This window comes from Yoonia sp. D2-7 (assembly GCF_055809435.1).
In genome coordinates, this window is sequence record NZ_CM147912.1 from 2,463,909 (window position 1) to 2,518,794 (window position 54,886).

The 54,886-nt window shown below is 55.9% G+C and carries 61 protein-coding genes and 1 tRNA gene (2 of these 62 only partly in view); 25 read left to right on the plus strand and 37 right to left on the minus strand.

Annotated features, from left to right (window positions below):
- The 10 genes from AC0L7R_RS12045 to AC0L7R_RS12090 all read right to left on the minus strand — a co-directional run.
- On the minus strand, nt 1–520 hold the 5' portion of the coding sequence (locus AC0L7R_RS12045) for a c-type cytochrome (protein ID WP_473657131.1). 176 nt of this gene lie to the left of the window's left edge; the window shows 520 of its 696 coding nt (coding positions 1–520); its start codon is at nt 518–520; its stop codon lies off the left edge, out of view.
- On the minus strand, nt 517–1,737 hold the full coding sequence (locus AC0L7R_RS12050) for a c-type cytochrome (RefSeq protein WP_473657133.1): 1,221 nt from the start codon (nt 1,735–1,737) through the stop codon (nt 517–519). Before AC0L7R_RS12050 ends, AC0L7R_RS12045 begins: the two co-directional genes overlap by 4 nt.
- Nucleotides 1,721–2,992: a sulfite dehydrogenase gene (gene soxC, locus AC0L7R_RS12055; protein ID WP_473657134.1), complete on the minus strand. Its 1,272-nt coding sequence runs from the start codon at nt 2,990–2,992 to the stop codon at nt 1,721–1,723. The genes AC0L7R_RS12050 and soxC overlap by 17 nt, the downstream gene beginning before the upstream one ends.
- Nucleotides 2,993–3,008: 16 nt before the next feature.
- Nucleotides 3,009–4,712 carry a thiosulfohydrolase SoxB gene (gene soxB, locus AC0L7R_RS12060; RefSeq protein ID WP_473657135.1) on the minus strand — a complete coding sequence of 568 codons (1,704 nt, stop codon included), beginning with the start codon at nt 4,710–4,712 and terminating at the stop codon, nt 3,009–3,011.
- A gap of 100 nt (nt 4,713–4,812) precedes the next feature.
- Entirely contained in the window at nt 4,813–5,652 is an 840-nt protein-coding gene (soxA, locus tag AC0L7R_RS12065) for a sulfur oxidation c-type cytochrome SoxA (RefSeq protein WP_348107840.1), read from the minus strand.
- Between the two features lie 31 nt (nt 5,653–5,683).
- Entirely contained in the window at nt 5,684–6,013 is a 330-nt protein-coding gene (gene soxZ / locus AC0L7R_RS12070; RefSeq protein WP_247126514.1) for a thiosulfate oxidation carrier complex protein SoxZ, read from the minus strand.
- Nucleotides 6,014–6,028: 15 nt separating this feature from the next.
- Nucleotides 6,029–6,445, minus strand: coding sequence for a thiosulfate oxidation carrier protein SoxY (gene soxY / locus AC0L7R_RS12075; RefSeq protein WP_473657137.1), 417 nt, complete (start codon nt 6,443–6,445; stop codon nt 6,029–6,031).
- 27 nt (nt 6,446–6,472) lie between these two features.
- Nucleotides 6,473–6,946 carry a sulfur oxidation c-type cytochrome SoxX gene (soxX, locus tag AC0L7R_RS12080; RefSeq protein WP_473657139.1) on the minus strand — a complete coding sequence of 158 codons (474 nt, stop codon included), beginning with the start codon at nt 6,944–6,946 and terminating at the stop codon, nt 6,473–6,475.
- 107 nt (nt 6,947–7,053) lie between these two features.
- Entirely contained in the window at nt 7,054–7,623 is a 570-nt protein-coding gene (locus tag AC0L7R_RS12085) for a thioredoxin fold domain-containing protein (RefSeq protein WP_473657141.1), read from the minus strand.
- Between the two features lie 9 nt (nt 7,624–7,632).
- Complete coding sequence (locus AC0L7R_RS12090; RefSeq protein ID WP_247126506.1) at nt 7,633–8,370, minus strand: cytochrome c biogenesis CcdA family protein; 738 nt, start codon at nt 8,368–8,370, stop codon at nt 7,633–7,635.
- A 44-nt stretch (nt 8,371–8,414) separates the two neighbouring features.
- Between AC0L7R_RS12090 and AC0L7R_RS12095 the strand changes: the two genes are divergently transcribed.
- From AC0L7R_RS12095 to AC0L7R_RS12105, 3 genes are all read left to right on the plus strand, one after another.
- Nucleotides 8,415–8,804, plus strand: a complete 390-nt coding sequence (locus AC0L7R_RS12095) for a hypothetical protein (RefSeq protein WP_473657142.1) — start codon at nt 8,415–8,417, stop codon at nt 8,802–8,804.
- Between the two features lie 119 nt (nt 8,805–8,923).
- Entirely contained in the window at nt 8,924–9,259 is a 336-nt protein-coding gene (locus AC0L7R_RS12100; RefSeq protein WP_247126503.1) for an ArsR/SmtB family transcription factor, read from the plus strand.
- 54 nt (nt 9,260–9,313) lie between these two features.
- Entirely contained in the window at nt 9,314–10,366 is a 1,053-nt protein-coding gene (locus tag AC0L7R_RS12105) for a YeeE/YedE thiosulfate transporter family protein (protein ID WP_473657144.1), read from the plus strand.
- 54 nt (nt 10,367–10,420) lie between these two features.
- On the opposite strand, the gene AC0L7R_RS12110 is transcribed toward AC0L7R_RS12105, so the two are convergent.
- Nucleotides 10,421–10,497: transfer RNA gene (locus tag AC0L7R_RS12110), tRNA-His, on the minus strand.
- A 105-nt stretch (nt 10,498–10,602) separates the two neighbouring features.
- Between AC0L7R_RS12110 and AC0L7R_RS12115 the strand changes: the two genes are divergently transcribed.
- Complete coding sequence (locus AC0L7R_RS12115; RefSeq protein ID WP_247126499.1) at nt 10,603–10,794, plus strand: DUF6324 family protein; 192 nt, start codon at nt 10,603–10,605, stop codon at nt 10,792–10,794.
- 4 nt (nt 10,795–10,798) lie between these two features.
- On the opposite strand, the gene AC0L7R_RS12120 is transcribed toward AC0L7R_RS12115, so the two are convergent.
- On the minus strand, nt 10,799–11,269 hold the full coding sequence (locus AC0L7R_RS12120) for an MmcB family DNA repair protein (RefSeq protein ID WP_247126497.1): 471 nt from the start codon (nt 11,267–11,269) through the stop codon (nt 10,799–10,801).
- Nucleotides 11,270–11,396: 127 nt separating this feature from the next.
- Here AC0L7R_RS12120 and AC0L7R_RS12125 point away from each other — a divergent pair, with 127 nt between their 5' ends.
- From AC0L7R_RS12125 to AC0L7R_RS12140, 4 genes are all read left to right on the plus strand, one after another.
- Nucleotides 11,397–12,347, plus strand: a complete 951-nt coding sequence (locus tag AC0L7R_RS12125) for a LysR family transcriptional regulator (protein WP_473657146.1) — start codon at nt 11,397–11,399, stop codon at nt 12,345–12,347.
- 132 nt (nt 12,348–12,479) lie between these two features.
- A complete protein-coding gene (locus AC0L7R_RS12130) occupies nt 12,480–13,316 on the plus strand; it encodes a DUF481 domain-containing protein (protein WP_247126493.1) in 837 nt (278 codons plus the stop codon).
- A 157-nt stretch (nt 13,317–13,473) separates the two neighbouring features.
- A complete protein-coding gene (locus tag AC0L7R_RS12135) occupies nt 13,474–13,785 on the plus strand; it encodes an ArsR/SmtB family transcription factor (protein WP_247126491.1) in 312 nt (103 codons plus the stop codon).
- Nucleotides 13,782–14,192: an SRPBCC domain-containing protein gene (locus tag AC0L7R_RS12140; protein ID WP_473657148.1), complete on the plus strand. Its 411-nt coding sequence runs from the start codon at nt 13,782–13,784 to the stop codon at nt 14,190–14,192. The genes AC0L7R_RS12135 and AC0L7R_RS12140 overlap by 4 nt, the downstream gene beginning before the upstream one ends.
- 277 nt (nt 14,193–14,469) lie before the next feature.
- On the opposite strand, the gene AC0L7R_RS12145 is transcribed toward AC0L7R_RS12140, so the two are convergent.
- The gene (locus AC0L7R_RS12145; RefSeq protein WP_473657149.1) at nt 14,470–14,793 is read right to left on the minus strand and encodes a hypothetical protein; all 324 of its coding nucleotides are present in this window, start codon (nt 14,791–14,793) and stop codon (nt 14,470–14,472) included.
- A gap of 140 nt (nt 14,794–14,933) precedes the next feature.
- Here AC0L7R_RS12145 and AC0L7R_RS12150 point away from each other — a divergent pair, with 140 nt between their 5' ends.
- Nucleotides 14,934–15,440, plus strand: a complete 507-nt coding sequence (locus AC0L7R_RS12150; RefSeq protein ID WP_473657150.1) for an aggregation factor core — start codon at nt 14,934–14,936, stop codon at nt 15,438–15,440.
- Between the two features lie 2 nt (nt 15,441–15,442).
- Here AC0L7R_RS12150 and nusB read toward each other — a convergent pair whose 3' ends face one another.
- The 4 genes from nusB to xseA form a co-directional block, all read right to left on the minus strand.
- A complete protein-coding gene (gene nusB / locus AC0L7R_RS12155) occupies nt 15,443–15,910 on the minus strand; it encodes a transcription antitermination factor NusB (protein ID WP_247126483.1) in 468 nt (155 codons plus the stop codon).
- Entirely contained in the window at nt 15,907–16,440 is a 534-nt protein-coding gene (locus tag AC0L7R_RS12160; RefSeq protein ID WP_473657151.1) for a 6,7-dimethyl-8-ribityllumazine synthase, read from the minus strand. Before AC0L7R_RS12160 ends, nusB begins: the two co-directional genes overlap by 4 nt.
- A complete protein-coding gene (gene ribB, locus AC0L7R_RS12165) occupies nt 16,440–17,570 on the minus strand; it encodes a 3,4-dihydroxy-2-butanone-4-phosphate synthase (protein ID WP_247126479.1) in 1,131 nt (376 codons plus the stop codon). Before ribB ends, AC0L7R_RS12160 begins: the two co-directional genes overlap by 1 nt.
- Before the next feature lie 77 nt (nt 17,571–17,647).
- Nucleotides 17,648–19,168, minus strand: coding sequence for an exodeoxyribonuclease VII large subunit (gene xseA / locus AC0L7R_RS12170; protein ID WP_473657152.1), 1,521 nt, complete (start codon nt 19,166–19,168; stop codon nt 17,648–17,650).
- Nucleotides 19,169–19,239: 71 nt separating this feature from the next.
- On the opposite strand from xseA, the gene purD reads away from it, so the two are divergent.
- Nucleotides 19,240–20,493, plus strand: a complete 1,254-nt coding sequence (gene purD / locus AC0L7R_RS12175; RefSeq protein WP_473657153.1) for a phosphoribosylamine--glycine ligase — start codon at nt 19,240–19,242, stop codon at nt 20,491–20,493.
- A gap of 151 nt (nt 20,494–20,644) precedes the next feature.
- On the opposite strand, the gene AC0L7R_RS12180 is transcribed toward purD, so the two are convergent.
- The 5 genes from AC0L7R_RS12180 to AC0L7R_RS12200 form a co-directional block, all read right to left on the minus strand.
- Nucleotides 20,645–21,151, minus strand: a complete 507-nt coding sequence (locus AC0L7R_RS12180; RefSeq protein WP_247126473.1) for a CarD family transcriptional regulator — start codon at nt 21,149–21,151, stop codon at nt 20,645–20,647.
- A 188-nt stretch (nt 21,152–21,339) separates the two neighbouring features.
- Complete coding sequence (gene fdxA / locus AC0L7R_RS12185) at nt 21,340–21,675, minus strand: ferredoxin FdxA (RefSeq protein WP_216036352.1); 336 nt, start codon at nt 21,673–21,675, stop codon at nt 21,340–21,342.
- Between the two features lie 49 nt (nt 21,676–21,724).
- Complete coding sequence (locus tag AC0L7R_RS12190) at nt 21,725–22,120, minus strand: RNA-binding S4 domain-containing protein (RefSeq protein WP_247126472.1); 396 nt, start codon at nt 22,118–22,120, stop codon at nt 21,725–21,727.
- Nucleotides 22,117–24,831 (minus strand): helicase-related protein, encoded by a 2,715-nt coding sequence (locus AC0L7R_RS12195; protein ID WP_473657155.1) that lies wholly within the window; start codon nt 24,829–24,831, stop codon nt 22,117–22,119. The genes AC0L7R_RS12190 and AC0L7R_RS12195 overlap by 4 nt, the downstream gene beginning before the upstream one ends.
- A 27-nt stretch (nt 24,832–24,858) precedes the next feature.
- A complete protein-coding gene (locus tag AC0L7R_RS12200) occupies nt 24,859–25,419 on the minus strand; it encodes a tetratricopeptide repeat protein (RefSeq protein ID WP_473657156.1) in 561 nt (186 codons plus the stop codon).
- 66 nt (nt 25,420–25,485) lie between these two features.
- On the opposite strand from AC0L7R_RS12200, the gene AC0L7R_RS12205 reads away from it, so the two are divergent.
- The 5 genes from AC0L7R_RS12205 to AC0L7R_RS12225 all read left to right on the plus strand — a co-directional run bounded on the left by AC0L7R_RS12205 (nt 25,486) and on the right by AC0L7R_RS12225 (nt 31,251).
- Nucleotides 25,486–25,773: an SCP2 sterol-binding domain-containing protein gene (locus AC0L7R_RS12205; RefSeq protein ID WP_247126467.1), complete on the plus strand. Its 288-nt coding sequence runs from the start codon at nt 25,486–25,488 to the stop codon at nt 25,771–25,773.
- A 3-nt stretch (nt 25,774–25,776) separates the two neighbouring features.
- Nucleotides 25,777–26,712, plus strand: a complete 936-nt coding sequence (locus tag AC0L7R_RS12210) for an alpha/beta fold hydrolase (RefSeq protein WP_473657157.1) — start codon at nt 25,777–25,779, stop codon at nt 26,710–26,712.
- 31 nt (nt 26,713–26,743) lie between these two features.
- Nucleotides 26,744–27,751 carry a ligase-associated DNA damage response exonuclease gene (locus tag AC0L7R_RS12215; RefSeq protein WP_473657158.1) on the plus strand — a complete coding sequence of 336 codons (1,008 nt, stop codon included), beginning with the start codon at nt 26,744–26,746 and terminating at the stop codon, nt 27,749–27,751.
- Complete coding sequence (locus AC0L7R_RS12220; protein WP_473657160.1) at nt 27,748–29,337, plus strand: ATP-dependent DNA ligase; 1,590 nt, start codon at nt 27,748–27,750, stop codon at nt 29,335–29,337. The genes AC0L7R_RS12215 and AC0L7R_RS12220 overlap by 4 nt, the downstream gene beginning before the upstream one ends.
- Nucleotides 29,338–29,430: 93 nt before the next feature.
- Nucleotides 29,431–31,251, plus strand: coding sequence for a M3 family oligoendopeptidase (locus AC0L7R_RS12225; protein WP_473657161.1), 1,821 nt, complete (start codon nt 29,431–29,433; stop codon nt 31,249–31,251).
- A 54-nt stretch (nt 31,252–31,305) separates the two neighbouring features.
- Here the strand turns inward: AC0L7R_RS12225 and AC0L7R_RS12230 are convergent, their stop codons facing one another.
- The 3 genes from AC0L7R_RS12230 to AC0L7R_RS12240 form a co-directional block, all read right to left on the minus strand.
- A complete protein-coding gene (locus tag AC0L7R_RS12230) occupies nt 31,306–32,271 on the minus strand; it encodes a Gfo/Idh/MocA family oxidoreductase (RefSeq protein ID WP_473657162.1) in 966 nt (321 codons plus the stop codon).
- Nucleotides 32,272–32,370: 99 nt separating this feature from the next.
- On the minus strand, nt 32,371–33,267 hold the full coding sequence (gene rpoH / locus AC0L7R_RS12235; RefSeq protein ID WP_247126455.1) for an RNA polymerase sigma factor RpoH: 897 nt from the start codon (nt 33,265–33,267) through the stop codon (nt 32,371–32,373).
- Between the two features lie 179 nt (nt 33,268–33,446).
- Entirely contained in the window at nt 33,447–34,478 is a 1,032-nt protein-coding gene (locus AC0L7R_RS12240) for an RluA family pseudouridine synthase (protein WP_348109300.1), read from the minus strand.
- On the opposite strand from AC0L7R_RS12240, the gene AC0L7R_RS12245 reads away from it, so the two are divergent.
- Complete coding sequence (locus AC0L7R_RS12245) at nt 34,450–34,773, plus strand: DUF6476 family protein (RefSeq protein WP_348419806.1); 324 nt, start codon at nt 34,450–34,452, stop codon at nt 34,771–34,773. The genes AC0L7R_RS12240 and AC0L7R_RS12245 overlap by 29 nt on opposite strands.
- 44 nt (nt 34,774–34,817) lie before the next feature.
- On the opposite strand, the gene AC0L7R_RS12250 is transcribed toward AC0L7R_RS12245, so the two are convergent.
- From AC0L7R_RS12250 to AC0L7R_RS12260, 3 genes are read right to left on the minus strand one after another with little or no spacing between them, the layout of a single operon-like run.
- Nucleotides 34,818–35,831 carry an extracellular solute-binding protein gene (locus AC0L7R_RS12250; RefSeq protein WP_473657164.1) on the minus strand — a complete coding sequence of 338 codons (1,014 nt, stop codon included), beginning with the start codon at nt 35,829–35,831 and terminating at the stop codon, nt 34,818–34,820.
- Entirely contained in the window at nt 35,801–37,186 is a 1,386-nt protein-coding gene (locus AC0L7R_RS12255) for a sensor histidine kinase N-terminal domain-containing protein (RefSeq protein WP_473657165.1), read from the minus strand. The genes AC0L7R_RS12250 and AC0L7R_RS12255 overlap by 31 nt, the downstream gene beginning before the upstream one ends.
- The gene (locus AC0L7R_RS12260) at nt 37,183–37,848 is read right to left on the minus strand and encodes a response regulator transcription factor (protein WP_348109304.1); all 666 of its coding nucleotides are present in this window, start codon (nt 37,846–37,848) and stop codon (nt 37,183–37,185) included. Before AC0L7R_RS12260 ends, AC0L7R_RS12255 begins: the two co-directional genes overlap by 4 nt.
- Nucleotides 37,849–38,003: 155 nt before the next feature.
- Here AC0L7R_RS12260 and AC0L7R_RS12265 point away from each other — a divergent pair, with 155 nt between their 5' ends.
- From AC0L7R_RS12265 to AC0L7R_RS12285, 5 genes are read left to right on the plus strand one after another with little or no spacing between them, the layout of a single operon-like run.
- Nucleotides 38,004–38,969 (plus strand): Bug family tripartite tricarboxylate transporter substrate binding protein, encoded by a 966-nt coding sequence (locus tag AC0L7R_RS12265; RefSeq protein ID WP_348109305.1) that lies wholly within the window; start codon nt 38,004–38,006, stop codon nt 38,967–38,969.
- Nucleotides 38,969–39,457, plus strand: coding sequence for a tripartite tricarboxylate transporter TctB family protein (locus tag AC0L7R_RS12270; RefSeq protein ID WP_473657166.1), 489 nt, complete (start codon nt 38,969–38,971; stop codon nt 39,455–39,457). The genes AC0L7R_RS12265 and AC0L7R_RS12270 overlap by 1 nt, the downstream gene beginning before the upstream one ends.
- Nucleotides 39,458–39,461: 4 nt before the next feature.
- A complete protein-coding gene (locus AC0L7R_RS12275; protein ID WP_348109307.1) occupies nt 39,462–40,967 on the plus strand; it encodes a tripartite tricarboxylate transporter permease in 1,506 nt (501 codons plus the stop codon).
- A complete protein-coding gene (locus AC0L7R_RS12280) occupies nt 40,960–42,291 on the plus strand; it encodes an acyclic terpene utilization AtuA family protein (RefSeq protein ID WP_473657167.1) in 1,332 nt (443 codons plus the stop codon). Before AC0L7R_RS12275 ends, AC0L7R_RS12280 begins: the two co-directional genes overlap by 8 nt.
- A complete protein-coding gene (locus AC0L7R_RS12285; RefSeq protein WP_473657168.1) occupies nt 42,288–42,590 on the plus strand; it encodes a DUF4387 family protein in 303 nt (100 codons plus the stop codon). The genes AC0L7R_RS12280 and AC0L7R_RS12285 overlap by 4 nt, the downstream gene beginning before the upstream one ends.
- 40 nt (nt 42,591–42,630) lie before the next feature.
- On the opposite strand, the gene AC0L7R_RS12290 is transcribed toward AC0L7R_RS12285, so the two are convergent.
- The 9 genes from AC0L7R_RS12290 to AC0L7R_RS12330 all read right to left on the minus strand — a co-directional run bounded on the left by AC0L7R_RS12290 (nt 42,631) and on the right by AC0L7R_RS12330 (nt 49,504).
- A complete protein-coding gene (locus tag AC0L7R_RS12290; RefSeq protein ID WP_473657169.1) occupies nt 42,631–43,065 on the minus strand; it encodes a DUF6691 family protein in 435 nt (144 codons plus the stop codon).
- 3 nt (nt 43,066–43,068) lie between these two features.
- A complete protein-coding gene (locus AC0L7R_RS12295; protein WP_247126429.1) occupies nt 43,069–43,506 on the minus strand; it encodes a YeeE/YedE family protein in 438 nt (145 codons plus the stop codon).
- A 92-nt stretch (nt 43,507–43,598) separates the two neighbouring features.
- Nucleotides 43,599–43,793, minus strand: a complete 195-nt coding sequence (locus AC0L7R_RS12300) for a YgaP-like transmembrane domain (protein ID WP_473657170.1) — start codon at nt 43,791–43,793, stop codon at nt 43,599–43,601.
- Nucleotides 43,794–43,887: 94 nt separating this feature from the next.
- Nucleotides 43,888–44,721: an iron chelate uptake ABC transporter family permease subunit gene (locus tag AC0L7R_RS12305; RefSeq protein WP_473657171.1), complete on the minus strand. Its 834-nt coding sequence runs from the start codon at nt 44,719–44,721 to the stop codon at nt 43,888–43,890.
- Entirely contained in the window at nt 44,721–45,584 is an 864-nt protein-coding gene (locus AC0L7R_RS12310) for an iron chelate uptake ABC transporter family permease subunit (RefSeq protein ID WP_473657172.1), read from the minus strand. The genes AC0L7R_RS12305 and AC0L7R_RS12310 overlap by 1 nt, the downstream gene beginning before the upstream one ends.
- Complete coding sequence (locus AC0L7R_RS12315) at nt 45,581–46,447, minus strand: manganese/iron ABC transporter ATP-binding protein (RefSeq protein WP_473657173.1); 867 nt, start codon at nt 46,445–46,447, stop codon at nt 45,581–45,583. The genes AC0L7R_RS12310 and AC0L7R_RS12315 overlap by 4 nt, the downstream gene beginning before the upstream one ends.
- Nucleotides 46,431–47,315 (minus strand): metal ABC transporter solute-binding protein, Zn/Mn family, encoded by an 885-nt coding sequence (locus AC0L7R_RS12320; RefSeq protein WP_473660408.1) that lies wholly within the window; start codon nt 47,313–47,315, stop codon nt 46,431–46,433. The genes AC0L7R_RS12315 and AC0L7R_RS12320 overlap by 17 nt, the downstream gene beginning before the upstream one ends.
- Before the next feature lie 99 nt (nt 47,316–47,414).
- Nucleotides 47,415–48,485: a sn-glycerol-3-phosphate ABC transporter ATP-binding protein UgpC gene (locus AC0L7R_RS12325; protein WP_473657174.1), complete on the minus strand. Its 1,071-nt coding sequence runs from the start codon at nt 48,483–48,485 to the stop codon at nt 47,415–47,417.
- Complete coding sequence (locus tag AC0L7R_RS12330) at nt 48,479–49,504, minus strand: substrate-binding domain-containing protein (protein WP_473657175.1); 1,026 nt, start codon at nt 49,502–49,504, stop codon at nt 48,479–48,481. The genes AC0L7R_RS12325 and AC0L7R_RS12330 overlap by 7 nt, the downstream gene beginning before the upstream one ends.
- A gap of 143 nt (nt 49,505–49,647) precedes the next feature.
- Here AC0L7R_RS12330 and AC0L7R_RS12335 point away from each other — a divergent pair, with 143 nt between their 5' ends.
- The 4 genes from AC0L7R_RS12335 to malG form a co-directional block, all read left to right on the plus strand.
- Nucleotides 49,648–51,270: an alpha-amylase family glycosyl hydrolase gene (locus AC0L7R_RS12335; protein WP_473657176.1), complete on the plus strand. Its 1,623-nt coding sequence runs from the start codon at nt 49,648–49,650 to the stop codon at nt 51,268–51,270.
- An 18-nt stretch (nt 51,271–51,288) separates the two neighbouring features.
- The gene (gene malE / locus AC0L7R_RS12340) at nt 51,289–52,446 is read left to right on the plus strand and encodes a maltose/maltodextrin ABC transporter substrate-binding protein MalE (RefSeq protein ID WP_473657177.1); all 1,158 of its coding nucleotides are present in this window, start codon (nt 51,289–51,291) and stop codon (nt 52,444–52,446) included.
- A 49-nt stretch (nt 52,447–52,495) separates the two neighbouring features.
- Nucleotides 52,496–54,022, plus strand: a complete 1,527-nt coding sequence (gene malF / locus AC0L7R_RS12345; RefSeq protein WP_473657178.1) for a maltose ABC transporter permease MalF — start codon at nt 52,496–52,498, stop codon at nt 54,020–54,022.
- Nucleotides 54,023–54,112: 90 nt separating this feature from the next.
- A protein-coding gene (gene malG / locus AC0L7R_RS12350) for a maltose ABC transporter permease MalG (protein ID WP_473657179.1) crosses the window boundary here: on the plus strand, nt 54,113–54,886 show its 5' portion. The gene runs 117 nt beyond the window's last position; the window shows 774 of its 891 coding nt (coding positions 1–774); it begins with the start codon at nt 54,113–54,115; the stop codon falls past the right edge of the window.

Genomic DNA, 54,886 nt, shown 5'->3' on the forward strand with positions numbered 1-54,886 from the left:
TAGTTTGGTGGCAAGACGTGCATTCGCCCGACAGGTATTCGCCGTAACCCGGATCACCCACGATGGCCAAGATTTCAGGTGCGACCGAATGGTCAACGGCTTGTGCCGTTGGGGCAGATTCAGGAATGTCCTGTGGGTTATCAGAAAACGCCCGAAGATACGCGATCAGATCAGCGCGGTCTTGCGGGTCCGGCATGCCACGAAAGCTCATCCTTGTTTGGGTCACCAACGCCCTTGGGTTTTCAATGAACGCATCCAGCGTTTCATAGTCCCACGTGAGCCCCCCATCAGCCGCCCGACGAAACCCGTTCGAATATCGGAACCCTTCGGATGCACCCGCAGGCCGGTCAAAGATGTGGTTCAGATGTGGGCCAATCCGGTCCACTGCCCCTTCCCCGATCTTATGACAGCCTGCGCATTTGGCATAGATTTCTTCACCGCGCACCGCATCCCCGTTCAGCTGTGCGCTGGCAGACGATGCGGCGCAAAGACCTATGGTAACGCAGACAGCCCTGATCATTCGCTACCAAAGCTCTTGAGATATGCGATGAGCGCCGTGATATCGTCTTCGTTACGCACACCACGGAACGACATTTTGGTACCTGCCATGGTGCCTTTGGGATCAGCGAGAAATGCCGCGAGCATCTCTTCGGTCCAAACGTCGCCTGCGTCGCGCGCATCGTAAAATGTGCCGGAATACCGGAACCCTTCGACGCTACCGATGGTGCGGTTCACGATCCCGTTCAACTGTGGACCACTGCGATTGACAGCGCCTTCGCCTACTTGGTGGCAAGATTTACACTGACGGAACGCGCCTTCGCCGGCTTCTACCAAAGCTGGGTCCAGAGCTGCGACTGCGACCTCCTCTACAGCTGCTTCTTCGGCGAATGGTTCTTCAACGACGACCTCTGCTTCAACAGCAGGTTCTGCAGCTTCAGCTGTTTCCTCTTCGTCATCCGGCGTCACATCAAGGACGCTGGCGTGCATCGTGATCTCGACGCTGTCTTTGCAGTTTTCCATGCAAACGTCGGCCGATACGAACAGCGGCAGTTCGACCTCCGCACGGTCATCCATGAAGAAATTGTCCGTGTTCGGCATTTCGACTTCAAGGAAGTTTTCGTTCGTCAGGGTGAAGTCGTCCTCGACCAGATCGTTGACGTAAAGCAGATACGCCGTGATCGCGTAGATCTCATCCGGTTCAAGCGACTGCGCTTCACCAAATGGCATCGCCCTGTTCACATAGTCATAAACCGTGGAAAGATATGGCCAATAGGATCCAATCGTCTTGACTGGATCGTCGTCAGACAATGTATCACGACCACCCGCAAGCACGGGCCAACGCCCGACTGCCTCACCAAAATCACCATGGCAAGCGGCGCATTTTTCAACGAAGACTTCTTCGCCGGTCCACACATCACCGCTACCTGCAGGAAGCCCCTGGCCATCTGGACGCACGTCGATATCCCAAGCAGCGATTTCTTCAGCAAGCGCATCGCGACCAAGACCAAAACCGCCTTCGGGCATTTCAGCGGCGGCCATCACAACCATCGGTGCATCTTGCGCCATCGGCTCTTCCGCAGTGGTCGCTGTGTCCTGCGCGTTCGCAGGCTGCACAAGCGTACCGCGCACAGGCGCTGGCATATCAACGATAAACTGGTCGGCCAAAACATAGGCCATCGTCAACATAGAGGCGGCACCCGCCCCTGCAGGCGCGAAAATCTTAAGAAATTTCGACATTTTCAGCCACCCCTTGTTCGTTCACAGACCATGTTTGGATGCTGTTGTTATGGTAGATTGAGTTTTCGCCACGGATCGCACGCAATGCATCCTTGGTCGGCTGAACGTATCCAGTGCTGTCGTGCGCACGGCTTTGTAGCAGCATCGGTTTTCCGTCCCATTCGAAGTCGCAATAGAAACGGTGCATCGACTTATTCATGCTTGGCCCTGACATGCGCGCCATGTGCCATGTGATCCCGCCATCAAGCGTGACATCCACGCGAGGGATCGTGCCACGACCCGACCACGCCACACCCGTCAGAACCATCCGGCCCGGACCATGTGTGATCGGTTTTTGCGGGCTCGGGCTGGTGATCACAGACTTTGCGTCCATTTCCCACGTAAACCGCCGCGCCTGACCGTTCGCCAGCAGGTCGGTGTATTTCGATGTTTCCTCGCGGTGATGCCACGGCTGGTCACCCACTTCGATGCGACGCAGCCACTTGATCCACATGTTGCCTTCCCAACCGGGAACAACCAGTCGGACTGGATACCCCTGCTCCGGACGCAGCGCTTCACCGTTCATCTTGAACGCGACAAGACAGTCGTCCATCGCCTTTTCCATTGGGATCGAACGGGTCATACCAGATGCATCCGCGCCTTCCGGAAGCAACCATTTGCCGGAGGTCTTCACACCAGCTTCTTCCAGCAACAGACGCAGCGGGATGCCCGTGTACATCACGTTGTGGATCATCCCGTGGGTGAACTGGCAGCCATTCAGCTGCGATCCCGCCCATTCCATGCCGGAATTCGCGGCACATTCGAGAAAATAGACGTGGTTTTCACGCGGGAACCGCATCAGATCGTCCATCGTGAAGACCAGCGGGCGATCCACCAAACCATTGATCATCAAGCGGTAATCTTGCGGTGCAATTTCTGCGACACCGCCGTGGTGCCTTTCAAAACAAACACCATTGGGCGTGATGATCCCGTCGAGTTCATGCAGCGGTGTGAAGTTGATTGAACTGATCGGATCAGCGGTCAACCACGGCACATCCTGACGTCGGACGTGGGCCTCAAATTTGGACGGCATCCCATATGGGGCCTCATCTACGCCTGCGCCAAGGTACTGCGACCACGGCTGTTTTTCGGTAATCAGCGGATCACCCGCAGCACGCGCACCCGTAGCGCCGCCGACCAAAGCGGCCCCACTGGCCGCAGCACCGCGCAGAAAATTCCGGCGAGACGGTTTCAGACCTTTGTAAATATTACTCATGGTTCGTCCTCTTATCTTACGCGCCAACAACCTGAACGGAAGTGTTTGGTGTGACTGAAACAGTGCCCTGATTGCGGATGTGGCTTTCGACCACGTCCCAAATCGGTGGTCCTTCTGTGCCTTCGTTGACCGATGCCCAACCTGCGACGACATAGGTCTTGGACGGGTCGATCTTTTCTCCGGTCTTGAGCAACGTCATTTCGGTGATGCGTTCACCAATCGGTTTGGTGATATCAATCCGGTAGCCCATGCCACCCAAGCGGACCATGTCACCACCCTGTTGGTAATACGGGTCCGGATTGAACAGGTTGTCAGCGACATCCTCCACGATCTCGTGGATGAACTGGCCTGTCATTTCGGTGCGATAGGCGTTTGGATACGTCATCGATGTCACGTTCCACAGGTCTTCACGAGTGATATCCTGCCCCGGCATAATCGACGGCCCCCAACGCACGCCCGGTGACATGGCGATGTCGGCCTCGCGTTCCTCGAGCAACGCATCGCAAATCAGGTCGTCCCATGATCCATTAAAGTTGCCGCGCCGGAATAGTGTCGTATCATCTGCGGTCTTTCCGATTACTTCGGCCAGTTCCGCCGCAAATGGTGCGCGCTGTTCGTCAATGAGCGCGGCGACCTCTTTGTCGGGCTCGATCACGTCGGCAAAAATCGGGATCAATTTATGCCGGAAGCCCATCATCTTGCCGTCGCGCACATCCAAATCAACGCGGCTGATGAACTTACCGTTGGACCCTGAGGCCACAACGATCGTATCGCCGATCAGCACAGGCTCGGGCAGCGCGTCGTGGGTGTGACCGGCAAGGATCACGTCGATCCCCGTCACCCGTTCCGCCATCTTTTTATCGACGTCAAAGCCGTTGTGAGACAGGCAAACAACGCATTCAGCGCCCATGCCACGGACTTCATCCACCATTTCCTGCATGCGCTGGTCACGGATGCCAAATGAATACTCTGGGAACATCCAGCCCGGGTTCGCAATTGGCATGTATGGGAAGGCCTGACCGATAACGGCGATCTTCACCCCACCGCGCTCAAAGAACTTGTAAGGCGCGAAATCTTCGGCTGGTTCATCCCATTCGGCGTCAAAAATATTCTGACCGAGTGCCGCGAACGGGAGATCATTCACGATATCACGCACCCGATCAGACCCGAGCGTGAATTCCCAATGGAATGTCATCGCATCGGGCTTCAAAGCGTTCATTACATTCACGACGTCTTGGCCCTGCGTATGATAGCACCCGTAAGACCCGTGCCACGTGTCGCCACCATCCAGCAGCAAAGCATCTGGACGATCCGCGCGGATTTTGTTGATCACCGTGGCGCAGCGATCAAGACCACCCATTTTGCCATAAGCCTGCCCCAACGCGGAAAAGTCATTATATGTCAGCGCATAAGCAGAGGCCGATCCATCGTCGATGCCATATGCCTTGCGGAATTCAGCGCCGGTGATGTGTGGCACGGCACCTTTGTTCGACCCAACGCCCAGATTGATCTCGGGCTCGCGGAACCAGATCGGTTTCAACTGCGCGTGGATGTCGGTGATATGTATCAAGGACACATTGCCGTAGGTATCAAAGTCCAACAACTGGTCTTGCGACAATGCCTGCTGGGCAGCCAATCGGCCCCAATTCCCGAACCCAGAGGCGCCGTAGATTGCGGACGCGGCCATCGAGGCTTGCAGAAAATCACGGCGTGAAATCATTAGCTTTGCTTTCGTTCGAAATATTCACATGCATAAACGTGAATGTTTTATCCTAAAAAAGACCCGCACTCAGAAAACTGAGCACGGGCTTGTGAGGTTCTTAGTTACGGACAGACGGTCCTTCGACCGACAGACCGTTCCCGCGGGATGCGAGATACAATTCAAGTGCTACAAATTCGTCAGACCCGACCGCATATGTTTCCGCACGCGTGTCACGGACACAGCCACGGAACCGCGAATGCACGCCGTTCAGTTTCGCGTTTTTCAGGCGGTATGTCGGGAACCCGTTGATCTGGCCTTGGCTCAGGTGATCGGCACGAATGTAGTTGCCGTAGTTGTCTTCGTGGCAACTGGCACAAGACAGATCAAGCTGACCGGTGCGTTCGTAATACAGTTCTTCACCGCGCAGATAAGTCGCTTCCACTGGGCCGTCGATCGCAACGTTGATCGGCAAACCACGCGAAACAGACGCCATCAAAGCTTCCATGTTCAGCATGTCAGTCTTGTCGTAGGCCCATTCTTCGGCACCCATTTGTTCGGTCCGGCAGCCGTTGATCTGCATCGCCATCGTCCGCACTTCTTCGGCTTCGTCGTTCCATTTTGGATAAACGGCCCGCGCACCAGCAAGCGATTCAGGGTTTTCATGACAGCTTGCGCAGGACTTTTCTTCAGATCCTTCGACTGTGTTAAACGCATCAATCGCGTCATCCACAAAGATCATCCCCGGATTTTCAAAGTCGTCCATTTGGAACGCTTGGGTTTCGTCAGACCGGAACACCCAGCCAGACAGAACCTCGCTGAGGCCATCGATATGCGCGGGCGCGTCTGCCCGCACTGTGATTTCAATCTCGCCATTCACGACAAGATTTGCCTCTTCATCGGCCTGCGCCGCTCCGGCGGCCAAAGTGACCAGTGCCGTTGTTTTTAGGAACTTGTTCATACGCTAGGCCCTCCCTGACCGCACGACTGCATTACGATACTGCGATGTCTTTGCTTTCGGTGTAGACGTCGCCATCGTCGTCGTACCATGTGAACACGAAGGTGCCTGTCTCTGGCACAACCGACTGGAATTCGAAGAACGGATTCGTCGAAATCGCAGGTTCAAGCGTTACATCCACAACGCTTTCACCATTAAATTCACAGGTGAAGCGGTTGATGATGGACCGTGGGATCGTGTTGCCATCGTCGTCTTTGCGCTGACCGGATTCCATTTTGTGGCTGATCAGCGTCTTGATGGTGATGACTTCACCGGCTGATGCTTCGCGTGGAACGCGGACGCGGGGTTTTACATTATCTGCCATGTCTTGTTCCTTCCCTTAGCCGCCGCAGCCGCCGATGGTCACTTTTACTTCTTGGCTGGCGCGCACGAATGTCCCGTCAGGCATCTTCGCAATCGCGATCACATCTTGTGTGCCAGCAAGGCGGATCCGTGTGGAACCGGACTGGGCCGCAGCCAATGGACCAAAACGCATTTCCGCGACACCCGGTGTCGGGTTGCCAGCAGCAAGGATCAGAATCGCCTCAGCGCCCGGTGCGTCAATTTCGATAGGAACAGTGTTCCCGTTTTCGGCAATCTCGGGGGCGATCAGTGTGATGCCCTCGCTGCCCATTTCAGCGCCACCGGTAAAGGCTGCAATCGCCTCGTCTACGGCAGCAGATGCTTGCATCGGGATCATCGCTGCAACAGCGGTCCCCAAACCCAGCATCAGCGTGTCTCTACGCGTCAGTTTCATTGTTTTTCCTCGCAAATTTGGCTCTAATCACTCGGTAAGAGTTTGCAGATACGCCACAACATCTTCGATTTCTTGGGCGGTCAGCAGCGGTGAAAGTTCACCTTCGGCTGCTTTGCCTGTGTACGCGTCACCCGGGCGGTTAAAGCCACTGGTTTTGTAGAAGGCTGGCATGACCGTACCTTCGAACGTCATCTTCGCATTGGCCACCAGACCGCGCAGTTCTGCGGTGGTCCACCGATCACCAGCCCCGTCCAGCATTGGACCCACTTCACCGTGGAACGGTTGATCCATCAGGTCGGTGACGGCATGGCAAGCAATGCAATTGCCCTTGCCCCGCGCAATCATAATTTCGCGACCCGCTGCGGGGTCTCCCGCTGTCCCGCTCAGCGACGCGGTGACATCACCGTATTCGCCATAAACGACATCATCTGGGGCTACATTTTCAGCAATGGCCGACGTGGCAAGCACGACGCTTAAGCCGATACAAACGATCTGCTTCATGGTCCCTCCCTGGATCACAAAATCTTGATGTATACCGTAGACCACCGAAAAGGATTCTCGCAACAACAAAATCAATTATTTGAATGTTTTGATTTGCGACCCTTATTTTACTGGGCCGCAGAGCGTTCTTCGATCATCCGTGCGTGATATCTTTGGAAGGCTTCATGGCCTAGATACCCTTCGTCCCGCACCCAAGTGAGCATATCCAACGTGGTTCCACGGCCAAATGCACCCGGCATTGTCGCGACCGCTGCCGCGTTGCCCTGCACCCCTTCTGGGACATCTGGCGGAAAGAACATCACCATCGGCGTGAACATGGCATTCCACCGCCGCGCGAGGTCCTTTTCGGACATTGCCACCCCGTCGAAATCCAAAACTTCGCGGTCGCCATACAGGTTCAATTGGATCACGAAGAACGCGTCTTCGATGGTGGCCGTAACCTCTGGATCTGGGAAAACTTCTTCGTGCATTTTCGTGCAATAGATGCATCCGCGCTGTTCGATCATGACCATCAAACGCTTGCCTTCGGCGTTCGCCTCTTCCAGATCTTCGCGCAGATCAAGGAAGGTTTCGCGCATCCAATCCGTCTTGTGCAAACCATCGTCGCCCAAGGTGACCGCCAGCGCGGGTAACGCTGAAACCGCAAAGGCAAAGCTTAGAATGTGACGTAAAAACATAGTGTTCCCCTATCCAAAGTTCGTAAATGCCGGAAAGACGTTGATCATCCATTGGGCAATGTAGTTGACCGAATTGGTGGCAATCAGGATCGCGAACAGGATCAACATCGCGCCCATCACTTTTTCCACGTGGACCATGTATTTGCGGTTACGCTGCACCCAGCCCAAAAACGGTCGCGCAAACAATGCCGCAATGATAAACGGCGCCGTCATCGCGAGACCGTAAACAAACAGCAGCAGCCCACCACGCCAAACATCGCCCATACCGCTTGCGACCATCAAAATCGCGGCCAATGCCGGACCAACGCAAGGGGTCCAGCCAAAACCAAACGCGAGCCCCATCAGGTATGCACCGATGATGGTCGTCGGCTCTGCCGTACTTTCGATCTTGGCCTCGCGGTAAAGCAACGGGATGCGGACGACGCCGAGAAAGTGCAATCCAAACACGAAAAGCAAACCCGCGGCGACATAGGTCAATGCATCGCGCCAAGCCCCAAACACCTGTCCAAGTGCGGTTGCCCCCATCCCCAACAGCACGAAAATCGTCGTCACACCCAACGCAAAGAAGATGGCAGAGATGATCAAACGACGCTGGGCACCTGCCGGAATATCAGTGTCATCGCGCAGTTCGTTCATCGACAAACCAGCCATGTAGCACAGATAAAACGGCACCATTGGCAACACGCACGGTGTAAAGAACGATAGCAGGCCCGCCATTGCAGCGCCCAAGAATGTTACATCTAGCATTAAGTGTCCTTGTCGAACGGCGTCATTCATATTAAGATTATTGAATGTATAAGCGTTTGGCTATCCTCTTTCGCGCCTTGATTGTGGCAACCTGTATTGGCAGCCCACAAATCACCAGCGCCGACGTCGTCCTGATGATGGCCGAAGAACCCGGTTGTATCTGGTGTGCGCGCTGGAATGACGAAGTCGGCCACATCTATCCCAAGACGGGCGAAGGACGCGCAGCCCCGATGCGGCGCGTTGATATCTCGCAACCATTGCCAGACGACATCGCACTTGCGCGGCGCGTGAATTTCACACCGACATTTATCTTACTCGACGACGGTGCAGAACTCGGGCGTCTCGAAGGATACCCCGGGGACGATTTCTTTTGGGGACTGCTGGGGCAACTCATGGATCAACACGGGGTCGCCTATGACGAACCCGAAGGATAACAACAGCAAAGGCACAGTTGGAACGGCCTTAGTCGACTTGATCCGGCGGAAGGCTTGATCGGATGGGGAATTTCTATAGGAAGTTTCAATCGCAATCGGCAAGGCAGACTGATCCCAATATGACCCTCCCCGTGTTTCATCCAGACATGGATCCAGAAGAACTGGATCGGATGATGGATAATGCCACCACCGCGACGAACTACCTGAAGGCCATCAGCCACGAAGGCCGGTTGATGATTCTGTGCCACCTCGCAACAGGCGAGAAATCGGTCACAGAACTGGAAGAGTTGCTATCTGCCCGACAGGCAGCCGTGTCACAACAGCTTGGGCGTTTACGCCTCGAAGGACTGGTGACGCCGCGCCGCGAAGGCAAGACGATTTATTATAGCCTATCAGACGAACGATCCCGCAGGGTCCTCGGACTGGTGTACGAGCTGTTTTGCAACAAAGACTAACTGTGCCCGCCAATGGGAGCTGGCGGCGCAATTAGATGATCAGGGAGGAAACCGATGCTCGACGCATGGGGGGATGCAAATATGGCCGCGGTTGTCGGCCTGTTTGGTGGTGTTTTGCTAGGGCTCGCTGCCCGTTTGGGCCGCTTTTGTACGCTTGGGGCCATCGAAGACGTGCTGTACGGCGGCAACGATTCGCGCCTGCGCATCTGGATTGCTGCAATCGGTTTCGCAATTATCGGCAGTTTTGGATTGATGGCTGCAGGCCTTTTCGATCCAGCGGCATCTTTTTACGTCGGGCAGACGTGGTCCCCCGTCGCAAGCACCGCAGGCGGGCTATTGTTCGGTTACGGCATGGCGCTTGCGGGCAACTGTGGTTTTACCGCCCTCGCCCGCCTCGGTGGCGGTGATCTGAGGTCGTTTGTGATTGTTGTCGTCATGGGGCTTGCTGCGTTTGCGACATTATCGGGACCACTGGCATGGATACGCGTGTACCTTTTCCCCGCACCTGAAACCGCAGCCGCGCCAAATGGAATTGCCCATTTAATCGGGACAGCAACAGGCATTTCGATACCTCTGATCGGCGTCATCATTGGCGTGGCAGCCGTGGCCTTTGCCCTGTCAAATCGGGCCTTTCGTGCGGATCGTATGAACATCTTCTGGAGCATCATTATCGCGCTTGCAGTCGTGTCCGCTTGGGCCGGCATGAGCTTTATCAACCGGACCGGCTTTGATGATCTGGCAATTGTTTCGCATACCTTTTCCGTGCCGATCGGTGAAACGATGCTTTACGGAATGACCGCGTCGGGCCAAAGCCTGTCATTCGGTATCGGGTCCGTCGTAGGTGTCTGGGTTGGCGCGTTCATCGGTAGCCTGATGAAGGGCCATTTCCGGTGGGAAGCCTGTGAAGATCCCCGCGAATTGCGCCGTCAAATATTTGGCGCAACGATGATGGGTGTGGGTGCCGTCGTGGCCATCGGGTGCAGCATCGGGCAAGGCCTATCCGCCTTTTCGATCCTGTCATTCAGTGCGCCTGTTACCTTCGCCGCCATTTTTGCAGGGGCCGCATTGGGCCTACGTCAACTTATCGTTGGTTTTTCCGCAGCCTAATACATTCGCCTCACGTCTACACGTGGCGCATACGCATTGCCAAAAATGGGGTAATGGTACCACCTCCTGGTCTCGAACCAGGGACCTCTTGATCCACAATCAAGCGCTCTAACCTACTGAGCTAAGGCGGCACTGGGGGGGATTTAACGTGGGTCTACGGCGATTGCAAGGGGTCCAGTCTTGCCAAATTGCATCAAGGCAGGCTACGTCACACACACGCAAATGGAGGGACCCCCATGGGTATCAATGACGAGAGCAATATCGAAGCAAATCTGCAAATCGGCCCAACCGATCAAGGGATGGTGCGCCTGTTCATTGAAGGCTCTGGTATCGAAATTCCAATGGATTTTGACCCATCCGAGGCTGACGATATTGCCGAAGAAATCAAAGCCGCAGCCATGGCTGCGCGTGCGATCGGCAAAAAATAACGCTCTAGCCGCGCATAGCACCCGGTAACGCAAGCCCCGGATCACGCGCGGCTTGCGCCCGCACGGCGGCATGTCGTGCAAATTTCTGAATCATGACTTTTCGGCGGGCCGGTGCCAGCTTGGTTTCCGGGCTCATTCGGATGATTTCGGCGTCATACCCATCTGCGATGATCAGTCCAGTATCGTCTGGCAACAGCTCTGTTGGGAAATCGGTATCGACGGCCCAAAAGAATCGATCACACCACGGCAGATATCCTTCCCATTTGTGGTCGGATTGAAAATCAGCACGGGATGATTTGCATTCGATGATCCAAATTTCGCCTTTCGGGCCAAGCGCCATAACGTCAACACGCAGACCGCTGGTCGGCACCAGCTCTTCGACGCTCACAAAATCATGGCTTCGCAGATGGCGGCTGACCCCACGGGCCAGCAATTGACCGGGCATCAGCGGTGTTTGGGATGCTTCATCATACATGCCCCGAACATGAACAATAGGTGAACAAAAATCAAGGCTGAGTTGACGAACGCCCGTTTTGACGAATTCACATGCCAGTTTCAAATATCATTTGCGCCAATCATGAAGAACACTCATGGTCGCGATCATGGATATTACGCTGCTCAAAACCTTTCTCGAAGTTGCCGCAACTGGTTCGTTCGTGTCGGCGTCGGACCGACTATTTGTCACCCAATCCGCCGTGTCTTTGCGTGTTCAACGTCTTGAAGATTCGCTTGGCAAACCGCTGTTCACGCGATCCAAAGCTGGTGCAGAACTAACGCCCGCGGGGCGTGAATTTGAACGGTACGCCTTGTCGATGATACGGGTCTGGGAAGAAGCACGCCAGCAAGTCGCAATACCCGAAGGATTCACGCGCAGCATATCCATCGGGGCACAGTATTCGCTCTGGCCGCGGTTGGGGTTTCGGTGGATCGATCAAATGCAATCGGCGATGCCGGACCTCAACATCAGGGCTGAACTCGGGATGCCAGATCGACTGACGCGGTTCCTGATCGAAGGGATCACGCAGATCGGCCTGCTCTATACCCCGCAACTTAGACCCGGATTATCCGCCGATATGGTGCTGGAAGAAGAACTCGTGCTCGTCGCGTCGTGGAAGGGCGCGACATGTGACGGACTAGCCGGGCGTTATGTGTTCGTCGATTGGGGCCCGGAATTTATCGGAGCCCATGCCATCGCACTGCCTGATCTTACGAATCCAGGGCTTACGTTTTCGCTTGGGGCGATGGTTGCGGAATATGTCATCAACCGCCAAGCCGCAGCTTATCTACCGGCGCGCTACGTCAAAAAGTATCTCGACAGCGGCGATTTGCATCTTGTCGCCGATGCCCCTCGCTTCCCCTACCCTGTCTGGGCGGTCTGGCGTACAGACATGGATAAAGACGTCCGCGACATGGCGCTTTCCAAGTTGAACTTGGTTTCGTCGCATGCCGAAGCTGACGGTGACGCTGTTCTTAGTCAGCTTGCTGTACTTAACGGTGATGAAACAGCAGAGATTCTAGGGGAAAAAAACGACGTGGACGACATCCGCTCATAGATGAGCAAAAGTTGGCTTAACCACAATTATTTTGAATTTCCCTAATGTTTGGTATTGCAATATGCCACCCATAGCAGAAATGCACCCGTACCTAAGACAGGACGGTTCATTCTATTGGGAAAGGATAACCCCATGAAAACGAATATTTTTATCTTAGCCGCTGCCGCTGCTTTGACTGCAAACGCCGGTTTCGCACAGACATCTGCGTTCAATAACCAAGACCGTACATCAGACGCCGTAGAAGACCTGCAAGAACAGATCAATGACGACGCAGAACGCGACACATTTACATTCGGGACCGAAGGCCGTGAAGTCGGCGCATACGGGTCCTTGTCCCTGCGCGGCACATCCACATCCGAAGATGGCGACACGTCATCCGATCTGGGTATTGGCTTGCGTTACGGTACATTCGACGGCGTAAACGGCATCGACGCAACAGCAAGCTTTGTCTACGGCGAAGACAACGGCACAGAAACAGAAAACCAATTGCTGGCAGGTATTGATTACCGCCGCAACTTTGGCGACGCATTCTTTGGCTTCGCAAAAGCCGACCTTGCGTTTGACCGTTTGGCAGACACGACGGGTGAAACATCACAGGACATCTTCGTTGGTGCCGGTGTTGGTTACCGCATCCTGAACGACAACATCTCTCAGTGGTCAGTTCAAGCGGGTCCAGGTTACCGGATCGCAGATGTCGTTGGCGAAGAGCGCGTTGAAGAAGCAGCTGCTGCCGTTTCTTCCAACTATTTCCGCAGCTTGACTGACACAAGCTACGTCACAAACGACACAGATGTGATCTATTCTGAGTTCTCAACAACACTGTCCAACGAATTGGCATTGAACGTTGCGATCACAGATCAAATGGTTCTGCGCACAAGCCTCGCAACAGCGTTTGACGATGCAACAGACGAAGAATTTGGCGACGCGAAGAACACGTTCGGTGTTTCTGTCGTCTACAACTTCAACTAATCCATCGCGACAAAAGGCAGGATCTTTGGACGATTGATCCGGCCCGAATAGGCGGTAGCTGCAAAGCTGCCGCCTTTTGCGTTTTCAAATCGGCGCTTGACGAGATACCTTTTGGTATCATATGCATTGTGATACCAAAAGGTATCGGATAACACCAATGTCACAACTCGCTTTTCGCGCCCTCGCTGACCCGACACGTCGTGCCATCGTGATGCATTTACGTGGCGGCGACATGACGATCGCACAGCTATCTGAAAATTTCGACATGACGCGTGCTGCCGTCAAAAAACATCTGACCATCCTCGCAGAGGCCGGTCTGATTTCGACCCGACCAGAAGGCCGCGAGCGTTACAATACGTTTGAACCCAGTGGTCTGGGACCGATCCGCGACTGGATCAGCGACTTTGACGCCTTCTGGGACGACCGTCTCGATAGTTTGAAGACTGCCATTGAAAAGGACACACCATGACAACCTTACAAAAGACCATCTATCTCAAGGCCGACAAAGAAAAAGTTTGGGAATACCTGACCGATCCTGAAAAACTGGCGATTTGGTTCCATAAACCCGCAAAGCCCTTGGCCGCGGGTGACTATGAAATGTTTGGTGTCAAAAGCGGGGATCGGTTGATGTGGGGCGACGTGCTTATCTCTGAACCCTTCGATAAGCTGCGCTATACATTTACAATCGGGCCAATGGGCGACGCGACAAGCACTGTTACATGGACCCTAACGGAGGTTCCGGGCGGCACACGCCTTGCCCTGCTGCATGAAGGCCTACCAGAAAGCGAAGACGCGTTTGGCCTGACCTTGGCCCTTGATAAAGGCTGGGACGATCACCTCGCGCGTTTGCGTGAAGATGCACATCAGGCTGGTTAACGCCGTCAATGCGCATGGAACACAGCCGTCGGTTCGGCTGTTTTCTTGCCGCTCATGTCGGTTGCCCCTTGTCGCAACGCGCCCTGCCCCCTATCTGATGCGGTGGCGAGCTTCTGCTCTTCTCGTGATCAGGCGGTTACATTCCAGTGGCCTTAAGCAAATCCGAGGGAGCTGGCTCTGTCTGAGCCCTGGTTCAGTTATCTGGCGCCCACCTGTATATACAGGTCCTCGGGAATAAACCCCCTACGGTTGCTGCGGTTCTCGCCACCTTCGCACGTCAATTCGTAGACGATGCCGTACCCAGCATAAACATGACCCCCAAGATACCGCCGCCGATCAAGACAGCGTCGCATGCGATCTTGACGTCGTAGCCGTAGGCATCTGGCGGTGTTCCCGACCTTTGCGCATTGTTACAAAACCCAAATCGTCCGGATTGCCCCGTTGGTAATACAAGCGGCGGACCGCCGACCACGCTGGCCCCCTGCCCTGTGTCGCGAATAATCGGCCGCACTGGTGGATCCGATAAGTTGGGCAATGGTCCATCGGCACTGACGGACGTTGCGCACAACAGCATTAGAAACGTCATGACTGCATTTTGCATGGGTTCTCCTCATCTCAAAAGCGTTGTGACTGATCTAGCGAAGGAAAATGAGGGTAAGGTTAATGCGAGCTGCAGCAGATGTTGATTAGCGCCGCCGCGGCGCTAAGTCGCTCAAAGAGCCGAAAACAAAGGATAGCCCAATGCGTTTGCCGATCATCGCCCTTTCCCTATTTGCGACCTCCGCCACAGCGCAGGGCCTGACAGTCCAGTTCCAAGATGGCGCACCAAAAGACAGCATCACACTGCTGAACGCTGGCTGCGCGATTACAAACGTGACCGTTACGCTCGATTTGAACGGGTCCAATGGTGGCCTCATTTTCGATACCAGCGCACAAGGTGCCGGCGTTGAGGTCTTTCAACCCGTTGAAGTTTTGACCGAAAACGTCATTACAAGTGCTGTGACAGACGGCGATAAAACGCTGGATATTTCAGTGGGCATGCTGCCAACGGATGCGATGATCCGCCTCACAGCCGATCTTGACGACACCATTGTCGGCGGCCGTCAGATCACAGTGACAGGGTCGGAAATCGCGGGCGCTACAGTTGCGGTCGCAGTGGACGACTACGTGACGCAAGGCGTGTTTGGTGATGATGGTCTAGCTTATATCGACATGACAAACGCATCGACAGGCTGTTTGCCAAGCTGATTCTAGAACGCGTCCGGCTGGGCCTCGCGGGCCATGTGGTCCAGCACGGCATTCACGAACTTGGATTCTTTGCTATCCGGCGCGAACGCTTCAGCGACACCAACAAATTCAACGATTACGACCTTGGGCGGCGTGTCTTTCAGGCTTAGTTCAGCGCCTGCGGCACGGAACAAAGCACGCAATGTCGGGTCGATCCGGCCAATCGGCCATTTTGCAACCAAGGCGCGGTCGGTCATTTGGTCGATAGCCGCTTGATTATCAACGGCATATTCCATCAGCGCGTGGAATGTATCAACGTCGCCCTCTTGCATTTCAACGTCGTCAAACACCTCGCCAAAGCGATGGTCTTTGAATTCGATCATCACCTGATCAACGGTCTGACCAGACGATTCCATCTGAAACAACGCCTGCACTGCATAAAGCCGTGCCGCTGATTTCATCTTGCGCCGTTGATTGTTCGAAATGGTCATGCCGTCGTTTTGCCTTGCTGCGCGAGAAGAATGTCGCTGGTGAACCCGATACCCTTATCAGGACGGCCCCACTTACGGCTGAGTGCGATCAGGTGCAAGGCCGCAGCGGCCGCACCGCCACCTTTGTTTTGATCAGCGGGGTCGGCACGCACCTGCGCTTGTTCATAATTCTCAACGGTAAGGATACCGTTACCGATGCACACACCTTGCAGGCCAAGCAGTTGGATCGCCCGCGAACTGTCATTGCAGACCGTATCGTAATGCGTCGTCTCACCACGGATCACGCAGCCAAGGGCAACATAGCCGTCAAAATTGCTCATCCGTTCGGCGATACTGATTGCCGTCGGAATCTCCAAAGCACCGGGGACGTTCACGATGTCCCACGTACCACCGGCCTGTTCGATTTCGGCCTTCGCGCCCGCGATCTGATGGTCGGACAGATCCTTGTAATAAGGCGATGCGACGATCAGCACTTTCAAAGGCTTATCGAATTCCGGCAGCGGCATGATGTAGTGAGACGGTCCAGCCATTATCCAAGCTCCGAAATTTTGCGTGTCCCAACGATTTCAAGGCCGTAGGCCTCGAGCCCGACGATCTTTGGCGTCGGTGAATTGGTCAGCAGTTCAATTTTGTTCAGGTTCAAAGAACTCAGGATTTGCGCCCCAAGCCCGTATTGCCGCAAGGTTTTCGGCGACACATCATCTGCGACTTCCAACTTCATTTCCGTATCGCGCAACAGCACAACAACACCACGCCCTTCGTCGGCGACAGCTTGCATAGCGTGACCAAATTCAGCGGCGCGGCCTTTCGGTCCAGTGCCGATCACGTCCAACATTGGGTCCATTGCGTGCATCCGCACCAGTACAGGCGCGTCACCTGTAATGTCGCCCTTGGTCAGCACGATGTGTTCATCGCCGTGGGCTTGGTCGGAATACACTTTCATATCCCAATCACCGCCGAATTCAGAGGTAATCACCTCTTCGGACTGCACCTTCACAAGGTTGTCGTGGCGACGGCGATACGCAATCAAATCGGAAATTGTCCCGATCTTCAGCCCATGCAATTGCGCGAAAGACACCAGATCAGGCAGACGCGCCATTTCGCCGTCGTCCTTCATGATCTCGCAAATCACACCAGACGGGTTCAGGCCAGCAAGGCGGGAAATATCTACGGCTGCCTCAGTATGGCCAGCACGCACCAGCACGCCACCATCGCGGGCCCGCAGCGGAAACACATGGCCCGGTGTCGCGATGTCAGCGGCACCTTTGCCAGCATCAATCGCCACAGCGACCGTACGGGCGCGATCGGCAGCAGAGATACCTGTCGTTACGCCCTCGCGTGCTTCGATCGAGACGGTAAAGGCGGTTTCATGACGGGATGAATTCTGTGCTGCCATCAAAGGCAAATCCAGCGCGTCCAAACGTTCGGATGTCAGTGTCAAACAAATCAAACCACGTCCATGGGTCGCCATGAAATTCACCGCATCCGGCGTCGCCATCTGGGCAGGAATCACCAGATCGCCTTCGTTTTCACGATCTTCATGATCCACCAGCACAAACATCCGGCCATTGCGGGCGTCGTCGATGATTTCTTCGATGGGTGAAATCGCTTCAGACCAGTCTTTTTCGACCTGACCCGGTTCTTCAAAATTCAACGTCATAAGTGTTCCCGCTTTGCTTGCCCGTCAAATAGCCCAGCCCCCCATGTTTGGAAAGGGCGCAGGTCTGTCACATCACGTCAGAACAACGACCCTTGTGGATTGCTGTTCAACGTCACGCGGCCATCGGCAAATTCGACCTCCAAATCACGCGCAGCTTTCGCCGCTTTGGTGTCCGTCACAACCTGCCCGTCACCGCGTACAACGGCGTAGCCACGTTTTAACGTTTCTTTATACCCTAAGGTTTCGCGCAGACGGTCCAACGCGTCCAATCTAGCTTGTCTTTCAGACTGTTGGCGGCTCGCACGATCCGACAGACGACCAATGAGGTTGGTCAATTGTTCGCCTTTGCGGGTCACGTCACCTTGTACCAGACGAGGTTGAAGCCCGCGTGCGACCTGCCCGAAAGATTGGGCTTTATCGTTCAGTTTGCGTTGCAATGCAGGCGTTAACCGCCCGCCAAGATCATCCAAGCGTCGCCGTTCTGCCGCGATTCCACGCGCCAACGTCGCAGGACGCAAAGCGCCGCCAGCGTTCGACAAGGCGATTCGTTTCTTCGCCGCCGCTGCATTCAAAGCACCGGGCAGACGTTCGCCCAAGTAGTCCAAACGCTGCCGTGGCCCTTCGACCAAGGTTTCGACCTTCGGCAATGCCCGCCCCAGATCGCGCACCCGTTGTTGGCGCTGGGTGACGCCGGTCGAAAGCGCACGGCTCAAACGTGCGCCCTGCTGATCCACCCAAGCCAACAGATCAAGCCGCACGGGCACCGCCAATTCAGCAGCCGCCGTTGGCGTCGGTGCCCGCATATCGGACACGAAATCGATCAAAGTGGTATCCGTTTCGTGACCCACAGCCGAAATCAACGGAATGTCAGACGCGGCAGCGGCACGCGCCACAACTTCTTCGTTGAACCCCCACAAATCCTCGATTGATCCGCCACCACGGGCGACGATCAACAAATCAGGTCGGGGCAGCGCCCCACCCGGTGTCATGGCATTAAAACCGTCGATAGCGCGCGCCACCTCGGTTGCACTTTTCTGACCTTGGACCGCAACAGGCCAAACCAGCACCTTACGCGGAAACCGATCCCGCAAGCGGTGGAGAATATCGCGAATAACCGCGCCGGACGGGGATGTTACGACGCCGATGACCTCTGGCAGATACGGCAGTTCCTTCTTGCGCTCTGGTGCGAATAATCCTTCCGCAGCCAACGCCGCCTTGCGCTTTTCCAACATGGCCATCAATGCACCCGCACCCGCAGGCGCGATGTCTTCGATCACCATTTGATACTTCGACTGACCGGGGAATGTGGTCAATTTACCGGTTGCAATGACCTCCATCCCCTCTTCGGGTTGTTGAGCCAATGCCACAGCACGGCCTTTCCAGATGATACCGGCCAGCACCGCCTTATCATCCTTCAGATCCAGATACAGATGCCCAGACCGCGGCCGCGACACACGTCCGACTTCGCCCCGCACCCGCACATGCGAAAACCCGCCTTCGATGGTTTTCTTCACCGCACCCGAAATCTCGGACACCGAAAATTCCGGGGCATTGTTGCCCGCTTCGTTTTCGGGGCCTTCGTCGTCGAATAAGTCCATGTGATCTGCCCTTGCTGCATGCTCGCGCGGACTTTAGAACGCCTGACAACAAAGGCCAACGGGGACACGCGATGAATATTTTGATTTTGGGCAGCGGCGGGCGCGAACACGCGCTGGCATGGGCAATCCAACAGAACCCGAAATGCGACCGGCTGATCGTCGCCCCCGGAAATGCAGGCATTGCGCAGATGTGCGAATGCGCCAGCGTCGACATCATGGACGGCGATGCTGTGGCAGCCTTCGCCGCTGAAAACGCTGTGGATTTTGTGGTCGTCGGACCCGAAGCACCACTCGCCGTCGGCGTCGCAGATCGCCTACGGGACGCGGGTCTGCTGGTCTTCGGTCCATCGCAAGAGGCCGCGAAGCTTGAAGCATCCAAGGCCTTTACCAAAGAAATCTGCGACGCGGCCAACGCCCCAACCGCTGGCTACGCGCATTTCACCGACGGCGACGCGGCACTGGCCTACGTGCGCGACCAAGGCGCGCCCATCGTTGTCAAAGCTGATGGCTTGGCTGCAGGCAAAGGCGTCACCGTTGCGATGACCCTGCCCGAAGCGGAGGCCGCGATCATTGACATGTTCGACGGCAACGACGGCGCGGAAGTCGTGATCGAAGAATTCATGGACGGCGAAGAAGCATCCTTCTTCGTACTCTGCGACAGCACATCCATTCTGCCCGTTGGCACGGCGCAAGACCACAAACGCGTGGGCGACGGCGACACGGGCCCAAACACTGGCGGCATGGGGGCCTACTCCCCCGCCCCTGTCATGACCGATGCAGTGACGCAAAAGGCGCTCGACGAGATCATCAAGCCAACAATGGATGAAATGGCGAAACGCGGCACGCCTTTTGAAGGCGTTCTGTTTGTCGGCCTGATGATCAAAGACGGCCAGCCGCGCCTTGTGGAATACAACGTGCGCTTTGGCGATCCGGAATGCCAGTGCCTGATGATGCGTTTGGGCGGTCAGGTTCTTGACCTGCTACAGGCCTGCGCCGAACATCGCCTCGCCGACATCAACGCGACATGGGCGGACGACCACGCGATGACAATCGTCATGGCGGCTAACGGCTATCCGGGCGCTTATGAAAAAGGCAGCGTGATCAAAGGACTCGACGCCCTTCCCGAAGACAGCGGACATATGACCTTCCACGCTGGCACCACTGAAAAAGACGGACAGATCACTGCGACTGGCGGACGTGTCTTGGCGGTCACCGCACGCGCGGATACGCTCAAAGACGCTCACGCAATGGCCTACAAAATGACCAAAGACATCGACTGGCCCGGCGGTTTTTACCGCACCGATATCGGATGGCGCGCGCTTTAACTTCCTTTGGCCTTAAATATCTCGGGGGGTCGCCTTTCAATTTGCGCCATTCGTCTGATCGACAATGGCGACGGGCTGGCCCCCAATCCGACCCAACAAAAAAAGGGCGACACACGCGTGTCGCCCTTTTCCATTTCAAATGTTCACAAAATTATGCGGCGCGACCGACCAAAACAGATGTCACTTCTTCGACCGCAGCCGTTTCGTCACTGCCTGCAACAACCGCAATCTCGCGTGTCAAACGCTCCAATGCCGCTTCATACAACTGACGTTCTGAATAGCTTTGCTCGCGCTGGTCGTCTTGACGGTGCAGATCGCGAACAACTTCCGCAATCGCGATCAAATCGCCAGAGTTGATCTTTTGCTCATATTCCTGCGCGCGGCGGGACCACATGGCTTTCTTGACCTTCGCCTTACCACGCAGTGTCTTCATTGCATGCGACACAACGTCCGGCGTCGCAAGCGACCGCATACCAACGTCGATGGCTTTGTTCGTCGGCACTCGCAACTTCATCTTGTCTTTTTCAAAGACGATGACAAACATCTCAAGGTCAAAGCCCGCGACCTCTTCTTTTTCGACGGCAATAATTTTGCCGACACCGTGGGCGGGGTACACAACAAATTCGTTCGGGCTAAAGTCTAACTTCTTCTTGCTCATGATGGTCCTTTCATGGCGGTTATTGCGACACGCGACGACAAAAAACCGGCGGAACCAAAAGGTACCGTCGGATGCATGGCGTCTTCGGAATGTGTCAAATCGTAGCGTTCATTGCGGAAGAGTGTATCACAAAAAACGCCCCGATAAAAGCGGGGCGTTGGGAAAGGTCAAATGGGGGTAAATGTGGCTTAACCGCCTTCACCCGGGGCTTCGGAAAACAATTCCATCTTGCCTTCTTTGCCGTCCATTTCTTCCGCATTCGGAAGCTGGTCTTTCTTGGTGATGATGACCGGCCACATTTCGGAATACTTGCGGTTGAATTCAACCCACTTTTCCATGTCAGGCTCTGTGTCCGGGCGGATCGCGTCAGCCGGGCATTCCGGTTCGCACACGCCACAGTCGATGCATTCGTCCGGGTGGATCACCAGCATGTTTTCGCCTTCGTAGAAACAATCTACGGGGCATACTTCCACACAGTCCGTGTACTTGCAGGCGATACAATTGTCGTTGACGATATAGGTCATAGCAGGGTCATCCGTTTATCTCTTGCCCCACCTAGGACAGAGTGTGCGGTCAATCAAGGTCCAAAGGACCATTCCCGCCCCGATGCGTCATCAAGTTCCGGCGATCACGTTTCGTCGGTCTACCTTTCCCATCAAAGCTGGGGTTTTTGGAATGGATGTTCCGCACCGGTTCGGGCGATAGATCTTCGTACAGCGCTTGCGCCTCCGGTGCGGGTCCGCGCCGTGTGCCACACGCAACGATGCGGATCACCTTCGTGTCGGTTTCTTTCACAAATGTCAGTGTGTTACCAGGTCCCACCGATCGCGCGGGTTTGCTGACGGGGGTGCCATCCACGCGGACTTTGCCCGCCGTAATGATCCCCGCCGCAAGCGAGCGCGATTTGAAAAACCGCGCCTGCCAAAGCCATTTATCAAGCCGGATCGTATCGCGGGCTTGGTCCGTCACTTGTTCTTAAGAGCTGCCAATGCCGCGAAAGGATTGTCAGGGTCAATCGCCTTTTCTTTACGCGGTTTTGCCTGAAAACTTTGCGGTTTGTTGCTGTCGCGACCACCGGGTTTGCCCTTTGGCTTACCCTTACCGCGCGGCTTGTTGTCACCACGTGGTTTATCACCGCGCCCTTGCGGACGGCCGCCTTGGCGGTTTGCATTCGCACGACCGCCCCATGTGAAGGTATAGAACACCTCCATCTCGGGCGCTTCTTCAGTCGTTTCCTCGGACACTGCCGGTGCTTCTGACGCGTCGTCTGTCGCAGCTGGTGCTTCTGGCGCCGGCTTCACGGCTTTCACCTTGGCCCGCTCACCCTTGTCGGCCTTGTAGCCGAGACCAGTCATCAGATCCGCGAATTGATCCAGCGTCATGCCAGTAATCGACAGCATATCTGCGGTGCCTTCGAAACCACCACGGCTATCTTGGTCGCGCAGCATATCTGCAAGGCGTTCCAGCATATCAATGCGAATCGCTCGTTCGCCTGCCGCGCGATAACCTGCCATGGCATAGTAACCGGGTGCCGCGCCTTTTTCAGACGGGACTGTCACCAACCCCGGAGGTGGGGCTTCTGGGAATTCGGCAAGATCTTTGGCCAGTGACCACAGCACCAAACGCAAACGCGTCGGCGCAGGCTTCAGCAGCAACGGCATAAAGATTGTGAACTGACCAAAGCGTATACCGTGTTTGCGCAATGCGCCACGTGCGTCTTGGTCAAGGTCTTTGACCTCAGCGGCAACTTCACCGCGTGGGACAATCCCGAATCCTTCGGCCAGACGGAATGCAAAACCTTTGGCGATGCCTTCCAGCGTGTCGTCGTTTTTCAAACCAAGCAGCGGTTCAAACGCGGCGGCAACCTTGCGGTCGATGAAATGCTGCAGGCGGCGTTCCACCTTCGCGGCAACGTCAGACCCGGCTTCATCGTCAACAAAAACAGCAACACCAGGCTTCAGGATATCGGACCCTGCCACCAGTTTACCCACCGCTTGGTCGCCCCACATCAGGCCGCCCTGTTCGGTGAAATCAATTTCAGTATCGGGGGCGTTGTAGAATTTATCAGCACGCAGATGGAAATGCGGGGCCAATGCCGCCACACTTGCCTGACGCAGCGTTTTCGCCTCGTCGGGGCTGCCAGCTTTATCCATACGGAACCGGAATCCTTCCAGTTTCCCCACAAATTCGCCTTCGACTGTTACTTCACCGTTCTCATTAACCTCGGCCACAAGGCTCTCCTTCTGCTTCAACCGCCGCAGCAAAATGCTGGTGCGCCGGTCGACAAATCTTTGGGTCAGCGCACCATGCAGTGCGTCTGATAAGCGATCTTCTACAGCGCGCGTAAGCTCACGCCAATGTGTTTCGTCACGAACCCACCCTTTGCGTTGGGCAACATAAGTCCACGTTCGGATGAACGCGAGGCGCTTAGACAATGTGTCTATGTCACCATCATGACGGTCAATCCGCGCAACCTGCAACGCCAGCCAGCTTTCGTCAACATGTCCTAGCTGATGCAAGTCGCTGTAAATACGGGTTAAAAGTGACGCATGTTCCCCGCGACTGATGCCACGGAAATCTGGAATGCGGCAAACGTCCCACAAAAGCCGCACAGACGGGCCATCTTTTGCCCGTGCCGCAATCAGCGGATCGTCGCCCAGCGCCTTAAGTGCGGCAAGGTCGTCGCTTTCGCGTACGCGGGTCAGCCATTGGTCGTCAGTGCGCATTTCTAACGTCTGTGTCAGGCGTTTGATCGACCCGAATTGCAGGTCGCTATTGCGCCATTGCAGCTTTTTCACCGGCTGGAATTGGTGATCCATGATCGCCTGCGCGACGCCGTCATCCAAGGCGGGCGCCTCACCTGTCACACCAAACGTCCCGTTGGCCGTATGCCGTCCGGCGCGCCCCGCGATCTGCGCGAGTTCCTCTGGAAACAGATACCGCATCCGCTGCCCGTCGAATTTGGAAATCGCCGAGAACGCAACGTGATTGATATCAAGGTTCAGCCCCATCCCAATCGCATCCGTCGCGACCAGATAATCAACGTCTCCGGTCTGATACATCTCAACTTGGGCGTTACGCGTCCGAGGGCTGAGCGCGCCCATGACCACGGCAGCGCCACCCTTTGTCCGACGTAGCAGTTCGGCAATCGCATATACATTTTCAACCGAAAACCCGACAATCGCGGCCCTGCCCGGCATCCGACTTAGCTTTTTCGAACCTGAGTAGGTCAGCTGGGACATCCGTTCACGGTACATAAACTGCGCCTGCGGAACCATCGCCGCAATCGCGGACCGCATCGTTTCAGCGCCTAAGAATAGCGTCTCGCGCAAACCCCGCGCGTGCAAAAGACGATCAGTAAAGATGTGGCCGCGTTCCGCATCGCCACACAATTGAATTTCGTCGATAGCAAGAAAATCACATCCCATGCCTTCGGGCATCGCCTCAACCGTGCAGACCCAATATTGCGTGCGCGGCGGCACGATCCGTTCTTCGCCCGTCACCAAGGCAACGACGCTTGGCCCCTTCACGGCAACAATCCGGTCGTACACTTCGCGGGCAAGTAGGCGCAAAGGCAGGCCAATCACACCCGTCCTGTGCGACAACATTCGTTCAATCGCGTAATGCGTTTTGCCGGTGTTCGTCGGGCCAAGAACGGCCGTAATCCGGGAATTTTGCATGATAATAGTCCCCGGCGGGGCCAGCGATCAGATCGCTTGGCCCTCAATTTCTAAGGCAAGGCGTGCAAGCGCGTCGGTCGCGTCAGGTTCCAACGGATAAATTTCCAGAACCGCTTCATACGCCGCAATCGCTTCGTCGCGGCGCCCCAGTTCTTCCATCAGGATACCCACACCAAACATCGCCCGAAAATGACGTGGGTTCAAAACAAGCGTCTGACGCAAATCATCCAGCGCAGGCCCCATCAGCCCCGCACGAAAATAGGCGGTCGCACGGTGATGATATCCTTCGGCAAAATCGGGCGCATGATCGACCAAGGCTGTAAGATGCTCAATCGCGGCCTGATCATCCCCCTCTTCCAACGCATCGCCACCACGGCGCAGCAACAAATCCATCGCAGCCGACCCGCTTTTTTCGAATCGCGCGATCACGCGGTCGGCGATCCGCGCATGATTGCCCTCATCCGCCTCGCTTAGCTCTTGAAAAAGCCCGTCTAAAGCGGTCTCTTGCGCGAAACTTTGGGTCGTTAACGTTAACGTCACTGCAAATGCCGTAACGGTACGTTTGATGAGATGTGTCAGCGTAGCCATAGTTGTAATGTAACGTGTCAGGCGGCTTTCGCCAGAGGGCATATAAGATTCAAAAAGGATAAACCGATGAGCGACGTAGTGAACGAGGCCGTAGCCCAGTTGAACGCAAAAATGGACGGTGGATTTGACGGCGGCACAGCCAAGTTCGTCATCGAAGACGAAGGGTCCATTATCATTGACGGCGACGGCGCACGTGCAGCCGACGACGATGCAGACGTGACGCTGTCCGCGACAGCCGAAACATTCAAGGAAATCCTTGATGGCGAACAAAACCCGACAGCCGCTTTCATGACAGGCAAACTGTCAGTCGACGGCGACATGGGTCTTGCCATGAAATTGGCAGGCGTCCTGTAAGCCATGGATATTGCACCGTTTCATGACGATGTCGCTTATGGTCCTGACGGCGGGGCGGCCCATTGGGTCACCACTGTCGACGGACTGAAAATTCGTGTGGGTCATTGGACCGGCGCGGACGTCAAAGGAACGGTGCTTATTTTTCCGGGCCGCACGGAATACGTTGAAAAATACGGCGATGCGGCCCGCGAATTTCTTGATGCCAACTATGCAACTGTTTCAATCGACTGGCGTGGTCAGGGATTAGCCGACCGGATGGTTGGCGATCGGCGCATGGGGCACGTGGGGAAATTTGCCGACTATCAAAAAGACGTGTCCGCTGTAATGGATCACGTCAAAGAACTTGGCCTGCCCGAACCCTATTACCTGATCGGCCATTCCATGGGCGGATGCATTGGGTTGCGGGCCTTAATGGAAGGTCTGCCCGTCAAGGCCGCCGCATTTTCCGCGCCAATGTGGGGCATTGGCCTTTCGCCAGTAGTCCGTCCAGGCGCATGGGCCGTGTCGGCGGTAGCAGGCGCTTTTGGTAAAGACAATGTCTTCGCACCGGGCCAGCCACCTGTGTCTTATGTGCTGCGCGAAGATTTCGACATCAACACGCTGACCAAAGACCGCGACATGTGGGATCGTCTTGTCGAACAACTGACCAAATACCCCGATCTGGCCTTGGGTGGCCCGTCGATCAGATGGTTGGGGGAATCGTTGCGTGAAATGCTGCGGTTATCGAACCGCCCGTCTCCGGCCACACCGACTGTCACCTTTTTGGGCACGAACGAAGATATCGTAGACCCTCAGCGCATCAAAGATCGCATGGCAAAATGGCCAAACGGCACCTTGCACATGATCGACAAAGGCGAACACGAGGTCATGTTGGAAACCCCAGCATCGCGCCGGTTTGTCTACGACACGATGATCGCGCACTTTAACGCGCATCCCTAGGCAAACGCACGAATAGCTCTATCCTTTGGGTATGGCAGACGTTCTTACCTTCACAGACCGCGGCATCTACTGTCCGGCGGGCGATTTTTATATCGATCCGTGGCAGCCCGTTGATCGGGCCCTGATCACGCATGGACATTCCGATCATGCGCGTTGGGGCATGAACCATTACCTTGCAACCGCCGCCGCTGCCCCCGTCATGCGCCACCGTTTAGGCGACGTATCGCTCGACACGATCAACTACGCAGAGACGCGCCAAATCGGGGGTGCGACCGTTTCCTTTCATCCCGCCGGCCACGTGCCAGGGTCTGCGCAGATTAAGGTCACCGTGAAAGGCGAAACATGGGTCGCGTCTGGGGACTACAAAACCGTTGCCGACGGCCTGTCAGAACCGTTTGATCCGGTTCGCTGCCACGCGTTTATCACCGAATGCACGTTCGGATTGCCGATCTTCAAATGGACACCCGAAGACATCCTGACGACCCAGATCAACGATTGGTGGGCCGCAAACAAAGCCGCAGGGAAAACATCCGTTCTTGGTGCCTATGCCCTTGGCAAAGCCCAACGATTGCTGACCACGGTGAACGCCGACATCGGCCCGATCCTGACCCATGGGGCGATTGAAAACACCAACAACATTTTGCGTGATCAGGGCATCACTTTGCCCGAAACGATCCGCGTCACGGCTGAAACAAGCGTCAAGGACTACACAGGCGCCTTGGTGCTTGCGACGCCATCCGCGATGGCGGGTTCATGGATGAAAAAATTTGGCCTGACTTCAACCGCATTCGCCAGCGGCTGGATGGCGCTGCGTGGTGTGCGGCGCAGGCGCGGGGCGGATCGTGGTTTTATCGTGTCGGACCATGCCGACTGGGATGGGCTGAACGCCGCGATCAAAGCGACGGGTGCCGAAAAAATTTTTGCCACCCACGGCTACACGGACGCCTTCCACAAATGGTTGCGCGAAGAAGGATATGATGCCCACGTCGTGTCCACAGAATACAACGGCGAAGACACAACAGAGGCGGACGACGTATGAAAGACTTCGCCCAGCTTTTCGCCCGCATCGACGAATCCACCAAAACGACCGCCAAGGTCACAGCACTCGCCAACTATTTCACGACCGCCCCTGACGACGACAAACTTTGGACGATCGCACTGTTTTCTGGCCGTCGACCTAAACGGACCATCACCGCCGGAAAACTCCGCACATGGGCGGCAGAGGTCGCAGGCCTGCCCGATTGGTTATTCGAAGAAAGCTACAACATCGTCGGCGATCTGGCCGAAACGATTTCACTGGTACTGCCACCACCGGAACAGACGGCGGATCAGTCCCTGACCCATTGGATAGAAACGATAAAACAACTTAGCACGATGGACGACGACGCCCGCAAAACAGGCATCATCGACGCGTGGAACACCCTGCCCGATATGCAGAGGTTCTTGTTTACAAAACTGCTGACTGGCGGGTTTCGTGTCGGTGTCAGTACCAAACTGATGACCCGCGCCTTGGCCAAAGCGACCGACCAAGATGAAGCTGCATTAACCCACAAATTGATGGGCAACTGGACGCCCGAAACCACAACATTTCACGCCCTAATCGAAGCGAATGATCCCACCGCAGACCTATCGCGCCCCTACCCGTTCTACCTCGCCTATGGATTGGACACGCTCGACGACCTTGGCGAACCAACGGATTGGAACGCGGAACGCAAATGGGACGGTATTCGCGGCCAGTTCATATTGCGCGGCGGCGAACACCACCTCTGGTCACGCGGCGAAGACCTGATGACAGATCGCTTTCCCGAATTCGCCCAACTGAAAGATTACCTGCCAGACGGCACCGTGATTGACGGCGAAGTACTGGCTTTCGCCAACGATGCCCCCCTGTCGTTCAACGCGTTGCAAAAGCGGATCGGGCGCAAGACCGTTCCGAAAAAACTGCTGGCGGAAGCCCCCGTTATCTTGATGGCCTACGACCTGTTGGAACAAGACGGGACCGATATCCGCGATCAACCGTTGTCTGATAGACGCGCCGCGCTGTCCGCCATCATCGACGCGGCGCCTGACACTGCACCGATCAAACTATCGCAAAGCGTTGCCTTTCAAACGTGGGACGAATTGGCAGCAGAGCGCGATAAATCCCGCGACCTGAACGCCGAAGGGCTGATGCTGAAAAACAAGCACAGCCCGTATTTGGCGGGGCGCAAACGCGGTGACTGGTGGAAATGGAAGGTCGATCCGCTGACCATCGACGCCGTCATGATTTACGCGCAGGCAGGTCACGGCAGGCGCGCAAACCTATTCACCGATTACACCTTTGCGGTCTGGAACGGCAACGAACTGACACCTTTCACCAAAGCGTACTCCGGCCTGACCGACAAAGAGTTTCGCGAAATCACCGCATGGGTGCGCAAAAATACGCTGCAAAAATTCGGGCCGGTCCGCCAAGTGCCTCCGGAACACGTGTTCGAGATCGCGTTCGAAGGTATTCAAGCGTCCCCGCGTCACAAATCCGGCGTCGCTTTGCGTTTCCCGAGGATGCTGCGCTGGCGGCACGATAAACCGGTATCCGAGGCGAACACCCTTGATGATTTGAAACAGATGCTCGCGCTATACGGATGAACCGGCGCATTTGTTCGCACAAAACCCCGCGAGCCTTTTAACACAGGCCGCAATTGCCTATGTACGACTGGAAAGTTCAGAAGAGGTTCCAAGATGCGTAGTCATCCCCAAGTCCATGATGCAAATCCCGCTGGTGGGCACAATCAATTTGGCGATTTGCCAGAATGGGATCTGACCGATTTGTACCCCAGCCCCGATGGTCCGGAAATTACAAAGGACATGGATTGGCTGGACACAGCCTGTGCCGATTTCGCCAGCGACTACGAAGGCACGCTTGATACGCTCGACGCGGCTGGTCTGCTGAACGCAGTGCAACGCTACGAAGAAATCGACGTCATCGCGGGTCGCATCATGTCCTACGCGGGCTTGCGGTACTACCAGATCACAACCGACAGTGACCGCGCGAAGTTTATGGCGGATATGCAGGACAAAATTACTGCTTTCACAACGCCGCTGGTTTTTTACGGTCTGGAATTCAATCGGCTTGAAGATGACCATCTTGCGGGCCTGCTGGACGCCAATGCGGATCTTGCCCGTTACAAACCGGTGTTTGACCGTATGCGGGCGATGAAACCGCATCAACTGTCTGACGAGCTGGAAAAATTCCTGCACGACCAATCCACCGTCGGTTCTGCCGCATGGAACCGCCTTTTCGATGAAACGATGGCCGGTCTGGAATTTGAGGTGAACGGCGAAACGCTGAACCTCGAAGCGACGCTAAACCTGCTGACCGAACAGGACCGCAGCAAACGCGAAGCCGCAACGCACGCGCTTGCCGACGTGTTCCAAGAAAACATCAAGATCTTCGCACGCGTGCACAACACGCTCGCCAAGGAAAAAGAGATTGAAGACCGCTGGCGCAAAATGCCGTCCCCGCAAGCCGGTCGGCACTTGTCTAACCACGTCGAAGCAGAAGTTGTCGAAGCACTACGTGACGCCGTCGTCGCAGCCTACCCGCGCCTGTCGCACCGTTACTATGCGTTGAAAGCCAAATGGTTAGGGCTGGACCGGATGGAAACGTGGGACCGTAACGCGCCCCTTCCCATGGAAAGCGAACGCCTGATCGGCTGGGATGAAGCGCAGCAAACCGTGATGGACGCTTACGCTGACTTTGCGCCAGAAATGGCCGATCTCGCGAAACCGTTCTTCACCGACGGCTGGATCGACGCCCCCGTAAAACCGGGCAAAGCACCGGGCGCATTTGCGCACCCGACAGTCACAACAGTACACCCATACGTCATGCTGAACTACTTGGGTAAACCGCGCGACGTGATGACGCTGGCCCACGAATTGGGCCACGGAGTGCATCAGGTATTGGCGGCGGAACAAGGCGAACTGCTGTCGTCCACACCACTGACGCTCGCTGAAACGGCGTCCGTGTTCGGCGAAATGCTGACTTTCCGCAAACTGCTGGAAGGCGCGAAGACGAAAGAAGAACGCAAGGTTCTGCTCGCTGGCAAAGTCGAGGACATGATCAACACGGTCGTACGTCAAATCGCGTTCTATGATTTTGAATGCAAACTGCACGCGGCACGCGCGCAGGGCGAACTGACGCCAGACGACATCAACGCGCTTTGGATGTCCGTACAGGCCGAATCCCTTGGCGAAGTCTTTGATTTCACACCGGGATACGAAACCTTCTGGGCCTACATCCCGCACTTCGTGCATTCGCCGTTTTATGTCTACGCCTATGCATTCGGCGACGGTTTGGTGAACGCGCTTTATGCGGTCTACGAAGAAGGCGACCCCGACTTCAAAGACAAATACTTCGACATGCTCAAAGCGGGCGGTTCAAAGCACCACAAAGAACTGCTCGCCCCGTTTGGGCTTGATGCCTCTGACCCGAAATTCTGGGACAAAGGTCTGTCGATGATCGAAGGTTTCATCGATGAACTCGAAGCGATGGAAGACTAAACAAAAGGGGCGGCATGGTTTACATGCCGCCCCTTTTCATTCCGCCAAAGCAATTTACTTCGCTGCGGCGTAAATCATATCCAACATCTGTTGCGTGCCACGGCTCCACTCCAGCGGCACGGGATATTCTGCGTCCCCCCTTGCGGCAGCGCTGAAATTCTCGACCTGCCGCACGTAATGGTTTTCCGCAGGCCAGCGTTCAACATGACGCGGCGCGTCCTTCCGATCCAAAATCAGCTCAGCCACATCCGCTTTGTTCGCATTAAACGGACAAGTCAGGCGCAAAACGCCAGTGGTCCCGTGGAACGTCATCTGCTGATAATTCATCATCCGCATCGATACGACGGCTGAAAAACTACAGCTTTCGAAATCCGCGGCAACTTGGGCAAACACATCGACGCCATGCTCATAACGCAGGTTCGCAAGCGTGATGCTCTGCGGTTCCTGCCCCGATACAAGCCGTGCGGCACCGATAGGGTAGACGCCGATATCCGGCAGCGCACCGCCGCCCTTGGCCGGATCGTGGCGAATATTGTCCAGATCGCCCGCGTTATTATAGCTGAACGTGCCGTCAATGTGGATCAGATCACCAATCGCGCCGGATTGGACCAATTCCCGCGCACGGGCGAACTGGGCATGATGCGGGATCATGAATGCTTCGGCAGCAATCAATCCGGACTTGTCCCGCGCCGCGATCAGGTCGTCGAAATCGGACTCTTTCAACGCAATCGGCTTTTCGCACAAGACATGCTTGCCCGCCTCCAGCGCCTTGATCGTCCAAGGAACGTGCAAATGGTTCGGCAAAGGAATGTAGATGGCATCAATCTTTGGATCGGCAAGCATGGCATCATAGTCTGTGTAAACGGCGATATCCGGCGCATAAGTCTGAAAACCTTTGGCTTTCTCGACCGACGATGTTGCCAGCGCCGAAAAATTCGCACCCTTCGCCGCGTGGATTGCAGGCGCCATGTTATCGCGAGCAAAGCTTGATGCGCCCAAGACGCCCCATTGAATTGTCATGTGGTTTCTCCCATTTCGGGCAACGTAGCGGGTCCCTGAAACAAACAAAAGCCGCCGCAGTTTCCCGCGACGGCCTGTATTTCAAATTCTAAGCTGCTTTTAAGCTGTTTCCAGCATCCCACGTTCCCGGGCCAGCTTGTGCATTTCAGACTGCAGCTTTTCAAATGCGCGGACTTCAATCTGGCGAATCCGTTCGCGCGACACATCGTATTTCCCGCTCAGATCTTCGAGCGTGATCGTTTCCTCGGCCAAACGGCGCTGCATCAGAATGTCCTTTTCACGGTCATTCAACACGCCCATTGCCTCGGCCATGATTTCACGACGCGCGTCCAGTTCGTCATGCTCTTCGTAATCCGACGCAGTGTTCGCGCTTTCATCCTCAAGCCAGTCCTGCCACTGCATTGTCCCTTCGCCTTCGGACCCGACAGTGGCGTTCAACGACGCATCACCACCCGACATCCGACGGTTCATGGACACAACTTCGGTTTCAGTCACACCAAGATCGTTCGCGATGCGTGCCACGTTTTCAGGACGCAAATCACCCTCTTCCAACGCACCAATCCGGTTTTTCGCCTTACGCAGGTTAAAGAACAATTTCTTCTGCGCTGATGTCGTCCCGAGTTTCACAAGGGACCAAGATCGCAGGATATATTCCTGAATAGACGCACGGATCCACCACATCGCATAGGTCGCCAAGCGGAACCCTTTTTCAGGATCAAACCGCTTCACAGCTTGCATAAGACCAACGTTCGCTTCGGATATCACTTCGGCCTGCGGCAGGCCGTAGCCGCGATAACCCATCGCAATCTTCGCAGCCAAACGCAGGTGAGACGTCACCATCTGGTGCGCCGCATCTGTATCTTCGTGATCAACCCAACGTTTCGCGAGCATATATTCCTGCTCCGGCTCCAACATCGGGAACTTGCGGATTTCTTGCATATAACGGTTCAGCCCCTGTTCTGGGGACGGTGCTGGTAAATTTGCGTAGCTACTCATGTTTTATACTCCCTACCCTAAAATGGGCGGCCCTATGTTTATGGGCTTAACATGGATATGGGGCCAGTATTGGACCTATTCAAGTGGCCCTACCCCAAATTCGTATTCAATATATGAACACGCCGCGCCGATTGGTGAAGTGGTATTACTGTGCGATCACGCACATGGGACTGTATGTTTCAGCCCTGACCGCCAAGCGCGCGCAGAAGTTCTGCCATATCGTCAGGCATCGGCGCTTCAAATTCGATCTCGTCACCGGTGACGGGATGGACGAAACCCAATGTCGCCGCGTGCAACGCTTGCCTGCGGAAACCAGCCACAGCATCAACACCCGCTTGGCCCACTGCCTTAGGCGACAATTTGCGCCGCCCACCGTAAACCGGATCGCCGATCAGCGAATGCCCGCAATGGGCCATATGTACACGAATTTGGTGGGTGCGCCCCGTCTCCAACCAGCATTCGAGCAACGCGGCGACCGGCGGCGTACCCAGCGATTGCACGATCCGTGCCCGCGTTACCGCATGACGGCCCGTTTCAAACGACACGGCCTGACGTTGACGGTCTGTCTTATGACGACCCAAAAACGTCTGAACCCGCAGGATGTTTGACGCCTCGAACGACGCGCCCTTGATCCCACGCAGGCGCGGATCATTCGACGACGGCTCACCATAGCACAGCGCCAGATACCGTCGTTCGACCGAATGGTCCGCGAATTGCTTGGCCAAACTATGGTGCGCGCGATCAGATTTTGCAGCAACCAGCAGCCCAGTCGTTTCTTTATCAATCCGGTGCACGATCCCGGGGCGTTTCATACCGCCCACACCGCTCAGCGTTTCGCCACAATGGTGGATCAGCGCATTCACAAGCGTGCCACCGGGCGTGCCCGGGGCCGGATGAACGACCATGCCGCTGGGTTTGTTCACCACAATCAGATCATCGTCCTCATACACGACATCCAGCGGGATATCCTCGGCCCCGATATGGCTTTCTTCCGCGACCTCAACTGCAATCGCGATCTCGGCATCCTCAGCCACCCGAAAACGTGGGTCCGTAACCACAACGCCATCCACCTTCACCGATCCATCCGCGATCAGCTTTGCAAGACGCGACCGCGACAGTGATGCTTCCTCTGGCACATCACGGGCCAACGCCTTATCAAGACGCGGCGGCGGATTGTCCGCGATGGAGAAGTTTACAATGGTCGCAGACATGGATGATGTTCCCGAGGCGCTTCCGCCACATCTGACCTACCTGAAACGGCTGGTCACGGTGCTGACGGTTGTGATGATTGCGGGCTTCATACTGATGATCACGATGCTTGTCATCCGCTTGAATCGCGACCCGTTGCCTTTGCCGGACCGGATCACCCTGCCCGAAGGCACCAGCGCCTATTCGTTCACCCAAGGTCAGGACTGGTTTGGCGTTGTGACCACAGACAATCAAATCCTCGTCTATGACCGCGCTAGCAACAGGCTGATCCAAACGATTGATGTCACGGTCCCCTAGTTTCTTTGACGCCCTCCAAATCCCCGCCGGAGGCTCCCGCACTGTCAGTCTTGCACAACAGCAGCGGTCCATTCGTTCAAAAACTGCTGACGCATCAACGGGTCCACAAATACCAATAGACCGGGGTCCAACCGTATCGGACGCAAATGCGGCCCCGCCGCCAAAGCCGCTTCATTGATACGCGGTAAACCCGTTTCATCTTCAATCAACCGCTGACCTTCCTCGGACAACAGAAAATCCAAGAACGATGCGCCCAGATCCGACCGCGTGGCCGTGCGCGGGATCAAGGCGGTTCGCAACAAGACATGCGTAAAATCCAGCGCTTCGATGATAATGGCGTCGCCTTCCGTCAGTCGCTGTGACGCGTAAGATCCCAAGACATTGTAAGCAATCGCAAGTTCGCCGGATTGAACGCCCGCAATCATATCGCCAGTGGTGGTGTATAACTTGGGATCAAGACCACCAATCACCTCGGCCAGCCGCCAACTCGAATCCGACTGACGCGCATCTTGGGTGGCGAACAAATACCCCGCACCGGATCGCGCTGGATCATAAGTGCCAATCCGGCCTGTGAAGGTCGCAGGGTCATCGCGCAAAACGTCAATCAAATCTGCGCGCGTGCGTGGCGGGTTCGCACCAAATGCAGTCGCCGATGCGATAATGACGACAGGTTCTTGCGCGAATGCAAATAGCTGATCGCGCCACCGCGCCCACCCCGGCAGACCAATCGTTTCATCCGATCCATGCGCCGTTGCAAAGCCATCGTTCGCAAGCTTCAGCTGCAAATCCATTGCAGACGAAATCACCAGATCAAACGGCGCTTCCTCTTGTACCGCAGCGTAGACTTGCTGACTGTTGGCAACCGTATAGCGCAACGTCACGTCCGGATTCGCGGATTGGAACGTTGCGATCAAAGGTGCGAATGCTTCGGTGTCTGTCGTCGACAAGATCGACAGTTCAACGGATCCGCCGTCAAAAACGGTTTCTTCTTCGATTTCATACGCGTCGCACAGCGACGCCAGAACGCTTAAGCCAGCGGCAGCAACAAAATGGCGCATGTGCCACCTCCCGATCTCTCTGTTATCTCAAAACTTCCGCCGATGGCACGGGCCACGTCGCGCACGATAGTCAGCCCAAGACCGGACCCAATGACATCGCCCACATTTTCACCACGTCGAAATCGGCCAGCCAATTGCGCCGTATTCCCCGCACCAATCCCACGACCACGATCAAGCACCTTCAGCATCGCCATGCGATCCTTCACGCTCAGTTCTACGTCGACTTCACTATCCGCAAAGGAATATTTTACCGCGTTATCAATTAGGTTGCGCAGCGCGCTTTCGATCAAGAGCCGGTCGAATTGCAGCTCGATCACATCGTCAGGTACGCGGGTCCGCAACGCGATGTCGCGCATATCAGCCGTCGGGGAAAAGCTATCAACAACATCCAACACCAAAGGACCAAGCGCCACTTGTTCGTCCGCACGTTGATCTGTGCGATAAACAACGGTCGCGTGATCCAACAACTGCCCAGCAGAGCGTGCACTGTCATCTACCGCCCTGATTACATTGCGCAATGTCGCCCGCAGCGCATCGTCATCGGTCTGCCGCATCGCAATTTCGGCTTGAACGCGGACCGTCGCAAGCGGCGTTCGCACGTGGTGGGCCGCCTCTGTGATGAAGGTTTCCGTACGCGTCAATGCCCCCCTAAGCCGTGCGATAAACCCGTTCAACGCGTGCATCAGCGGGGCCAATTCCGTCGGAACAGCGCGTTCCACAGGACGTAAATCTTGCGGGCCGCGTCGTCCCATCGCTTCGGCCAATCGGTTCAGCGGCGTCAGGACTGACCGCGCAGTAAAAATTGACAAGATCGCCGCAAAGGCGAAAAAACCAAGACCAAGGGCCGCTGCCCGATTAGCCATCTGACGCGAAATCGCATCTTGGGCTGTCCGCGTTTGCGCCACCAAGACCGTCACCACCTGCGATGTGCCATCGACAAGAACCGACCTCGAAACCGCGCCAGTCCGCACCGTAACCCCTTGATACACCTGCGAAGTAAACGTTGGGGTCAGCCCGCTTAACGACGTGTTCGGTAACGGCAAATCCGCGTAACCAGTGACCGTCTCTTCGCCAACCAAAATGCGATAAAATACGCGATCCTGCCCCGTCGCCCCCAACATCGAAAAGGCCGCGTAAGGAATTTCGACGGTAATACCGTCTTCGCCACCGCGTAATTCCTCTGCAATTGCAACCGTCGCAGCACCCAAGATAGCATCCTGAGTTGTTTCCACAGCCGCGTCTGCAACCGTACGGACGGACAGGTATAGCAACCCCGCCAACACAGCGGCCACAACAAGCAGAATCAGAACCAGCCTTTGGCGAATCGATCCTGCCGGACTGAACAGGTTTTTCATGATTCCGTCAGCCGATATCCAACACCACGCACCGTCTCGATCTTGGCGCGGGACCCTTCCAATTTCTTGCGCAGACGGCCAACGTAAACCTCGATCGCATTGTCGGTCACGGCCTCCGCCGCAGACAGCAATCGGTCGCATAATTGGGCCTTGGAATAGATGCGATCCGGTGCCGCGACCAAGACTTCGAACAACCTCAATTCACGGTTCCGCAGTTCACGTGTTTCACCCGCAAACGTGACGGTTGCCGCGAGCGGATCAAACGTCAAATCAGCATAGCTTAATGCCGTTTGCGCAGCACCACCACGACGCCGAACAACCGCACGAACTCTGGCTTCTAACTCCGCAAAATCAAACGGTTTTGTGACGTAATCATCAGCCCCTGTATCTAGCAATGCAACGCGATCCGCGACCGCCGAACGTGCGGTCATAACGATCACAGGCGTGTCCCGTTTTGCGCGCCTTTGGGACGCCAGAAAATCGCGCCCATCCCCGTCAGGCAACATAATATCAAGCAAGATCAAATCATAACGCGCAGCCGCCAAATGATCCTCTGCATCCGACAGCGAAACAGCCCAGTCAACGGCATGCCCATCCAGCGACAATCGCGTCTGCACAGACTGCCCCAAATCATGGTTATCCTCGACCAAAAGAAATCGCACCGGATCGCCTCTTTTTCATAATCTGCACATTTCCTGAGCACCTGTCAGGTTGCTGTCAGGTTGGGACCAAAACCTAAGGGCACGCAAGGGGGGAGCTTGGCGTGACGAAACGACAACGACCTCCCACGCAATGTGAATACTGGGAGGAAAATCACATGAAAAAGACGCTTCTTGGCGCAATCGCCACCAGCGCACTCTTCGCCTTTTCGGGCACTGCGTCCTATGCCGCAGAATGCATCGCACCTGCGAACCCGGGCGGTGGCTGGGATTTCACATGCCGCCAGATCGGCAAAATCTTGTATGATATCGATGCAGTAGACAGCCCTGTTCAGGTCACCAACATGCCAGGCGCTGGTGGTGGTTTGGCATATAACCACGTTGTCACTGAACGCGCTGACGATGCAGAGCTGATCATCGCGGCTTCATCCGCAACAACAACGCGTCTGGCCCAGAACGCCTATGCAGGCATGACAGCCGATCAGGTTCGTTTTGTGGGTGCCATCGGTGCTGATCCGGGCATCATCGCAGTTGCCGCTGACAGCGAATATCAAAGCCTGAACGATCTGGTCGATGCGATCTTGGCAGAGCCGGGTTCCGTGGCCTTTGCTGGTGGGTCTGCGGTTGGTGGCTTCGATCACCTCAAGCCATTGATGGTCCTGAAAGAAGCAGGCTTCACAGACATCGGTTCCGTTAAATACATCGGTGTTGACGGTGGTGCAGACGCGATCACACAGACCGTCGGCGGCTTCACACAAGCAATGACAGGCGACATGTCCGAAGTTGTGTCTTTCCTCGAAAACGGTGACATCCGCGTAATTGCCGTTCTCACAGACGAACGCGTTCCGGGCTTTGACGACATCCCAACTGCAACCGAACAGGGTTACCCTGTTGTGGCCGTAAACTGGCGTGGTCTGTATGTGCCAAAAGACATCAGCGATGAGCAGTTTGATGCGTGGGCTGGCAAGCTTCAGCAGGTTGCAGACAGCCCAGAGTGGGCGCAAGCAATGGCTGATAACGGCCTGGCACCATTCACTAAAGTTGGCGGTGACTTCCAGTCATACGTTGACGGCCTCGTCGCAGACATCGCGACCATGAGCGCTGAACTGGGGGTTACTCAGTAATGGCATCAGACCGTATTTTCGGTCTGGTTACCCTGATCACGGCAGCCGCGTATATCGCGGCTGCCACTCAGATCCAGACGAATATGTTTTCGGGTGAATTCTTGCCCAAGCTCTTTCCCCTCATGATCGGGGGCGTCGCTGCGCTGTCGTCTTTGGTCTTAATCTTCAAACCCGACCCCGACCCTGATTGGCCCGCATCCCGCACATGGGGTGGGCTGTTCATCGCCGTTCTCGTGTTGGCCGTCTACGCTGTGATGATCACGCCGCTTGGCTTTGTTCTGCCAACCGCGATCACTGCCGCAATCCTAAGCTATCAAATTGCGCCGCACGCTGGCAAAGCCGCGTTGACCGGGCTTGGATTAGCCATCGGTCTGTTCGTGATCTTCAAATACATTCTCATGCTGGGCAACATCGTGGCCTACCGCGTGCCAACCCCAGCCAAGCTGTGGGACGCCATCAGCATTCTCATTCCATTCGTGGGGCACTAATCCGATGGATATCCTCTCTAATTTGGCGCTCGGCTTTTCGGTCGCCCTGTCGCCTTACACCCTCATGCTGGCCGTCATCGGTTGCTTTTTTGGAACAATAATCGGGGCACTGCCGGGGCTTGGCCCATCAAACGGCGTGGCGATCCTGATCCCAATTTCCTTCGCGCTCGGGCTTGATGCGACGTCCGCGTTGGTCCTGATGACAGCCGTCTACTACGGCGCCATGTACGGCGGCAGGATTTCCTCGATTTTGCTCAACATTCCGGGCGACGAACCTGCATTGATGACCACGCTCGACGGCTACCCGATGGCCAAACGCGGACAAGCGGGTGACGCGCTGGTGCTGTCCGGCGTGGCGTCCTTTGTCGGCGCCTTCTTGGCCACGATCGGTCTGATCTTGCTGGCGCCCGTACTTGCACGCGTGGCCTTCCTGTTCGGTCCGGCCGAATATTTTGCCCTTTATCTGCTGGCGTTTTGCACCTTGGGCGGCATGGCGTCTAACAACCAAGCCAAATCTGCGATTGCGGCCTGTATCGGTCTAGGAATTGCAATGATTGGCGTGGATTCGTCCTCTGGTCTGCCACGCTTAACCGGCGGCAACCTGCACCTATATGATGGTGTGGATTTCCTTGTGGCCATCGTAGGCCTGTTCGCGATCGCGGAACTCTTCTTCTTTATCGAAAGCCACGGCAAAGGGTCGTCCATCGGCGTGGTGCTCGACAAGGTGACAATTCCTTGGAAATACATCCGCCAGACGTTCCCAACAATGCTGCGCGCCTCTGGTGTCGGCTTCATTGCCGGTGTTCTACCCGGGGCTGGTGCGTCGCTTGGGTCTTTCCTTGCCTATATGACCGAGAAATCCATCGCCGGTGAAAAAGGCGGTTTTGGGACAGGCGTCCCCCGCGGGATCGCTGCACCCGAAGCCGGAAACAACTCTGCGGCTGGTGGCGCACTCGTGCCGATGCTGACGCTGGGCGTACCCGGATCGGGAACAACAGCAGTTCTGTTGGCGCTTTTGATGACGCTCAACATCACACCGGGGCCAACATTGTTCCGCGACAACCCCGACGTTGTCTGGGGTCTGATCGCTTCTTTGTTGATCGCGAACGTCGTGCTTTTGATCATGAATGTGCCGATGGTAAAAATCTTCGTCAAAATCCTCACGGTGCCTGCGTGGATTCTACTGCCAGGTGTCACGATGATTTCCTTCACTGGCATCTATTCCCTGACCGGCAGCTACTTCGACTTGCTGATGCTTGTGGGCTTCGGGATGCTTGGCTACGTTTTGCGCAAGCTTGACGTGCCAACAGTGCCTGTCATCCTTGGCATCTTGCTCGGCGGGAATATGGAAGACGCCTTGCGCCGCGCCATGACCCTCTCCGACGGAGACCCGACGTATCTTTTCTCAAGCCCGATTGCGATTGGGTTCTGGGTTTTTGCCATTGCTGGCTTCATCGCGCCGATGTTCCTGCGCAATATCCTTCGCAAACCACAGGCAATCAGTGACTAAAATTTTGATCCCATCAGGCGCATTGGGCCTTGGCTATGATGCCGTGGCCCTTTCGCGCGGCGTTGCCCTCAAACCGGACCTGATTGCTATCGACGGCGGGTCCACCGATTCAGGGCCATCATATCTTGGACGCGGGGTGTCGAAATACGCCCGCGAATCCACTAAAATGGAATGGGCGGGGCTGATGCGTGCCGCCCATGCCGCCGGTTGCCCCTTGGTGATCGGCACGGCAGGCACATGCGGGACCGACAGTATGGTCGATTGGCTGCTGGATATTACGCGTGAGGTGTTGGCCGAAGACAACCGCACCGCCAAAATTGCGACGATCCGGTCAAGCCAAGACCCATTGGAGATCGCCAAGACAACGCTCGCCCCACTATCAGGCGCGCCGGACATTTCCGAAGCCGTGATCACGTCCTGCGAAAACATCGTGGCCCTCGCCGGTGCAGAACAAATCGCTGCAGCCCTCGCAACTGGTGCAGACATCATCATCGCAGGTCGCACCACCGACACAGCCATCATCGCGGCCCTTCCCCTGACCAACGGGGACAATGCGGGGGCTGCGTGGCATGGTGCCAAGATCGGGGAATGTGGTGCGCTTTGTGCAACCAACCCGCAATCCGGCGTCATCATGATCGACTTTGACGCGGATGGTTTCACCATCACGCCGCTCGCTGACGGGGCACATGCGACGCCCCACACAGTATCGGCACACATGCTTTACGAGAACTCCGATCCCTTCATTCTGTATGAACCGGGTGGGCATTTGGATGTGACTTCAGCGACTTATACAGCGTTAGACGACACATCCGTGCGCGTCACCGGATCAGTCTGGCATCCATCGGACGACTACACCGTGAAAATCGAAGGTGCCCGGATCGCGGGCTATCAGACCATTAGCATCGTCACGATCCGCGACGCCCACTATGTGCGAAATGTGCAAGCGTGGTGCGATGATATCATCGCCAAACACGCCGCCAAAGTCCGCGACCGCATGGCCGGAGAAGCCTTCACATGCGAACTGCGGATCATCGGTCAGGACAGTACGCTCGGCAAACTCGAAACGCGCGAAACCACCCTGACCGAGGTCGGTGTCATGGCCATCGTCACCGCAGAAACCCAAGCAACCGCGAACACGATTGCCAAGTTGCTGAACCCCTACCTGCTGCACCATCCGCTGACGAAGGACGAAGAAGTGCCAACGTTCGCCTTCCCCTTCTCGCCCGCCGAAATCGACCGCGGCGCGGCCTATGCGTTCTGCCTGCACCACACAATGACGCTTGATGATCCGATGCAGGCATTCCGTTTGGAGGTCCACGCATGAACACCGTCGCAGACATCGTCACCAAAGTGCGCAGCAAAAACGCGGGGCCGTTCTGGCTGACGGTCGACGTCTTTTGCGGAACGCCGCAGGCCTATCAGCAGATCGTGCAAAGCCTATCGACTGACCGCGTCGCCACTGCATTTCAAGTGGATGCGGATACGATCAAACGGTTCGACATCGACACGCTGAATGTCGTGAAATTCAGCCTGCCGCGGCCCGTCATTCAGGGCGATATCACGGATCGGGATATGCACGGGGCGGGCTGGGCGCCGCTCGTGGCTGAACTGTCTCTCAACTAAAAAAAGGGGGCGTTGATCACATCAACGCCCCCTTTTGAAATCAAGCAGTGGCTGCTTTTGCAGCCATCATATTTTGCAACGCTTTTGCTGCAAAAATCCCTGCTAACATGGCACCAACAAAGACCAACACTTCGGTCCGGCCCGTGCCAATCGCAGGCAAAGCACCACCGGGACAGAAACCGGCAATCCCCCAACCAACGCCAAACAGCGCCGATCCACCAAGCAATTTCGCGTCCAGATCACGGCGCGTCGGCAGGTGAAATTTGGTATCCACCATCGGGGCCGTGTTTTTCAAAACGTACCGATACCCAAAGAACGTCACGATCAGGGCACCGCCCATCACAAAGGCAAGGCTAGGGTCCCAGATGCCTGCAAAGTCGAAGAAATTCGTGACCTTAGCCGGGTTCGCCATGCCAGAAATCGAAATGCCGATCCCGAAGATCAAACCGATGATATAGCTTCCAATCAAACGCATCTCTTATCCTCCGATCACGTGACGGATCACAAAAACGGTGATCGCGGTCGTGACCATAAACGTACCCGTGGCAACGATGGACCGTGGCGAAAGCCGCGCCATGCCGCAGACACCGTGACCAGATGTACAGCCACCACCAAATGTGACGCCCATCCCGACGATAAAGCCGCCAACAACCAACATCGGCATCCCGACAGGGACTTCGACAGCGGGCATCTGGCCCGTCATCGCAAGAACCGCAATCGGGCCCGTGATCATGCCCAGCAAAACAGCGGCTCTCCATGACCAATCAGACCAGCCCGTCGGGCTGATCACACCTGCGAGGATCCCCGTGGCCCCCATAATTCGCCCCATGAAGCCCATCAGCATCACAGCAGCAGCACCAATCAGCAGTCCACCCGCGAGCGACTGAAGCGGTGTAAACGTCGTCTCAATAAGCATTGACGCACCTTTTCCTTTGTTCCTTGCAGATATGTACAGGCCACGGCTGGTTTCAACAGTGATAAAGTCACCAAAGCCGTGGCGTCACATCATCAGCAGTCGGAACAGGTTTTGAACCCGACGATTTTATAAAGCGGGCAGAAATTCATAAAGGCTGTAGCGACAAAAATCAGGCCGATATAGCCCCAAACCCCGATGACGCCAAAAGCAGCGGCAGCGACCAATGCGGCTCCACCGATCAAACGGATCATACGGTCGGCTTTGCCAACGTTGCGTGTCATTTGCATGGGAAATCTCCTGTGTTGCGTTCGCCCAATCATGGCAAAACCCAACCAGAATGACGGTGACTATGTCACCAAGGCCAAACACGCATCCGTGATCTTACCCCGCGCTGCGCGATGTTTTGTACGTCACGCGCAAACGGTAAACGAAGGCCGCCACGAACAAAGCCGTCAGGACCAACACGATCGTCGCGGCGGGTGCACTATCAAGGAAAAAGCTCGCGTAGGTACCAGCCAACATCGAAAACAGGCACACCATCACCGATACGACCAGCATGTGACCAAAACTGCGGACAACCAAAAACGCAATCGCGCCCGGCGTGATCAGTAAGGCAACGGCAAGGATCAGCCCCGTCGCCGATAGGGTCGCGACAATGGACAGCGACAGCGCGACCAACAATCCATAGTGCAGCAGGTTCACCGACAGGCCGCTTGCCTTGGCTTGAACAGGGTCAAACGCATGCAGTTCCAAGTCCCGCCATTTCAGCAGCAAAAAAGCACAGACGCCGACGGCAATCGTGCCAGCGGTCCACAAATCCTCAGCCCCGATCCCCAGCATATTTCCGAACAGAATATGGTCCAGATGTTCGTTGGTCGTGATTGACGTATATAAAATAATGCCCAAACCAAACATGCCCGAAAACACAACACCCATCACAGTGTCCTGCTTCACACGACTGTTTTCAGCCAAATAACCGGTCAGCAACGCGCAAGACATGCCCGCAGCAAACGCCCCGACAATCAACGGAATCCCCGTCATCCACGCCAGTACGACACCCGGCAAAACGGCGTGGCTTACGGCGTCGCCCATCAAGGCCCAACCCTTCATCACCAGAAAACACGACAGCAAAGCAGTCGGCGGGGCAATCAACAACGTGATCCAGAACGCATTGTGCATAAAGGGAAACTGGAAAGGCAGCAGCCAGTAATCCATCAGACAGCCCCCCCTTTCAACGCAGCCGCGGCTTTGCGTCGTCCGGCAAGCATCCCATGTTTCGGCGCATAGACGAAAGCCAAGAGAAAGATCAGCGTTTGCAGGCAAACAATGACGCCGCCCGTGGCTCCATCAAGAAAGAAACTGATGTATGCGCCGACAAAGCTCGTGATTGTGCCAATCGCGACCGACACCATGATCAGACGCGGGAAACGGTCGCACAGCAGATAGGCCGTCGCGCCCGGTGTGACGACCATCGCGATCACAAGGAACGCGCCGACGGTCATCATTGCCGCCACGATTGCGGCGGACAGCAATACAAAAAACATCGCCTTCAACAGATCAGGTCGCAACCCAATCGTGCGCGCGTGATTTTCGTCAAAGAAGGTGACCATCAGGTCTTTCCATTTCAGCAGTAACACTGCCAAGCAGACGAAACCGATCACAGCCAGTTGCACCGTATCACCCGGCGTGATCGCCAGAATATTGCCCATGATGATCGTCTGAATATTCACGGCCACCGGATTGAGCGAAATCATGAACAGGCCCAAACCAAAGAACGACGTGAAAATGATCCCGATAATTACATCAATTTTCAGCCCCGACCGGCCAGATAAAAACAACATCGCAACAGCGGCCAACCCGCCGGAAATGAATGCGCCAAGCGCGAACGGTAAGCCCAGCATGTAAGCCCCAGCAACGCCAGGCACGACGGAATGGCTCAGCGCATCGCCGATCAACGACCAGCCTTTTAACATCAAATACGCAGACAAAAATGCGCAAACGCCACCCACAAGCGCAGATACCCACATCGCGTTGAACATGTAGGAATAGCTAAAAGGCAGCAGCAGCGCGTCGATCATGGCCTTTCATCCTCGGAAGGGCGTTCGCCATACTGCACGAAAGGACGTTCATCATCGGTGATAATACTGACCTCGCGGGTATCATCATCGTCATGCAGATCAGCGCCACCAATGGTGAACCGCCGCAGCACGCCGCCAAACGCCGTTTCCAAATTATCGTGGGTGAAAACATCTTCAGTCAGGCCATGGGCCAGCACAGTGCCTTTCACCAGAACGGTGCGGTCACAAAACTGCGGAACAGACCCAAGGTTATGGGTAGAGACAAGCATCACCCGTCCCTCATCCCGCAATTCGCGCAGCAAGGCGACGATCTGATCCTCGGTTTTGACGTCCACACCAGTGAACGGTTCATCCAGCAGAATGACCTGCCCGTCTTGGGCCAGTGATCGCGCCAAAAACACGCGTTTGCGCTGACCGCCGGACAATTCACCGATCTGGCGGTGGCGATAATCCAACATATTCACGCGCCGTAACGCATCCTCTACCGCTGCGCGGTCCTTTGCGCGTGGCCGCCGCATGAACCCCATATGGCCATAACGACCCATCATCACGACGTCTTCGACCAGCACGGGAAAGGCCCAATCGACCTCTTCAGATTGCGGGACATAGGCGATCAGGTTTTCACGCAACGCCTGCTTAACCGATTTACCAAGCAGCTTGATCTCGCCCTTCGCGGCAGGCACGAAACCCATAATCGCCTTGAATAATGTAGACTTACCCGCCCCGTTGACCCCGACCAAAGCAGTGATCGTCCCGCGCGGGATTTCGAAACTCGCATTATGAAGTGCCGTGTGCCCGTTGCGATAGGTCACCGTCACGTCTTGCGCTAAAATCCCATCAGCGGTGTCAGTCTTCATCAGCATTGAGGCCAGCCACGATTGTTTCAGATGTCACACGCAACAGATCAAGGTAGGTCGGCACCGGCCCGCCCTCTGCGCTTAAGCTATCAACATAAAGCACACCGCCAAAAGTCGACCCCGTCTCGCGCGCGACTTGTTCCGCAGGTGATGTATTCACCGTGCTTTCGCAGAAAACGACGGGGATATCGTTGTCACGGACGCCATCAATGACACCGCGCACTTGTTGCGGCGTGCCAATCGCATCGGCGTTCATCGGCCACAAATACAATTCCTTCATCCCGAAGTCGCGGGCGAGATAGCTAAACGCGCCTTCGCAGGTCACAAGCCAACGATCTTCCTCGGGAATTTGCGCAATCTGTTCGCGTAGCGGCGCAATCGTGTCCTGCAAAGCTGTGCGGTATGTGTCCGCATTCTCGGCATAGACGTCCGCATTTTCCGGATCATATTCAGCCAAAGCCGCTTCGATATTATCGATGTAGATCAGCGCATTATCCAACCCCATCCACGCATGCGGGTTCGCTTTGCCTTCATAGGCACCTTCAGCAATCGAAATCGGATCAATCCCGTCCGTTAACGTCACAGACGGCTTTTCACCTAAATTCGCCAAGAACTGTTCGAACCATAACTCTAGGTTCAGCCCGTTCCAAAGGATCAGATCAGCGTCGATGGCGCGGACCAAATCCTGCGGTGTCGGCTCGTACCCGTGGATTTCAGCCCCCGGTTTGGTGATCGAAACGACGTCCGCCGCATCCCCCGCCACGTTCTGCACCATGTCGGCCAGAACGGTGAAGGTCGTCACCACTTTCAAGCGATCTGCATGGGCTCCGGTTGCCAGCAGCGTCGCCAAACAAGTGGTCGTCAAAAGTCGCATGGTCACGATGTATCGCCTCAATCCAAGTAAACTCAGAATTGAGATAGCGTTAATGAGAAGCATTCGCAACTAGCTTCGCATCACATCGGCGTAGAAGCCCTATCGCGCGATGTGTTCAGATGTCGTCGCATCGAAAAAGCACATCGCTCCAGGTGCAATCTGTAGCCCCCGTGGCGACAAATCCGCCTCGTCCAATCGTCCGGGCAAACGTGCGGTGCCCTGCACGCCGTTGATCATAAAATTAAGGTAGCATTCAGCGCCCGTGTTTTCGATCAAGGTTGGCGTCACCGTTAGATCTGGTGTGCCTGTCGCGATCTGAAAATGCTCAGGCCGAATGCCAAGGATCACCTTTTCCGGCAGATCAGTTGTGTCAGCGCCCAAGACCGTATCGCCCACCTGCACCCCTGCCGCATTTACTGTCGCAGGGACCAAGTTCATTGGCGGTGAGCCCATGAAATCCGCAACAAATGTATTTGCAGGCGTGTCGTAAATCTCTTGCGGCGTCCCAATTTGCTGCACAAACCCATCCTTTAGAACGACAATGCGCGTCGCCAATGTCATGGCCTCGATCTGATCATGCGTCACATACACAATGCTCGCATTTGTGGTTTTGTGCAGCCGCTTGATCTCTGCCCGCATCTCAACGCGCAACTTCGCATCCAGATTGGACAGCGGTTCGTCGAACAAAAACAGCTTCGGATCGCGCACCAACGCACGCCCCATCGCAACCCGCTGCCGTTGACCACCAGACAGCTGTGACGGCAAACGATCAAGCAAATGATCAATCTGCAAAAGCGTCGCGACCTCATTGATCCGCACCTCCATCGTGGCCTTCGCCACTTTCCGAATACGCATCCCAAAGCCGATATTCTCGCCGACCGTCATCGTCGGATAAAGCGCGTATGATTGGAAAACCATCGCGATGTCACGGTCTTTTGGCGGCACTTCTGTCACGTTGCGCCCGCCAATCAGCAGATCGCCGCCTGTAATTTCCTCAAGCCCCGCGATGCAATTCAGCAGCGTCGATTTCCCACAGCCGGATGGACCAACCAGAACAAGAAACTCGCGTTCGGCCATCGTCACATCAATGTCGTGCAGGACTTCGACGGCGCCGTAAGCTTTTTTCAGACCTTGGATGGCAAGCGCGGCAGGTGTGGTGGCATCTAACATGATTTCTCCTTCGGCGCAGGCCCCGTGGAGCCGCGCACAATCAGTTCGGCTTTCACCAGAACTTGGCATTCTTTTAAAGGTTTACCTTGCAAATGGTCTGTAAGGATATCCGCCAGCGGACCACATGCATCGCGCAAGGGCGCGCGCGTTACTGTTAAGGCAGGGTCAAAATTAATCGCGCGGGTCAATGGCAACGCGTCATCGTGCGCCATGACCGACACATCCTCTGGCACACGCAGTCCGCGATCGCGGATTGCCCGAATGACACCATCTGCAACAACGGTCGACGCACACATGAACGCGGTCGGCGGCGCAGCGCCATTCAGCATGTTCAGCGCAGCCATATAGCCATGCGTTTCAAGAACAGCGCCGTTTTCAACAACGACGTCCAAACCACGCAATGTCATCGCCTCTTCGAACCCGGCAAGACGTTCCACCGCAAAGGCGTGATGCAACCCACCGTTGATAAGCGCAATTGTGCGGTGGCCCAACGCCTCTAACATATTCACGCCATCTGCCGACACCGCCCTATTGTCGATGTCATAAAATGGATACTGGGGATCGACACGATCCTGCCCGTGCAAAACAAACGGAATGCCCATTTTAAGCAGGAAATCGACACGCGGATCGTTCGGCGCAGATGCGTTCAGAATGAAGCCGTCCAAGATATCGCGCTCAAGCATTTTCTCGTATGGCTTCACAGGATCGCCGCCTTGATCAACCGCAAGCACCAAGTCCACATCATGCCCAGAAAGCGCGGCGGTCAGCCCCGTCAGAATTTCGAAAAACGTCTGGTCAGCACTCATATCGGGTTTGATCTTTACGATCATTCCGACCATGCCAGATCGCCCTGTCACAAGCCGTTGCGCCACTCTGTTCGGCTTGTAACCCAGCCGCGCAGCGGTCTCTTGAACCTTGGTCCGCGTCTTGACGTTGACCTCTGGAAATCCGTTCAGGGCACGACTGACCGTCGCAACGGACAACCCCAACTCAGCACTGATTTCCTTTAGCGTCGCCACAATGGACACCTCAAAGCGATTAAAATGACTCCGCCAAAATACTGATATTTTCCCATTTGTATAGCCATAACGCCAATTTAAAACGTTTTGAATTTTTGAAACCACCTGATACGGTCTCCTCGAATCAAAAAGGGATGACGACGATGCGAGAATGGTGGCGTGATGCGGTGGTGTATCAAATTTACCCCCGCTCCTTTCAGGACGACAACGGTGACGGCGTTGGCGATCTAGCAGGCATTACCCGCAGACTGCCCCACATCGCGACACTTGGAGCGGACGCCGTCTGGCTGTCCCCGATCTTCATGTCGCCACAAAAAGACATGGGGTATGACATCTCTGATTACACGGCGATTGACCCACTGTTTGGCACGCTCGAAGAATTCGATCACTTGATCGAAACCGCGCATAAACTTGGGCTGAAAGTCATCACCGATCAGGTTCTGTCACATACGTCGAATCTGCATGAATGGTTCCGTGAATCCCGGATCTCGCGCGACAATGCCAAGGCAGATTGGTATGTTTGGGCAGATCCCCTCCCCGATGGGTCCCCGCCGACAAATTGGCATAGCCATTTCGGCGGGCCCGCGTGGGAATTCGATCCGCAGCGCGGTCAGTACTACCTGCACAATTTTCTGATCGAGCAACCGGATCTTAACTTTCACAACCCGGACGTGATCGACGCCATTCTGGAAACCTGTAAATTCTGGCTTGATCGCGGCTTAGACGGATTTCGATTGGACACGGTCAATTACTATTTCCACGATCAGGATTTGCGCAGCAATCCCGCAGCACAGGCCGCCCCACAGGTCATGGCGACCGACCTGTACGGCATGCAAGACAATATCTACAACAAGACACGGCCAGAGAACCTTGATTTCCTACGCAAACTTCGCGCGCTGACCGATCAACACGACGATATCATGATGGTCGGTGAAGTCGGCGAAGGCGGCAATCGCGCGACCCGGATTATGGGCGAATACACCGCCGGATCGGGCCTGCTGCATATGGCGTACAGCTTCGCGATGCTCAGCGACACATTCACAGCCGACCACCTGCGATCCTGCGTCGAAGGTTTTCAACAAGGCGCGCCAGATGGCCACCCCTACTGGTCGTTCAGCAATCACGACGTGTTTCGCCATGTGACCCGCTGGTCGGATCACGCCGTCGACACCGACACATTTGCCCGTCTCACAGCCGCGATGCTGATGTCGTTCGAAGGCACAATCGGGATCTACCAAGGCGAAGAACTGGGATTGACCGAAACCGAACTGGTTTACGAAGAACTGACAGACCCACCTGCCTTGCGTTATTGGCCGGGGATCAAAGGCCGCGATGGCTGCCGGACGCCAATGGCTTGGGAAAAAGATGCACCAAACGCCGGATTTTCCACTGGAAAACCGTGGCTGCCCGTCAAGCCGCCACAAGCCGCAAAAGCCGTCGATCAACATGGGCCGGACAGCATCTTGGCGTTTTACAAAGACGTCATCGCCTTCCGGAAAGAGTCCGACGCGCTGCGCCACGGCAAGACGCAGTTCCAGCAGCTACCAGACCCGATCCTCGCATTCACGCGGTCAACCAACACGCAAAACATCACCTGCGTGTTTAACCTGTCGACCGATCCGCAGACCATCACGGTACCAACAGGGGCCACGATGATCGGACCAAACAATGCGACGCACGATGGCGGCAACCTGTCCTTGCCGGGCAATGGTTTTGCATTCCTGACGCACGACGGCGACCTGCCGCTCACAATTTCTAACACCTAATCTCTGGGAGGAGAGACCATGAAAAAGACCCTATCAATCACGGCACTTTTGCTTGCGACAGCAGCACCGTCCTATGCATTTGAAGACGGTAAAATCGTCATCTGGACAGGCGCAAACCGCGACCGCGACGCGCTCTTAGAAGCAACCGCAGGCTTCACCGAAGACCTCGACATCGAAGTCGTCGTCGAAGTAGTCGATCCTGACCTGCCCCAGAAATACCAGCAAGCCGCCGCAACCGGCGACGGCCCCGACATCGTTCTATGGGCGCACGATCGTTTCGGCGAATGGGCAAACGGCGGGCTGATCAGCCCTGTGCAACCATCAGCCAGCTGGTCCGAAGACATCCTGCCCGCCGCCATGGGCGCTATGCAATTTGACGGCAAAACATGGGGATACCCATTGGCGGTCGAGGCCGTGACCTTGATCTACAACACCGACCTGATCGAAACACCGCCTGCGTCCTTTGAAGAAATCAAAGACCTCGAACTGGACGGCGCAAAGATCCTTTGGGACTACAACAACACATACTTCACGATGCCGATGCTGATGGCTGGTGGCGGTTATGCGTTCCAAAAGGTCGACGGCAGCTATGACGGGTCAGCGACGGGCGTGAACACCGACGGCGCAGTTGCGGGTGCAGAAGTGCTCAAGTCGCTCTTCGACGATGGTGTCATGCCTCAAGGCGTGGACTACGGCGTCATGGACGGCGCGATGAACAACGGCGAAGTCGCAATGGTCCTGAACGGTCCGTGGTCATGGGCAGGGTTTGAGGCATCAGGCCTGAACTTCGCAGTAGCACCGATCCCGACCGTCAACGGCGAAGTATCCCCACCTTTCCTCGGCGTACAGGCATTGGGCATCAACGCGGCGTCCCCAAATGCGGATCTCGCGGTTGAACTGATCGAAAACTATCTTGCCACGGACGAAGGACTGGCAACGTGGAACGCGAAAAACGGTCTGGGCGCATTGGCTGATGCATCCGCCGCCGAAGCACAAAACAACCCGCTTGTGTCTGGTATGCTCAGCGTTGCGGCAAACGGTGTGCCGATGCCATCCAATCCGGAAATGGGCGCATTCTGGGCGGCCATGGCACCTGCTTTGACGAACATCACGACAGGTGCGGCGTCCCCAGCCGACGCATTGAACGACGCGGCATCCCGCATCTTAGGCGAATAAAACAAACGGGGCGGCGTTCGCGCCGCCCCTGCTTTGGGAGGAGCAATAGATGAACACCATGACCGAAACACATCCCTCGGCTTCAACGCGCGATTGGCCGCGCCTTGCGGTCGTCGTGTGCGCGTCGCTGGTGTTGCTCTATGGGTCTTTCTATCTCTACCAGATCGGGCAACCTCTTTTCGGGGCGATCCTTTTGGCGCTGGCGACAGGCTTTGCGATTATCTTCGGGGCAACGCGGTTCTATGGCAGCAGGTTTATCTTTCCGGGTATTGCCGCCGTCCTGATTTTCATCGCATTCCCCGTGATTTACACGATCTACATCGGCTTCACGAACTACTCGTCTTTCAACCTACTGACATACGAACGAACCATCGAAGTCCTGACATCGCGCGGCAGCATCGACACGTCCACAGAACAACCCTTCGCCGTCGCACCCGATGGCGATAGCTACCGAATTTGGCTACCGGACAGCGGGTTGTTATCCGATCCGGTCACGCTGCAAGACACGGAAACCGCAAACCTCGTCCCAGCAGAAGCTCCCCAAACCTTGCTTGAACGGCGCGACGCGATCAAACTGCGGACTGGTCTGCAAGCCCTCTCGTTGATCACACCAGACGGCAGCACTATCGAAAACGCGGGCCTGCGCACCTTTGCCACCGTCACCCCCGACTACGTGCAAACAGGCCCCGACACGCTGACCAAAAGCGACGGGTCTGTTTTGACGGCAGATCACGAAACGGGTTTCTTCGTGGACCAGAATGGCGACCAAGTCCCACCGGGTTGGCGCGTTAACATCGGCACAGACAATTTCGAACGGATCGCAACCTCCGAAGGCATCCGCGAACCGATGGTGTCGATCTTCATCTGGACCTTCGTCTTCGCGATCTTATCCGTCGTTCTGACCTTTGCGATTGGCCTGACGCTGGCTGTGATCCTGCAATGGGAACACCTGCGTTTCAAAGCCATCTACCGCGTCCTACTGATCCTGCCCTACGCGGTACCGGCCTTCATCTCGATCCTCGTGTTCAAAGGGCTGTTCAACCAGAACAACGGCGAAATTAACCTAATCCTCAACGGCCTATTCGGGATCGAACCGCGGTGGTTCACGGACGGCAATCTGGCACGGGCGATGCTGGTGATCGTCAACACTTGGCTCGGCTACCCCTACATGATGCTGCTCGCGATGGGCTTCCTGCAATCTGTCCCAGAAGATCACAAAAAAGCAGCGGCGCTCGAAGGCGCGTCAGCCTTGCGGGTCTTCTTCACGATCACCCTGCCGCAGATCATTCCACCCTTTTTGCCACTGCTGATCGCGTCATTCGCGTTTAACTTCAACAACATGGTGCTGGTGTTCTTGTTGACACGGGGCCTGCCCGACATTCCCGGAACGATCATTCCGGCGGGTGAAACCGATATCCTTGCGTCCTTCACCTACCGGTTAGCTTTCGACAATGCAGGCCAACAATTTGGTCTTGCGGGGGCAATCACACTGCTGATCTTCCTCGTCGTCGCAGCGATTTCCTATGCCAATTTCGTCGCAATGCGCAAAGCAGCCGCGAAAAGAGCGGGCCGATGACATACACCAATCCCACCCCGCGAACCTGCGGGATGGCGGGTGGGGCGTCGTGCTTGCACGCGCGTCACACCGCCAAACCGGAGCCACAGCATGATCGTTGAACACCCCCGCCAGCGCCGCATCAAGAAAATCCTCGCGCATGGCTTCATGCTGTGTTTTCTGGCGCTGATCCTGTTCCCCTTCGTGATGGTCCTGTCGATTTCGTTCCGCGAAGGCAACTTCGCAGTAGGCTCCATCATTCCGCAAAACCCGACCCTCGAACACTGGGTGCTGGCCTTCGGGTTTGACTATACGCGCGCAGACGGCACAGTCGTTTCACCGCCTTACCCCGTCCTTTTATGGATGTGGAATTCGATCAAAATCGGCCTGATCGCGGGCTTCGGCGTTCTGATGATCGCCACGATCTCGGCCTATGCCTTCAGCCGCATCCGGATCAAAGGCAAGGCGGCCATGCTCGACGGGTTGTTCCTGATCCAGATGTTCCCGACGACGCTCGCGCTCGTCGCGATCTACGCAATCTTCGACGCACTAGGCGAGGTAAGCCCCCTGCTCGGCCTCAACAGCCATCTGTCATTGGTGTTGATCTACATGTCCGGCGTGACCCTGCATATCTGGACGATTAAAGGCTATTTCGACAGCATCGACACCGCCCTCGACAAAGCGGCAATGATCGACGGTGCCACCCCTTGGCAAACCTTCCGTTTCATCTTTTTGCCGCTTGCTGTGCCCATCATGTCCGTCGTCTTCGTCTTGGCCTTCATCGGCTTCATCAACGACTACCCCATCGCGTCTGTGCTAATCCGGTCAGAATCTCAGATGACCCTCGCCGTAGGCTCACGGCTTTACCTCAACGAATTCCAATAC

Excerpts from the sequence above, each read along its gene's own strand:
- AC0L7R_RS12265 (WP_348109305.1), top strand. The coding sequence starts at position 38,004 with ATGAAAAAGACGCTTCTTGGCGCAATCGCCACCAGCGCACTCTTCGCC.
- AC0L7R_RS12310 (WP_473657172.1), bottom strand. The coding sequence starts at position 45,584 with ATGATCGACGCGCTGCTGCTGCCTTTTAGCTATTCCTACATGTTCAAC.
- ribB (WP_247126479.1), bottom strand. The coding sequence starts at position 17,570 with ATGACGTTGAATTTTGAAGAACCGGGTCAGGTCGAAAAAGACTGGTCT.
- soxA (WP_348107840.1), bottom strand. The coding sequence starts at position 5,652 with ATGAACAAGTTCCTAAAAACAACGGCACTGGTCACTTTGGCCGCCGGA.
- AC0L7R_RS12090 (WP_247126506.1), bottom strand. The coding sequence starts at position 8,370 with ATGCTAGATGTAACATTCTTGGGCGCTGCAATGGCGGGCCTGCTATCG.
- purD (WP_473657153.1), top strand. The coding sequence starts at position 19,240 with ATGAATATTTTGATTTTGGGCAGCGGCGGGCGCGAACACGCGCTGGCA.
- AC0L7R_RS12115 (WP_247126499.1), top strand. The coding sequence starts at position 10,603 with ATGGGTATCAATGACGAGAGCAATATCGAAGCAAATCTGCAAATCGGC.
- AC0L7R_RS12145 (WP_473657149.1), bottom strand. The coding sequence starts at position 14,793 with ATGCAAAATGCAGTCATGACGTTTCTAATGCTGTTGTGCGCAACGTCC.
- rpoH (WP_247126455.1), bottom strand. The coding sequence starts at position 33,267 with ATGAGTAGCTACGCAAATTTACCAGCACCGTCCCCAGAACAGGGGCTG.
- AC0L7R_RS12245 (WP_348419806.1), top strand. The coding sequence starts at position 34,450 with ATGGAGAAGTTTACAATGGTCGCAGACATGGATGATGTTCCCGAGGCG.
- AC0L7R_RS12100 (WP_247126503.1), top strand. The coding sequence starts at position 8,924 with ATGACCCTCCCCGTGTTTCATCCAGACATGGATCCAGAAGAACTGGAT.
- AC0L7R_RS12300 (WP_473657170.1), bottom strand. The coding sequence starts at position 43,793 with ATGCAAATGACACGCAACGTTGGCAAAGCCGACCGTATGATCCGTTTG.
- AC0L7R_RS12095 (WP_473657142.1), top strand. The coding sequence starts at position 8,415 with ATGTATAAGCGTTTGGCTATCCTCTTTCGCGCCTTGATTGTGGCAACC.
- AC0L7R_RS12125 (WP_473657146.1), top strand. The coding sequence starts at position 11,397 with ATGGATATTACGCTGCTCAAAACCTTTCTCGAAGTTGCCGCAACTGGT.
- AC0L7R_RS12195 (WP_473657155.1), bottom strand. The coding sequence starts at position 24,831 with ATGCAAAATTCCCGGATTACGGCCGTTCTTGGCCCGACGAACACCGGC.
- AC0L7R_RS12200 (WP_473657156.1), bottom strand. The coding sequence starts at position 25,419 with ATGGCTACGCTGACACATCTCATCAAACGTACCGTTACGGCATTTGCA.
- AC0L7R_RS12105 (WP_473657144.1), top strand. The coding sequence starts at position 9,314 with ATGCTCGACGCATGGGGGGATGCAAATATGGCCGCGGTTGTCGGCCTG.
- AC0L7R_RS12130 (WP_247126493.1), top strand. The coding sequence starts at position 12,480 with ATGAAAACGAATATTTTTATCTTAGCCGCTGCCGCTGCTTTGACTGCA.
- AC0L7R_RS12205 (WP_247126467.1), top strand. The coding sequence starts at position 25,486 with ATGAGCGACGTAGTGAACGAGGCCGTAGCCCAGTTGAACGCAAAAATG.
- AC0L7R_RS12275 (WP_348109307.1), top strand. The coding sequence starts at position 39,462 with ATGGATATCCTCTCTAATTTGGCGCTCGGCTTTTCGGTCGCCCTGTCG.
- AC0L7R_RS12255 (WP_473657165.1), bottom strand. The coding sequence starts at position 37,186 with ATGAAAAACCTGTTCAGTCCGGCAGGATCGATTCGCCAAAGGCTGGTT.
- malF (WP_473657178.1), top strand. The coding sequence starts at position 52,496 with ATGAACACCATGACCGAAACACATCCCTCGGCTTCAACGCGCGATTGG.
- AC0L7R_RS12180 (WP_247126473.1), bottom strand. The coding sequence starts at position 21,151 with ATGAGCAAGAAGAAGTTAGACTTTAGCCCGAACGAATTTGTTGTGTAC.
- fdxA (WP_216036352.1), bottom strand. The coding sequence starts at position 21,675 with ATGACCTATATCGTCAACGACAATTGTATCGCCTGCAAGTACACGGAC.
- AC0L7R_RS12285 (WP_473657168.1), top strand. The coding sequence starts at position 42,288 with ATGAACACCGTCGCAGACATCGTCACCAAAGTGCGCAGCAAAAACGCG.
- xseA (WP_473657152.1), bottom strand. The coding sequence starts at position 19,168 with ATGGACTTATTCGACGACGAAGGCCCCGAAAACGAAGCGGGCAACAAT.
- soxY (WP_473657137.1), bottom strand. The coding sequence starts at position 6,445 with ATGAAACTGACGCGTAGAGACACGCTGATGCTGGGTTTGGGGACCGCT.
- malE (WP_473657177.1), top strand. The coding sequence starts at position 51,289 with ATGAAAAAGACCCTATCAATCACGGCACTTTTGCTTGCGACAGCAGCA.
- AC0L7R_RS12150 (WP_473657150.1), top strand. The coding sequence starts at position 14,934 with ATGCGTTTGCCGATCATCGCCCTTTCCCTATTTGCGACCTCCGCCACA.
- AC0L7R_RS12220 (WP_473657160.1), top strand. The coding sequence starts at position 27,748 with ATGAAAGACTTCGCCCAGCTTTTCGCCCGCATCGACGAATCCACCAAA.
- nusB (WP_247126483.1), bottom strand. The coding sequence starts at position 15,910 with ATGACCATTTCGAACAATCAACGGCGCAAGATGAAATCAGCGGCACGG.
- AC0L7R_RS12325 (WP_473657174.1), bottom strand. The coding sequence starts at position 48,485 with ATGTTAGATGCCACCACACCTGCCGCGCTTGCCATCCAAGGTCTGAAA.
- AC0L7R_RS12225 (WP_473657161.1), top strand. The coding sequence starts at position 29,431 with ATGCGTAGTCATCCCCAAGTCCATGATGCAAATCCCGCTGGTGGGCAC.
- AC0L7R_RS12210 (WP_473657157.1), top strand. The coding sequence starts at position 25,777 with ATGGATATTGCACCGTTTCATGACGATGTCGCTTATGGTCCTGACGGC.
- AC0L7R_RS12215 (WP_473657158.1), top strand. The coding sequence starts at position 26,744 with ATGGCAGACGTTCTTACCTTCACAGACCGCGGCATCTACTGTCCGGCG.
- soxC (WP_473657134.1), bottom strand. The coding sequence starts at position 2,992 with ATGAGTAATATTTACAAAGGTCTGAAACCGTCTCGCCGGAATTTTCTG.
- AC0L7R_RS12085 (WP_473657141.1), bottom strand. The coding sequence starts at position 7,623 with ATGTTTTTACGTCACATTCTAAGCTTTGCCTTTGCGGTTTCAGCGTTA.
- AC0L7R_RS12160 (WP_473657151.1), bottom strand. The coding sequence starts at position 16,440 with ATGGCTGGACCGTCTCACTACATCATGCCGCTGCCGGAATTCGATAAG.
- AC0L7R_RS12240 (WP_348109300.1), bottom strand. The coding sequence starts at position 34,478 with ATGTCTGCGACCATTGTAAACTTCTCCATCGCGGACAATCCGCCGCCG.
- AC0L7R_RS12315 (WP_473657173.1), bottom strand. The coding sequence starts at position 46,447 with ATGCTGATGAAGACTGACACCGCTGATGGGATTTTAGCGCAAGACGTG.
- AC0L7R_RS12135 (WP_247126491.1), top strand. The coding sequence starts at position 13,474 with ATGTCACAACTCGCTTTTCGCGCCCTCGCTGACCCGACACGTCGTGCC.
- AC0L7R_RS12270 (WP_473657166.1), top strand. The coding sequence starts at position 38,969 with ATGGCATCAGACCGTATTTTCGGTCTGGTTACCCTGATCACGGCAGCC.
- soxB (WP_473657135.1), bottom strand. The coding sequence starts at position 4,712 with ATGATTTCACGCCGTGATTTTCTGCAAGCCTCGATGGCCGCGTCCGCA.
- soxZ (WP_247126514.1), bottom strand. The coding sequence starts at position 6,013 with ATGGCAGATAATGTAAAACCCCGCGTCCGCGTTCCACGCGAAGCATCA.
- soxX (WP_473657139.1), bottom strand. The coding sequence starts at position 6,946 with ATGAAGCAGATCGTTTGTATCGGCTTAAGCGTCGTGCTTGCCACGTCG.
- AC0L7R_RS12335 (WP_473657176.1), top strand. The coding sequence starts at position 49,648 with ATGCGAGAATGGTGGCGTGATGCGGTGGTGTATCAAATTTACCCCCGC.
- AC0L7R_RS12230 (WP_473657162.1), bottom strand. The coding sequence starts at position 32,271 with ATGACAATTCAATGGGGCGTCTTGGGCGCATCAAGCTTTGCTCGCGAT.
- AC0L7R_RS12120 (WP_247126497.1), bottom strand. The coding sequence starts at position 11,269 with ATGTATGATGAAGCATCCCAAACACCGCTGATGCCCGGTCAATTGCTG.
- AC0L7R_RS12320 (WP_473660408.1), bottom strand. The coding sequence starts at position 47,315 with ATGCGACTTTTGACGACCACTTGTTTGGCGACGCTGCTGGCAACCGGA.
- AC0L7R_RS12305 (WP_473657171.1), bottom strand. The coding sequence starts at position 44,721 with ATGGATTACTGGCTGCTGCCTTTCCAGTTTCCCTTTATGCACAATGCG.
- AC0L7R_RS12295 (WP_247126429.1), bottom strand. The coding sequence starts at position 43,506 with ATGCTTATTGAGACGACGTTTACACCGCTTCAGTCGCTCGCGGGTGGA.
- AC0L7R_RS12250 (WP_473657164.1), bottom strand. The coding sequence starts at position 35,831 with ATGCGCCATTTTGTTGCTGCCGCTGGCTTAAGCGTTCTGGCGTCGCTG.
- AC0L7R_RS12140 (WP_473657148.1), top strand. The coding sequence starts at position 13,782 with ATGACAACCTTACAAAAGACCATCTATCTCAAGGCCGACAAAGAAAAA.
- AC0L7R_RS12050 (WP_473657133.1), bottom strand. The coding sequence starts at position 1,737 with ATGTCGAAATTTCTTAAGATTTTCGCGCCTGCAGGGGCGGGTGCCGCC.
- AC0L7R_RS12290 (WP_473657169.1), bottom strand. The coding sequence starts at position 43,065 with ATGCGTTTGATTGGAAGCTATATCATCGGTTTGATCTTCGGGATCGGC.